Annotated in this window: 52 protein-coding genes and 2 pseudogenes (1 of these 54 only partly in view); 27 read left to right on the forward strand and 27 right to left on the reverse strand. The window is 67.0% G+C overall.

What is annotated here, in order from left to right; all coding sequences use genetic code 11:
- From VYI76_RS01360 to VYI76_RS01370, 3 genes are all read right to left on the reverse strand, one after another.
- Positions 1-138: transposase (locus tag VYI76_RS01360; RefSeq protein WP_443018882.1), on the reverse strand; the 138-nt coding region annotated here is incomplete at its 3' end.
- A 60-nt stretch (positions 139-198) separates the two neighbouring features.
- The gene (locus VYI76_RS01365; protein WP_326522977.1) at positions 199-807 is read right to left on the reverse strand and encodes a flavin reductase family protein; all 609 of its coding nucleotides are present in this window, start codon (positions 805-807) and stop codon (positions 199-201) included.
- A 4-nt stretch (positions 808-811) separates the two neighbouring features.
- A complete protein-coding gene (locus VYI76_RS01370; protein ID WP_326522978.1) occupies positions 812-1,741 on the reverse strand; it encodes a carbon-nitrogen hydrolase family protein in 930 nt (309 codons plus the stop codon).
- A gap of 81 nt (positions 1,742-1,822) precedes the next feature.
- Here VYI76_RS01370 and VYI76_RS01375 point away from each other — a divergent pair, with 81 nt between their 5' ends.
- Positions 1,823-2,950, forward strand: coding sequence for a cupin domain-containing protein (locus tag VYI76_RS01375; RefSeq protein WP_326523035.1), 1,128 nt, complete (start codon positions 1,823-1,825; stop codon positions 2,948-2,950).
- Positions 2,951-2,975: 25 nt separating this feature from the next.
- A complete protein-coding gene (locus VYI76_RS01380; RefSeq protein ID WP_326522979.1) occupies positions 2,976-3,887 on the forward strand; it encodes a fumarylacetoacetate hydrolase family protein in 912 nt (303 codons plus the stop codon).
- A 37-nt stretch (positions 3,888-3,924) separates the two neighbouring features.
- On the opposite strand, the gene VYI76_RS01385 is transcribed toward VYI76_RS01380, so the two are convergent.
- From VYI76_RS01385 to VYI76_RS01395, 3 genes are read right to left on the reverse strand one after another with little or no spacing between them, the layout of a single operon-like run.
- Positions 3,925-4,410 carry a MarR family winged helix-turn-helix transcriptional regulator gene (locus VYI76_RS01385; RefSeq protein WP_326522980.1) on the reverse strand — a complete coding sequence of 162 codons (486 nt, stop codon included), beginning with the start codon at positions 4,408-4,410 and terminating at the stop codon, positions 3,925-3,927.
- A 47-nt stretch (positions 4,411-4,457) separates the two neighbouring features.
- Positions 4,458-6,746 carry a bifunctional salicylyl-CoA 5-hydroxylase/oxidoreductase gene (locus VYI76_RS01390; protein WP_326522981.1) on the reverse strand — a complete coding sequence of 763 codons (2,289 nt, stop codon included), beginning with the start codon at positions 6,744-6,746 and terminating at the stop codon, positions 4,458-4,460.
- Positions 6,747-6,793: 47 nt separating this feature from the next.
- Positions 6,794-7,276, reverse strand: a complete 483-nt coding sequence (locus VYI76_RS01395; RefSeq protein ID WP_326522982.1) for a MarR family winged helix-turn-helix transcriptional regulator — start codon at positions 7,274-7,276, stop codon at positions 6,794-6,796.
- Positions 7,277-7,399: 123 nt separating this feature from the next.
- Between VYI76_RS01395 and VYI76_RS01400 the strand changes: the two genes are divergently transcribed.
- The 7 genes from VYI76_RS01400 (at position 7,400) to VYI76_RS01430 (ending at position 16,017) form a co-directional block, all read left to right on the forward strand.
- Positions 7,400-8,179, forward strand: a complete 780-nt coding sequence (locus VYI76_RS01400) for a cyclase family protein (protein ID WP_326522983.1) — start codon at positions 7,400-7,402, stop codon at positions 8,177-8,179.
- 4 nt (positions 8,180-8,183) lie between these two features.
- Positions 8,184-10,310, forward strand: coding sequence for an indolepyruvate ferredoxin oxidoreductase subunit alpha (locus VYI76_RS01405; RefSeq protein WP_326522984.1), 2,127 nt, complete (start codon positions 8,184-8,186; stop codon positions 10,308-10,310).
- Entirely contained in the window at positions 10,310-11,803 is a 1,494-nt protein-coding gene (locus tag VYI76_RS01410) for an indolepyruvate oxidoreductase subunit beta family protein (protein WP_326522985.1), read from the forward strand. The genes VYI76_RS01405 and VYI76_RS01410 overlap by 1 nt, the downstream gene beginning before the upstream one ends.
- 1 nt (position 11,804) lies before the next feature.
- The gene (locus VYI76_RS01415; RefSeq protein WP_326522986.1) at positions 11,805-12,815 is read left to right on the forward strand and encodes a hypothetical protein; all 1,011 of its coding nucleotides are present in this window, start codon (positions 11,805-11,807) and stop codon (positions 12,813-12,815) included.
- A gap of 72 nt (positions 12,816-12,887) precedes the next feature.
- Positions 12,888-14,528, forward strand: coding sequence for an ATP-dependent acyl-CoA ligase (locus VYI76_RS01420; protein WP_326522987.1), 1,641 nt, complete (start codon positions 12,888-12,890; stop codon positions 14,526-14,528).
- On the forward strand, positions 14,528-15,694 hold the full coding sequence (locus tag VYI76_RS01425; protein ID WP_326523036.1) for a thiolase family protein: 1,167 nt from the start codon (positions 14,528-14,530) through the stop codon (positions 15,692-15,694). Before VYI76_RS01420 ends, VYI76_RS01425 begins: the two co-directional genes overlap by 1 nt.
- The gene (locus tag VYI76_RS01430) at positions 15,691-16,017 is read left to right on the forward strand and encodes a Zn-ribbon domain-containing OB-fold protein (protein WP_326522988.1); all 327 of its coding nucleotides are present in this window, start codon (positions 15,691-15,693) and stop codon (positions 16,015-16,017) included. Before VYI76_RS01425 ends, VYI76_RS01430 begins: the two co-directional genes overlap by 4 nt.
- On the opposite strand, the gene VYI76_RS01435 is transcribed toward VYI76_RS01430, so the two are convergent.
- From VYI76_RS01435 to VYI76_RS01500, 15 genes and pseudogenes are all read right to left on the reverse strand, one after another.
- A complete protein-coding gene (locus VYI76_RS01435; RefSeq protein WP_326522989.1) occupies positions 16,014-16,808 on the reverse strand; it encodes an aspartate/glutamate racemase family protein in 795 nt (264 codons plus the stop codon). The two genes, VYI76_RS01430 and VYI76_RS01435, sit on opposite strands and share 4 nt — an antisense overlap.
- Positions 16,805-17,782: a sugar phosphate isomerase/epimerase family protein gene (locus VYI76_RS01440; protein WP_326522990.1), complete on the reverse strand. Its 978-nt coding sequence runs from the start codon at positions 17,780-17,782 to the stop codon at positions 16,805-16,807. Before VYI76_RS01440 ends, VYI76_RS01435 begins: the two co-directional genes overlap by 4 nt.
- Before the next feature lie 34 nt (positions 17,783-17,816).
- Positions 17,817-18,869, reverse strand: a complete 1,053-nt coding sequence (locus tag VYI76_RS01445) for a sugar phosphate isomerase/epimerase family protein (RefSeq protein WP_326522991.1) — start codon at positions 18,867-18,869, stop codon at positions 17,817-17,819.
- The gene (locus tag VYI76_RS01450) at positions 18,866-19,984 is read right to left on the reverse strand and encodes a Gfo/Idh/MocA family protein (RefSeq protein WP_326522992.1); all 1,119 of its coding nucleotides are present in this window, start codon (positions 19,982-19,984) and stop codon (positions 18,866-18,868) included. The genes VYI76_RS01445 and VYI76_RS01450 overlap by 4 nt, the downstream gene beginning before the upstream one ends.
- Positions 19,981-21,501 carry an MFS transporter gene (locus VYI76_RS01455; protein ID WP_326522993.1) on the reverse strand — a complete coding sequence of 507 codons (1,521 nt, stop codon included), beginning with the start codon at positions 21,499-21,501 and terminating at the stop codon, positions 19,981-19,983. Before VYI76_RS01455 ends, VYI76_RS01450 begins: the two co-directional genes overlap by 4 nt.
- A gap of 43 nt (positions 21,502-21,544) precedes the next feature.
- Positions 21,545-22,825 carry a M20/M25/M40 family metallo-hydrolase gene (locus VYI76_RS01460; protein WP_326522994.1) on the reverse strand — a complete coding sequence of 427 codons (1,281 nt, stop codon included), beginning with the start codon at positions 22,823-22,825 and terminating at the stop codon, positions 21,545-21,547.
- A 10-nt stretch (positions 22,826-22,835) separates the two neighbouring features.
- Entirely contained in the window at positions 22,836-23,249 is a 414-nt protein-coding gene (locus tag VYI76_RS01465) for an acyl-CoA thioesterase (protein WP_326522995.1), read from the reverse strand.
- Positions 23,250-23,374: 125 nt separating this feature from the next.
- Positions 23,375-25,063: a GMC family oxidoreductase gene (locus tag VYI76_RS01470; protein WP_326522996.1), complete on the reverse strand. Its 1,689-nt coding sequence runs from the start codon at positions 25,061-25,063 to the stop codon at positions 23,375-23,377.
- Entirely contained in the window at positions 25,060-25,659 is a 600-nt protein-coding gene (locus tag VYI76_RS01475) for a gluconate 2-dehydrogenase subunit 3 family protein (RefSeq protein WP_326522997.1), read from the reverse strand. Before VYI76_RS01475 ends, VYI76_RS01470 begins: the two co-directional genes overlap by 4 nt.
- Positions 25,660-25,704: 45 nt before the next feature.
- Positions 25,705-26,574, reverse strand: a complete 870-nt coding sequence (locus VYI76_RS01480) for a sugar phosphate isomerase/epimerase family protein (RefSeq protein WP_326522998.1) — start codon at positions 26,572-26,574, stop codon at positions 25,705-25,707.
- A complete protein-coding gene (locus VYI76_RS01485; protein WP_326522999.1) occupies positions 26,571-27,866 on the reverse strand; it encodes an MFS transporter in 1,296 nt (431 codons plus the stop codon). Before VYI76_RS01485 ends, VYI76_RS01480 begins: the two co-directional genes overlap by 4 nt.
- Before the next feature lie 33 nt (positions 27,867-27,899).
- Positions 27,900-28,547 (reverse strand): flavin reductase family protein, encoded by a 648-nt coding sequence (locus VYI76_RS01490; protein ID WP_326523000.1) that lies wholly within the window; start codon positions 28,545-28,547, stop codon positions 27,900-27,902.
- A gap of 39 nt (positions 28,548-28,586) precedes the next feature.
- Positions 28,587-30,743, reverse strand: a complete 2,157-nt coding sequence (locus VYI76_RS01495) for a TonB-dependent receptor (RefSeq protein WP_326523001.1) — start codon at positions 30,741-30,743, stop codon at positions 28,587-28,589.
- A gap of 637 nt (positions 30,744-31,380) precedes the next feature.
- Positions 31,381-31,554 (reverse strand): annotated as a pseudogene (locus VYI76_RS16780) (Arm DNA-binding domain-containing protein); the annotation flags it as partial.
- Positions 31,555-32,202: 648 nt separating this feature from the next.
- The gene (locus VYI76_RS01500) at positions 32,203-33,714 is read right to left on the reverse strand and encodes an AMP-binding protein (protein ID WP_326523002.1); all 1,512 of its coding nucleotides are present in this window, start codon (positions 33,712-33,714) and stop codon (positions 32,203-32,205) included.
- An 89-nt stretch (positions 33,715-33,803) separates the two neighbouring features.
- On the opposite strand from VYI76_RS01500, the gene VYI76_RS01505 reads away from it, so the two are divergent.
- The 11 genes from VYI76_RS01505 (at position 33,804) to VYI76_RS01555 (ending at position 46,606) form a co-directional block, all read left to right on the forward strand.
- The gene (locus VYI76_RS01505; protein WP_326523003.1) at positions 33,804-34,544 is read left to right on the forward strand and encodes a GntR family transcriptional regulator; all 741 of its coding nucleotides are present in this window, start codon (positions 33,804-33,806) and stop codon (positions 34,542-34,544) included.
- A 125-nt stretch (positions 34,545-34,669) separates the two neighbouring features.
- Positions 34,670-36,838, forward strand: coding sequence for a TonB-dependent receptor (locus tag VYI76_RS01510; protein ID WP_326523004.1), 2,169 nt, complete (start codon positions 34,670-34,672; stop codon positions 36,836-36,838).
- A 2-nt stretch (positions 36,839-36,840) separates the two neighbouring features.
- Complete coding sequence (locus VYI76_RS01515; protein ID WP_326523005.1) at positions 36,841-37,983, forward strand: serine hydrolase domain-containing protein; 1,143 nt, start codon at positions 36,841-36,843, stop codon at positions 37,981-37,983.
- Positions 37,980-38,753, forward strand: a complete 774-nt coding sequence (locus VYI76_RS01520; RefSeq protein WP_326523006.1) for an SDR family NAD(P)-dependent oxidoreductase — start codon at positions 37,980-37,982, stop codon at positions 38,751-38,753. The genes VYI76_RS01515 and VYI76_RS01520 overlap by 4 nt, the downstream gene beginning before the upstream one ends.
- Positions 38,753-40,069, forward strand: coding sequence for an MFS transporter (locus VYI76_RS01525; RefSeq protein WP_326523007.1), 1,317 nt, complete (start codon positions 38,753-38,755; stop codon positions 40,067-40,069). The genes VYI76_RS01520 and VYI76_RS01525 overlap by 1 nt, the downstream gene beginning before the upstream one ends.
- 18 nt (positions 40,070-40,087) lie before the next feature.
- Positions 40,088-41,020: a 3-keto-5-aminohexanoate cleavage protein gene (locus tag VYI76_RS01530; RefSeq protein ID WP_326523008.1), complete on the forward strand. Its 933-nt coding sequence runs from the start codon at positions 40,088-40,090 to the stop codon at positions 41,018-41,020.
- A 4-nt stretch (positions 41,021-41,024) separates the two neighbouring features.
- Positions 41,025-43,079: a hydantoinase/oxoprolinase family protein gene (locus tag VYI76_RS01535; protein ID WP_326523009.1), complete on the forward strand. Its 2,055-nt coding sequence runs from the start codon at positions 41,025-41,027 to the stop codon at positions 43,077-43,079.
- Between the two features lie 3 nt (positions 43,080-43,082).
- Positions 43,083-44,846, forward strand: coding sequence for a hydantoinase B/oxoprolinase family protein (locus tag VYI76_RS01540; protein ID WP_326523010.1), 1,764 nt, complete (start codon positions 43,083-43,085; stop codon positions 44,844-44,846).
- Complete coding sequence (locus VYI76_RS01545; RefSeq protein WP_326523011.1) at positions 44,843-45,592, forward strand: SDR family oxidoreductase; 750 nt, start codon at positions 44,843-44,845, stop codon at positions 45,590-45,592. The genes VYI76_RS01540 and VYI76_RS01545 overlap by 4 nt, the downstream gene beginning before the upstream one ends.
- 2 nt (positions 45,593-45,594) lie before the next feature.
- Complete coding sequence (locus VYI76_RS01550; RefSeq protein WP_326523012.1) at positions 45,595-46,176, forward strand: carboxymuconolactone decarboxylase family protein; 582 nt, start codon at positions 45,595-45,597, stop codon at positions 46,174-46,176.
- Positions 46,169-46,606, forward strand: a complete 438-nt coding sequence (locus VYI76_RS01555; protein WP_326523013.1) for an acyl-CoA thioesterase — start codon at positions 46,169-46,171, stop codon at positions 46,604-46,606. The genes VYI76_RS01550 and VYI76_RS01555 overlap by 8 nt, the downstream gene beginning before the upstream one ends.
- A gap of 4 nt (positions 46,607-46,610) precedes the next feature.
- Here the strand turns inward: VYI76_RS01555 and VYI76_RS16785 are convergent.
- Positions 46,611-47,026 (reverse strand): annotated as a pseudogene (locus tag VYI76_RS16785) (DDE-type integrase/transposase/recombinase); the annotation flags it as partial.
- A 118-nt stretch (positions 47,027-47,144) separates the two neighbouring features.
- Between VYI76_RS16785 and VYI76_RS01560 the strand changes: the two are divergent.
- Complete coding sequence (locus VYI76_RS01560) at positions 47,145-47,939, forward strand: DUF72 domain-containing protein (protein WP_326523014.1); 795 nt, start codon at positions 47,145-47,147, stop codon at positions 47,937-47,939.
- A gap of 6 nt (positions 47,940-47,945) precedes the next feature.
- Here VYI76_RS01560 and VYI76_RS01565 read toward each other — a convergent pair whose 3' ends face one another.
- The 5 genes from VYI76_RS01565 to hemC are packed head-to-tail and all read right to left on the reverse strand — an operon-like array spanning position 47,946 to position 52,134.
- Positions 47,946-48,467, reverse strand: coding sequence for a GNAT family N-acetyltransferase (locus VYI76_RS01565; RefSeq protein ID WP_326523015.1), 522 nt, complete (start codon positions 48,465-48,467; stop codon positions 47,946-47,948).
- Positions 48,467-49,651, reverse strand: a complete 1,185-nt coding sequence (locus VYI76_RS01570; protein WP_326523016.1) for an acyl-CoA dehydrogenase — start codon at positions 49,649-49,651, stop codon at positions 48,467-48,469. Before VYI76_RS01570 ends, VYI76_RS01565 begins: the two co-directional genes overlap by 1 nt.
- A 14-nt stretch (positions 49,652-49,665) precedes the next feature.
- Positions 49,666-50,571, reverse strand: coding sequence for a hypothetical protein (locus VYI76_RS01575; RefSeq protein WP_326523017.1), 906 nt, complete (start codon positions 50,569-50,571; stop codon positions 49,666-49,668).
- Positions 50,572-50,602: 31 nt separating this feature from the next.
- Positions 50,603-51,229 (reverse strand): uroporphyrinogen-III synthase, encoded by a 627-nt coding sequence (locus tag VYI76_RS01580; RefSeq protein ID WP_326523018.1) that lies wholly within the window; start codon positions 51,227-51,229, stop codon positions 50,603-50,605.
- Complete coding sequence (gene hemC / locus VYI76_RS01585; RefSeq protein WP_326523019.1) at positions 51,226-52,134, reverse strand: hydroxymethylbilane synthase; 909 nt, start codon at positions 52,132-52,134, stop codon at positions 51,226-51,228. Before hemC ends, VYI76_RS01580 begins: the two co-directional genes overlap by 4 nt.
- Before the next feature lie 65 nt (positions 52,135-52,199).
- Between hemC and tsaD the strand changes: the two genes are divergently transcribed.
- The 6 genes from tsaD to VYI76_RS01615 all read left to right on the forward strand — a co-directional run.
- Positions 52,200-53,225: a tRNA (adenosine(37)-N6)-threonylcarbamoyltransferase complex transferase subunit TsaD gene (gene tsaD / locus VYI76_RS01590; protein ID WP_326523020.1), complete on the forward strand. Its 1,026-nt coding sequence runs from the start codon at positions 52,200-52,202 to the stop codon at positions 53,223-53,225.
- Positions 53,222-54,196 carry an NAD(P)H-dependent glycerol-3-phosphate dehydrogenase gene (locus VYI76_RS01595; RefSeq protein WP_326523021.1) on the forward strand — a complete coding sequence of 325 codons (975 nt, stop codon included), beginning with the start codon at positions 53,222-53,224 and terminating at the stop codon, positions 54,194-54,196. The genes tsaD and VYI76_RS01595 overlap by 4 nt, the downstream gene beginning before the upstream one ends.
- 10 nt (positions 54,197-54,206) lie before the next feature.
- On the forward strand, positions 54,207-55,025 hold the full coding sequence (gene thiD / locus VYI76_RS01600) for a bifunctional hydroxymethylpyrimidine kinase/phosphomethylpyrimidine kinase (RefSeq protein ID WP_326523022.1): 819 nt from the start codon (positions 54,207-54,209) through the stop codon (positions 55,023-55,025).
- 109 nt (positions 55,026-55,134) lie between these two features.
- On the forward strand, positions 55,135-55,488 hold the full coding sequence (locus VYI76_RS01605; protein WP_326523023.1) for a hypothetical protein: 354 nt from the start codon (positions 55,135-55,137) through the stop codon (positions 55,486-55,488).
- A 69-nt stretch (positions 55,489-55,557) separates the two neighbouring features.
- Positions 55,558-56,190 (forward strand): ribonuclease HII, encoded by a 633-nt coding sequence (locus VYI76_RS01610; RefSeq protein ID WP_326523024.1) that lies wholly within the window; start codon positions 55,558-55,560, stop codon positions 56,188-56,190.
- A gap of 173 nt (positions 56,191-56,363) precedes the next feature.
- Positions 56,364-57,471: the 5' portion of a site-specific DNA-methyltransferase gene (locus tag VYI76_RS01615; protein WP_326523025.1), read on the forward strand. 23 nt of this gene lie beyond the right edge of the window; 1,108 of the gene's 1,131 nt are visible here — the first part of the coding sequence; it begins with the start codon at positions 56,364-56,366; the stop codon falls past the right edge of the window.

The raw sequence follows: 57,471 nt of genomic DNA on the forward strand, positions 1-57,471 counted from the left end.
GCGCAGCCCGTTGCGGTTGACGAGCACGATTCCGCTCAGCACCCGGCGATCATCGACCCGAGGCTTGCCGCGGCTCTTGGGAAAGAACGGATGCAGGCGCTCCATCTGCTCTTCCGTCAGCCAAAACAGGTCACTCATCCGCAGTATCCTTGCGGAGCCTGAAGCAGATCGCAGCCCTCACATCAATGGGTCCTGACCCTATCGCGATCTGGCGATCGCGATCAGATCCGTCTGGCGTGAATACCATCCAGAACCATGCATGCGGCCCAACAGGTTCATGGCGATACTATCGATATAGTGATGCTCGCGATCAATCAGATATCGATCATCGACATGGGCTTGAACGATGCGGCCGATAACTACGAACTGGCGCTTGCCGGTGGCGATGAGATGCGACGTCACGCATTCGAAAGCGGCGGGAGAACTGGCGATGCGCGGGGGCCGTATCTTCACGCTGGCGCTGGTCTGGATGCCCGCCATCTCGATCTCGCTCCGGTCCGGGGGCACGTCCGCGCAGGTCGCGTTCATGGCCGTTCCGTCCCGTTCGGTGACAAGGTTGACGACGAATTCACCTGTGTCGCGGATATTTGCGGCGGTATCCTTCACACGATCCGCCTCGTGGCGAAGTATTCCAAGCGCGACGGTCGGCGGATCGTCGCCCATCACGTTGAAAAAGCTGTAGGGCGCCGCATTGACCACCCCGGCTGGCGAGCGGGATGTCACCCACGCGATAGGACGCGGGGTCACGCATGCGGTCAGTATCTTGTAACGCGCCTTTTGCGGCAGCGTTTCCATGTCGAACTGCACGGCGTCAGCGCTGTCGCGCGACCGGCGACCGGGACCGCTCATCGACCGTCAGCTGGAAGACGTCGGGGCGCGAATAATGGCCAACGACGTCGAAATCATATTTGCCGCGCACCACGTCGGCCAGATCGATATCGGCGTACAGGATCGTCTCACCGGTAAAGTCCGGCCCGGCCAGCACCTCGCCGAGCGGGCCGACGATCATGCTGCCTCCCCGCATCAGCACGGTCGCGGGATCGCTTCCCAGGGCGCAGTCGTGATCGTCAGGGAAAGCGCCGCGCGTGACATGCTGGCATGCCGACAGGACATAGCACCGCCCCTCCAGCGCGACGTGGCGCATCGACGCCCCCCAGCCGTCTCGATCGTCAGCGGTCGGTGCACAGTAGATGCTGATCCCCTTGTCGTACATCGCCAGCCGCAGCGCCGGCATGTAGTTTTCCCAGCAGATCACCGCGCCGATTCGTCCCAGCGGCGTATCGAACACCGGCATCGTCGATCCATCGCCGAACCCCCAGATCAGACGTTCCGCGCCGGTCGGCATCAACTTGCGATGCTTGCCCACCAGACCACGTGGCCCGTCGATGAACAGCGCGGTGCAGTACAACGTGCCGCCGTCGCGTTCCAGCACGCCGATGACGACGAACATCCCCGTTTCGGCCGCCGCCTTCAGGATTTCGGAAAGCTCGGGGCCGTCAAGGTCGATCGCACCGGCATGATAGCGTCGATAGGCGTCGCGCCCCTCCTGGGTGCGCATGCCGACCGGGGCGCCGAACGATGCGCCTTTGGGATAGCCGCCGATGAAGACCTCGGGAAAAACAGCCAGACGCGCATCCCGCTGCGCCGCCTCACGGATCAGCCGCGCGGCCTTTTGCGCCGATGCCTCGGGATCATATGGCACCGACGCCGCCTGGATTACCGCCGCTCTGTATCCGCTCACAACGTCATCTCCGCTCCATCCCGGATTGACATCCGCCCACGATATATTTTAAGCTTATAACAATAGCGGCGGAGGTTGTCTATGGGTGTCGAGGGGTATGACCAGTATCGTGAGGACCGGATCGGCCGCGCGAACGTGGCCGACACCGACGAACTTGTGCGCTTCTATCGCGACCTGGAAAGCCAGCATGCCGGCGCCCTGTGGACGGTCGCCAACAAGATCGAGCCATGGGAGCCGCAAAGCCAGTCGCAGCCCGTGATCTGGCATTATGACCGACTGCGCGACCATGTGATGCGTGCGCTGGAACTGGTCACGCCAGAGCAGGCCGGTCGCCGGGTCGTCTATCTCGCCAACCCCGGTCGAACGGAGATGACGGCCGCCGTGGGCTGGCTCTATTCCGGCATCCAGGTGATGGGGCCGGGCGAACTGGCGTCGAGCCACCGCCATTCGGCGTCCGCGCTTCGCTTCATCATGGAAGGGGCCGGGGCGTTCACCAACGTCGACGGGCACAAGATGACGCTGGGACGCAACGATTTCGTGCTTACGCCCAACGGGACCTGGCACGAACATGGCGTCGCCGAGGACGGCACGGTCTGCACATGGCAGGACGGGCTGGACATCCCGTTGATGAACGCGCTGGACGCGAATTTTTATGAGGTTCATCCGGATCTGCAGCAGGCGATCAGTTTTCCGATCGACGATTCGACCGCGACGTGGGGCAATGCCGCGCTGAAGCCGGCCGGCGAGAGCTGGTCGCGACGTTATTCGCCGCTGCTGAAATATGAGTGGGAACCGACATATGAGGCGCTGTGCAAATTCGCGCGGGTGACCGACGGGTCGCCCTATGACGGCGTGCACATGGACTATGTCAATCCGTTCACCGGCGGGCCGCCGATGTCGACGATGGGCGCGTCGATACAGCTGCTGCGCCCAGGAGAACATACCCGCGCGCACCGCGAGGTCGGATCGTTCGTCTATCAATGCGCAAAGGGGGCCGGCCACTCGATCATCGCGGGGAAGCGGTTCGACTGGAAAGAGCGCGACATCTTCGTCGTGCCGTCATGGATGTGGCACGAACACGCGAACGCATCGCCGACAGAGGACGCGTGCCTGTTCTCTTTCCACGATTTGCCCGTGATGCACGCCCTCGGCCTCTATCGGGCCGAGGGGCTCGCGGAAAACGGGGGCCATCAGCCGGTACTTTCCTGATCGCTCGTATCCAGAAAGGAATGCAATGCGTCTCGTTACCTATCGCGCTTCCGTCGAGGCCGAGGCCCGGATGGGCGTGATCGTCGATGATCTGGTGATCGACGTGGCCATGCTCGGCGATCGCGCGGGCGTCCCGCTTCCCTCGCGGATGCTGGATTTCATCGAACTCGGCCCTGTCGCGTTGAGCGAGTTGAAGCGACTTATCGACGAAGCGGACGGCCGCTGGCCGGTCGCAGGCGCGCCGCCGCTGTCGAACGTCACGCTGCTGGCGCCCATTCCGAGGCCTCGCAAGAACATCTTCGGCATCGGCCTGAACTATGTCGAGCATGTCGCCGAAAGCGCGAAATCCCTCGACACCGCCAAGGATCTGCCCAAGCAGCCGGTCATCTTCTCCAAGCCGCCCACCAGCGTCATCGGGCCGGGCGATCCGGTCGTTCACCGCGCCGGCATCACCCAGCAACTCGACTGGGAAGTCGAACTCGCCGCGATCATCGGCCGCCGCGCATCGCGCATCGAGACCGCCGACGCCCTGAATTACGTGTTCGGCTATACCGTCTGCATCGACATGAGCGCCCGCGACAACCGGCGCGCGGGGCAGTGGATCTACTCCAAGGGGCAGGACAGCTACGCCCCGATGGGGCCGTGCATCGTCACGGCGGACGAAATCCCAGATCCCCAGACCCTCGATCTCTGGCTGACCGTCAACGGCGTCGAGAAGCAGCGGTCGAACACCCGTCACATGCTGTTCGCGGTCGATTTCCTGATTTCGGACATCAGCCAGGGCATAACGCTGGAGCCCGGCGACATCATCGCGACCGGAACGCCCGAGGGGGTCGGCGCGGGCCGCGATCCGCAGGAATGGCTATGGCCGGGCGACGTGATCGAGGCGGAGGTGGCTGGCATCGGCCGCCTGCGCAATGCCGTCGTCGCGGGCTGAACGCTGGCGGAGCCGCGACGGCGCCGCTGGCCCGGCTTCAGCTCTCGACGCTTTCGGCGCCTATTGATGCCTTGAGCGTCGCGAGCAACCGATAAAGTGCCAGCTGGTCCGCGCGCGGCATCCCGGAGAACATGGCTTTGATCCATTCGTGATGGGCGGACGCGAGATCGGCGAAATGCGAGCGCCCCTCCTCCGTCAGCGCGACGATCGACGAGCGCTTGTCGTCGGCCGCCAGGCGAGTGCTGACCAGTCCGGCGTGTTCGAGTTGACGGACGACCGCGGTAACGTTGCCGTTGGACACCAGTAGCGCCCGCGACAGTTCGCCCATTCTCACCCCGGTAGGCTGGCGTTCGAGTACCGCCATGACGTCGAACCGCGGCAGAGTGGTGTCGAACTGATCGGTCAGGCGGCGCCGCAATCGCTTTTCAATGATCGTCGTACAGCTCAGCAGTCGCAGCCACACCCGGACGTCGGTTTCTCCGGCCAGAGCGCCGTCATGCTTCTCTCGAATCTTCGGCGGCACGAAATAGTCCCCTATCTGCCCGGCGATCGTAGCACGAAGATGCGCGATCAGGCACCCTGCGTGAATATACGCTCCAGTTGCGCCTGCCCCAGACCATATGCCGGGGGGACCGCGACGTTGCGGTAACGGGCTTGCGCGGCGGCTCGCAGTGTCCACGCCGGATCGGCGAGGTGTGGCCTGCCCAGCGCCACCAGATCGGCCCGGCCGGCAGCCAGGATCGCGTTGACGTGATCCGCCGAATAGATGTTGCCGACCGCCATCGTCACGCACCCGCCCTCGTTTCTGATGCGATCCGAAAGGGGCGTCTGGAACATGCGGCCGTACACCGGCTTCGCCTCGGGCGAGGTCTCGCCGGCCGACACGTCGATCAGGTCGGCGCCGGCATCGCGCAGGGCCTGCGCGATCCGCACAGATTCGGCCGAGGTCACACCCGCCGGCCCCATCCAGTCATCGGCGGAAATGCGCACCGCGATCGGACTGTCAGATCCCCAGGCCGCCCGGACCGACCGCAACACCTCCAGCGGGAAGCGGAGCCGGTTTTCCAGCGACCCGCCGTAATCGTCCGAGCGCAGGTTCATCAGCGGCGTGATGAACCCGGACAACAAAAAGCCATGGCCGAACTGAAGGTCGATCATGTCGAATCCCGCATGCCGCGCGCGCGACGCCGCACTGGCGAAATCGTCGCGAACCCGGATCATGTCCTCGCGGGTCATTTCCGTCGGCGTCCGGCCAGCGGCGCGGAACGGCCGGCCCGATGCGGCAACCAGCGGCCATCCGCCTTCCGCAAGCGGGCGATCCGGATCGCCGCCCGGTTCGGTCGCGCCGCGCGCGCCGGCGTGACCAAGCTGGATCGCGATCTTCGCCGCACTACAGCCATGGACGAAATCGACGATGCGTTTCCATGCCGCGGCCTGCGCATCGTGATGGATGCCGGTGCATCGCGGCGTTATCCGTCCGTCCGGCGACACGGCCGCCATCTCCGTCATGACCAGCCCGGCACCGCCCATCGCCCGCGCACCATAATGCACGAGATGGAAATCCGTCGGCACCCCGTCCTCATCCGCCGCATAGGTCAGTATCGGCGACACGACCACGCGGTTCTCCAGCCGCATGCCGCGCACCTCGAAGGGCGTGAACATCGGCGGCACCGTGGCGGCATCGGCCGTCCCGTCGCGCGCGAACCAGCGCTCGATCCGGCCGAGCCAATCGGGGTCGCGCAGGCGCAGGTTCTCGTGGCTGATGCGTTGCGACCTGGTCAACAGCGAATAGGCGAACTGCTCCGGCGCGAAATCGACGTAGCGGTCCAGCGTCTCGAACCACTCGGTCGAGTTACGCGCCGAGTTCTGTATCTTCAGAACCTCGACGTGGCGCTCCTTCTGATATTCGCCCAGCGCCGCGCGCATCGCCGGCCGATTGGCGGTGACACCCGGACGGCTCATCACCTCCGCAAGCTTGATGGCGTCCTCCAGCGCGAGCTTCGTGCCGGACCCGATCGAGAAATGCGCGGTATGCGCGGCATCGCCCAGCAGGACGACATTATCGAACGACCAGTTGCCACAGAGTATGCGCCGGAAATTGATCCAGGCCGCCGAACCGCGCAGGTGAGCGCCGTTGGTCAGCAGCGGTTGCCCGTCCAGATGCCGGGCGAAGATGCGCTCGCAGGTCGCGATCGTCTCCTCCGGCTCCATCCGGTCGAAACCGATGCCTGCCCATGTCGCCTCGGAACATTCGACGATGAACGTCGAGCGTGTTTCATCGAAGCGATAGGCATGCGCCCAGATCCAGCCATGGGCGGTTCGCTCGAACAGAAAGCCGAAGGCGTCGAACAGGCGCGGCGTGCCCAGCCAGATGAACTTGTTCGCCCGGACGTCGATGTCGACATCAAACCGGTCCGCATGGTCGGTGCGGATGCGGCTGTTGATGCCATCGGCCGCTACTACCAGATCGTAATCGGCCCAGGCGGAAAGATCGGCGTCGAATTCGGTTTCGAACCTCAGGTCGACGCCCAGCGCGCGCGCACGGTCCTGCAGGATATTGAGCAGGTGCTTGCGACCGATGCCGATGAAGCCATGCCCGCCCGATCGCTCTACGGCATCGCCGATCACCACCTCGATGTCGTCCCAGTGGCTGAACCCGGCGGAGATGGTCGCGGCGCTCACCGGATCGTTGGCGCGCAGATTATCGAGCGTCTGATCGGAAAACACCACGCCCCAACCGAACGTGTCGCCAGCCTTGTTGCGTTCGGCCACCACGATCTCGTGCTCAGGATTCCGCAGCTTCATCGAAATCGCGAAATAGAGCCCGGCAGGACCGCCGCCCAGACATACGACCCGCATGGCCACCTCCTAAATTATTTTATATTTAAAGTTTATACGCGGTCCGATCAAGTCATGTCTTTGGATGATTCGTCGATCAGGCTGTCATGAAGCTGCTCGAGCGTCGCCAGCAGCCGATCAAAGGCATCGCCGTCGAGATCGCGGGTCACCATGGCATAGACCGGCGCGGTGGTCGCGCGCGCTTCCGCCAGTCTGGCTTCGCCGGCAGCTGTCAGCATGACGCGGGTCACGCGCGCGTCATCGGGTGACGGCGACACAGCGACCAGATCGGCAGCGACCATGCGCTGGATGATGCGCGTCATCGTGGACAGCGGGATCACCGCGGCATCGGCAATATCACGCACGCCGCGTGGCGAAGCCTCGCCCAGGACCATCAGCACCCGCCAATAGGGAATGTCCAGCCCGATCGCGCGCAGCCGCGGTTCGATCACCCCATTATATCGGCTCACCAGGCGGTTGAGCAGAAAGAACGGGTATTTGCTCACCTGAAACCCGGGGTTGCCGGGATCGCCCAGGGCCTTGTTGTCCAAACCACACTCCTCGATCCAGACAAACGTATCGCGTATCGCCGGTCCGGAAAACCATAAACTTGCATATGCACGTTTTGTGTGACACCCTTCGAGTCGCATCACAGTGTGGATCGGGAGCTATCGATGGTGACGACATTGCTCACCCAACTGGCCAACGCGATTGCCGGCAACGCGATCACCGTCGTCGACCTGACCCAGCCGCTGTCGGAGGACACGCCATTGCTGGTGTTGCCCGAACCGTTCGGACAGACAGCCGCGTTCAGCCGACAGGAAATCTCGCGCTACGACGATCGGGGCGTCGCCTGGTACTGGAACAATTTTACGGTCGGCGAACATACCGGCACGCATTTCGACGCGCCGATCCACTGGGTTACGGGTCGCGACCTGCCGGACAACACGGTGGACACAATCGATCCGGCGAATTTCATCGCGCCGGCGGTCGTCCTCGATTGTTCTGCGCAATGCGCCGAAAATCCGGATTTCGTGCTGACACGCGAGACGATCCAGGCCTGGGAAACGGTCCATGGCCGGATAGAGCCGGGCAACTGGATCTTTTTCCGTACCGACTGGTCGAAGCGCGTCGGCGACGCCTACACCAACCGGCGGGATGACGGCGCCCATACGCCCGGCCCCGACCCGGAGGCGTGCCGTTTCCTGATCGAGGATCGCGATGCGCATGGCTTCGGGGTGGAGACGATCGGCACCGATGCCGGGCAGGCCCATCTTATGGACCCGGCCTATCCGGCGCACACCCTGTTCCACGGCGCCGGGCGATATGGCCTGCAGTGCCTGCAGAATCTTGACAAGCTGCCGCCGAAAGGCGCGCTGATCGTGTCGGCACCGCTGAAGATCGCCGGCGGGTCCGGCAGCCCGCTGCGCGTGCTGGCGCTCGTCGAGGGCTGACGCGATGGCCGAACGTTCGTTCAAAAGGGAGGTCGAGCAGCTTCGCCTCGGCGCGGGCGAGGTGTTCGAGGGCGAAGGTATCCTGGCCGTCACCAAGGCGCTGTTGCAGGCGGGGGTCGCCTATGTCGGCGGCTATCAGGGATCGCCGATCAGCCACCTGATGGACGTATTTTCGGACGCCGACCCGCTGTTGCGCGAGTTGGGCGTCCATTTCGTGTCGAACGCGAGCGAGGCGGCGGCCGGCGCCATGCTGGCGGCATCCGTCAATTACCCGCTGCGCGGGGCGGTGGCGTGGAAATCGGTGGTCGGCACCAATGTTGCGTCCGATGCGCTTTCCAATCTCGCGTCGGGCGGCGTGACAGGCGGGGCGCTGATTATCGTCGGCGAGGATTACGGCGAAGGCTCGTCGATCATGCAGGAACGCACACACGCCTTTGCGATGAAATCGCAGATGTGGCTGCTGGATCCGCGTCCCAACATGCCGTCCATCGTCGACATGGTCGAGCACGGGTTCGAACTGTCGGAAGCGTCGAACACGCCGGTCATGATCGAAATGCGGGTTCGCAGTTGCCATATGACCGGCAGCTTCGTCGCGCGCGACAATCGCCGGCCGCCGATGACGGTGGGGCAGGCCGCGGCCAATCCGCGCCGCGATCTCGACCGCATCGTGCTGCCGCCGGCGATCTTCGCGCACGAGATAGAGAAGATCGAGCATCGCTGGCCGGCAGCCCTCCGTTTCATCGTCGATCGCGGACTGAACGAATGGTTCGGACCGGAGAAGGACGACATCGGCATCATCGTCCAGGGCGGGCTCTACAACACGCTGAACCGCGCGCTGGAAATGGCCGGGCTGTCCGATCCCTATGGCGCCGCGGCGATCCCGATCTATTGCCTGAACGTCACCTATCCGCTGGTGCCTGACGAGGTTCGTGCGTTCTGTGCAGGGAAAACGGCGGTGCTGATACTCGAGGAAGGGCAGCCCGAGTTCATCGAGCACGAGCTGAACACGCTGGTCCGCCGCGCGGGACTGGAAACCCGGATCGTCGGCAAGGACGTCATGCCACGCGCCGGCGAATATTCGGGCCAGGTGTTGCGCGACGGTGTCGCCGCGTTCCTGCGTGCGCATGCGCCCGATCGCGCCCCGGCTGTCCCGCCACCGGTTGTGCCGGACCCGGAACTCGCCAGCACCGTCCCCGGTCGGCCGGCGGGCTTCTGCACCGGCTGCCCGGAACGTCCGATCTTCTCCGCCATGAAACTGGTGCAGCGCGAACTGGGCGAGCTTCACGTCTCCGCCGACATCGGGTGCCACCTCTTTTCGATCCTGCCGCCCTTCCACATCGGCAACACGACGATGGGCTACGGCCTCGGCACCGCCGCCGCGTCGGCATTCAGGCCGGAGGGCAGACGCGCGGTGGCGATGATGGGCGACGGGGGTTTCTGGCACAACGGGCTGACGTCCGGGATCGGCAACGCTGTCTTCAACCAGGACGAGACGGTAACGATCATTGTCGACAACGGCTATTCGGCGGCGACCGGCGGCCAGGACATCTTGTCGTCGCGCGCGCCAAGCGAGACCCGGACGACCAATCACCCGATCGAAACGGCGGTGCGCGGCATGGGCGTCAAATGGGCGCGCACGCTGAACCGCACCTATGACGTGGCGCGGATGCGCGACACGCTGAGAGAAGCGCTGACCAGCACGGACACGGGGCCGAAGGTGATCGTTGCCCGGTCGGAATGCATGCTGAACAAGCAGCGCCGCGAAAAGCCGCTGGTCGCCCGCGCCGCCAGGGCGGGAAAGCGCGTCGTTCGCGAACGCTTCGGAGTCGACCCGGATACCTGCACCGGCGATCATGCGTGCATCCGTCTGTCCGGGTGCCCTTCGCTCAGCATCCGGCCCAATCCCGATCCACTCCGCGCGCATCCGGTGACGCATATCGACGACAGTTGCGTCGGATGCGGCAATTGCGGCGAGGTCGCCCATGCTGCCGTCCTGTGCCCATCCTTCTACAAGGCGTCCATCGTGACCAACCCGAGCCGCTGGGATCGGGCACGGGCAAGCATGCGCCGGTCGGTGATCGGCTGGCTGCAACGCCGGGATGCGCGCACCCTGGCGGCAAGGGCGTTCTGATGATCCCCGCCGATCGCGATCGCATTACCGTCGCCATCCTCGCCCTTGGCGGCGAAGGGGGCGGCGTGCTGGCCGACTGGATCCTGCGGATGGCCGCCGACAACGGCTATGTCGCACAGGGCACGTCGGTGCCCGGTGTCGCGCAACGCACGGGATCAACCGTCTATTATATCGAGATGATCCGGCGCGGGGCGGGTGGCGCGAACCGGCCCGATCCGGTGCTGGCGATGATGCCGGTGCCGGGCGACGTCGATATCGTGATCGCTTCCGAGCTGATGGAGGCCGGCCGGGCGATTCTGCGCGGATTTGTGAGCACTGACCGCACCACGCTGATCGGATCGACCCACCGCGTCTATGCGATCGCCGAGAAATCGGCGCCTGGCGACGGAACGGCCGCGGGGCAGCGCATTCTCGATGCCGCCCAGCGGCGATCGGCGCGCTTCATCGGGTTCGACATGGCGGGCGCGGCCGCCGCGTCGCGCAGCGTCATCAGTTCGGTGATGTTCGGGGCCCTGGCCGGCAGCGGCACCTTGCCCTTCGCACGGGAAGCGTTCGAGGGCGCGATCCGCCACGGCGGCAAGGCGGTGGATGCCAATCTCGCGGGCTTCGACCGGGGCGTAACACTCGCCACTACCGGAGACGCCGATCCCGCCGATCCCGCCGCGCCCCCGCGGCCGACCACCGCCGCGGGTCGCGCGTTGCTGGAACGGATCGAGGCCGAACTCCCGCGCGCGGCGTGGCCCGATGCGACGCACGGCGTCCACCGGCTGATGGATTATCAGGATCGCGCCTATGCCGATCTCTACCTCGACCGGCTAGCCGACATCGCCGCGCTGGATGGCGGCGACCAGACGCTGACGGCCGAGGTCGCCCGGCATCTGGCGCTGTGGATGGCGTATGAGGATACGATCCGGGTCGCCGACCTGAAGGTGCGCGCGAGCCGTAGCAACCGCGTCGAACGCGAAGTGCGGCTGGCGCCCGGCCAGGTGCTGCACGTCACCGAATACATGCATCCGCGATTGCAGGAGGTGGCGGAAACGCTGCCAGCGTGGGCCGGGCGGCCCATGCTGCGCCATCCCGCGCTGCGCCGTTGGCTTGAGCCGAGGTTCGCGCGAGGGCGGCATGTGCGGACGACCGGCATGCGATGGTTCATCGCGCTGCGCTGCGTCGCCGCGCTTCGCGCGATCCGGCGCTCGACCTTGCGCTTCGCCGACGAACAGCAGCGGATCGACGACTGGCTGGACCTGATCCGCACGACCGCCATGGCCGATCGCGCCGCGGCGGCCGAACTTGCCCGCTGCCAGCAGTTGATAAAGGGCTATTCCGATACGTTCGATCGCTCGCTCGCCAATTTCGCGACGGTGATCGCGACCGCGCGAACGCTTGTCGGTCGGCCGGATGCGGCGGCGGTGATCGCGCGGCTCCGCGCCGCCGCTCTGGCGGATGAAAAGGGCGCTGCGCTGGCCTGCGCGGTGCGGGAGGCGGCCGTCTGACATGCTGCGGCTGTTGGCGCTTCTGATCGCATGCCTAGCGCTGTCAGCGCCCGCCACTGCGCGCGAACCTCGCCCTCTCAAGATCGCGCGGCAGGGAAGCTTCTTCATCGGCGGGCAGGACGTGCAATCCGACACGCTGGGCGAGATCAAGCCGTTCCCGCAATCAGGACACGTGACCGTCGACCAGGTCTATGTCCGCTACCAGATACCGGTGCGCGCCCGACGTGCGGCGATGGTCCTGCTCCACGGCTGTTGCCTGACCGGCGTATCGTGGGAAACCACGCCCGATGGGCGGGCTGGCTGGGATGAGTGGTTCGTGCGCGCCGGACATCCCGTCTATGTGATGGATCAGGCATGGCGCGGTCGGTCGGCGATCGACGTCACCGCGATCAACGCGGTTCGCGACGGACGGCGGCCGCCGTCGGCGCTGCCGGTTGCGACCGCGGCGTCGCGCGAGACCGCCTGGCGCATCTTCCGTTTCGGGCCGGCATACGGCGAAACCTATCCCGGCCTCCAGTTCCCGGTCGAGGCGCAGGAGGGGCTGTGGCAGCAGATGGTGCCCAATTTCGCGCGTGACGGCGACGAGCCGTCGCCGACCATCGCCGCCCTGCAGCTGCTGGGCGAGCGGATCGGCCGCGCCGTGATCGTCAGCCATTCGCAATCCGGCATCTATCCGTTCGAGGCAGCGCTGCGCGGCGGCGCGTCCGTTGCCGGAATCGTGGCGATAGAGCCGGCCTCCTGCCCAGCGCCGGATCGCGACCTCTCCTCGCTGCGCGGCATCCCCGTGCTGGTGCTGTTCGGCGACTACGTCGCGCAATCGGATCGCTGGGCGCCGCGCCGCGAAGCGTGCGCTCGGTTTGTCGAGGCCGCACGCGCGGACGGGGTGCGCGTGGAACTGGTGGACCTTCCAGCTTTCGGTATACGCGGAAACTCGCATATGATGATGCAGGATCGGAACAGCCACGACGTCGCAGCCGTCATCGATCGCTGGCTGCGCGGCCACGGCCTGTAGATGTTTCAAACTTGAAATAATAATCGTGTAGCGCTAGTCGTCGGGCATTTCATATCGAGGACCGGATCGTCCATGCTTCACGCCGCTCCGCTCAGCCCGACGCAGGCGCGCTACGATCGCGAGATCGCGCCTGCGGATCGTTGTGCTCCAGCCCTGCTGGCCCGCCGCGCGGCGATCGCGGGTGACAAGCCGCTGGTGACGATCAGCGACAAGTCCTTTTCGGCGGCCGACATGGCGGAGCGCGCGGGCCGGACCGCGGGATCGCTGGGTGCCGCCGGGATCGGTGCCGGCGACCGTGTCGCGATCCTGTGCGGCAACCGCATCGAGTTCCTTGACCTCTGGCTGGGCTGCGCCTGGCTGAACGCCGTGGCGGTCCCGATCAACCGCTCGTCGCGCGGGGGCCAGCTCCAGCATATCCTGTCGAACAGCGGCGCCCGGCTGCTGGTGCTCGATCACGACGCGATCGACGTGCTGGAAACGCTCGACGCGGCGTCGCTCGATCTGACGGCGGTCTGGGTGCTGTCTGAGCAGCCGCCAGCGATGTCCGGCTGGCCGATCGCGCCTATCCCGGCGCCAGGCGCCCCGGTCGATCCGGTGGAATCGCGACCGTCGGATCTGGGGTCGATCCTCTACACGTCCGGCACGACCGGCCCCTCGAAAGGGGTATGCTGCCCGCACGCACAGATGTTCTGGTGGGGCGTCAATTCGATCGACATCCTGGAAATCGAAGCGAGCGACGTGCTGTTGACGACGCTGCCGCTATTCCACGTCAACGCGCTCGGTACCTTCTATCAGGCGCTGCTAAGCGGCGCGACGCTGGTCGCGATCGAGCGCTTTTCGGCCGGGGGATTCGTGCGGAGCCTGCGCGATTATGGCGCGACGGTCACATATCTGCTGGGTGCGATGATCCCGATCCTGCTGTCCCGACCGGAGGACGCGGGTGATCGCGGCCACGGCGTTCGCCGCGCGCTCGCGCCCGGCGTGCCGGCGGCGTTCGGCGCGGCGTTCGAACAGCGGTTCGGCATCGGCCTGATCGAGGGCTACGGATCGACCGAGACGAATTTCGTCATCGGCGACGTGCTGTCAGGTCAGCGCCCCGGTTTCATGGGTCGGGTCCGACCCGGATTCGACGCGCGGGTCGTCGATACCGAGGACAATGAGGTGGCCGTTGGCGAACCCGGTGAACTCGTTGTGCGCGCGGCAATGCCCGACGCGCTGGCGCAGGGCTATTTCCAGATGCCGGAGGCGACGCTGGCCAGCCGCCGGAACCTGTGGTTTCATACCGGTGACCGGGTGTATCGCGACGCGGACGGCTATTTCGCGTTCATGGACCGGATGAAGGATGCGATCCGTCGCCGCGGCGAGAATATCTCCGCCTATGAGGTCGAACAGGTGCTGCTGAGCCATCCCGCCGTCGCCCAGGCCGCCGTCTTTCCCGTGCCGTCCGAGCTCGCGGAGGACGAGGTGATGGCCGCGCTCGTCCTGCACGACGGCCATGCGGTGGAGCCGGAGGCCCTGTTGGATTTCTGCCAGCCGCGCATGACATATTTCTCGGTGCCGCGCTTCCTGCTGTTCGCCGACGCCCTGCCGATGACGGACAATGGCAAGGTCCAGCGCTTCAAGCTGCGCGAAACCGGCGTGACCGACGCCACCTGGGACCGCGATCGCGTCGGCTATCAGGTCCGCCGGCCGGGGCGGGCCGGCACCGCGTGATGTCGCCCCGCGACTATCGGGGCGTCGCGGTGACCTGCCCGGTCACGATACCCTATGCCAGATCGAGCGACCGACCCAGCCAGTGGTTCATCGGCCGCGCGCTGCGGGCCCTGATCGAACGGGCCGGCATCGAAAAGCGCGCGATCGACGGCCTCGCCACCACGTCGTTCACGCTCGGCCCGGACACGACGATCGCGCTGACCGAGCATTTCGATCTCGTGCCGCGCTGGATCGAATGGATCCCCACCGGCGGTGCCAGCGGCGTGATGGCTCTGCGTCGCGCCGCGCGCGCGGTGCAGGACGGCGATTGCGACATCGTCGCCTGCATCGCCGGCGACACCACCGATCGTGCCGCTTTTGGTCGCCTGATCCGCGACTTCTCGACGTTTTCGACGCAGGCGGTGTATCCTTATGGCGCTGCCGGGCCGAACGGCAGCTTCGCGCTCATCACCGACAACTACATGCGCCGCTACAGCGCCACGCGGGAGGATTTCGGACGGATCGTCTGCGCCCAGCGCGACAATGCCCGCGGCAATCCGAACGCGCTGCTAGGCGCGAAGCCGCTGGACATGGCCGCCTATATGGCAGCGCCGCCGATCGCCGAACCGATCCGTCTGTTCGACTGCGTCATGCCCTGTGCGGGCGCAGAGGCATTCCTGGTCATGTCGGATGCCCTCGCGCGCGAACTCGGCCTGCCCCATGCCGGCATCCGCGGCGCGATCGAGCGACATAACGCCTATTTCGACGAGCCCGTCGCCGAACGCGGCGGCTGGGCGATGGATCGCGACAGCCTGTATGCGCAGGCGTCGCTCGGCCCGGGCGAGATCGACTGCCTTCAGACATATGACGACTATCCGGTGATCGCCGCGATGCAGATCGAGGATCTGGGCTTCTGCGCGAAGGGCGATGCGCCGGATTTCGTCCGCTCCCGCGATCTGCACATCGACGGCGATTTTCCGTTCAATACCTCTGGCGGCCAACTCGCCTGCGGACAGGCTGGCGCGGCGGGCGGCTTCCTGCCCGTGGTCGAGGCGCTGCGGCAGATAACCGGGCAACCGCTGGGACGGGGCGTGCCCGGCGCACGCATCGCATTGGCGAGCGGCTATGGCATGATTACCTTCGATCGCTGTCTCGCCACCGGCGCCGCGATACTGGAGGCGCTGTGACCTATTTCATGATCCAGCGTTGCACGGCGTGCGGCGCGGCCGGCTACCCGCGCCGGACCCTGTGCCGGCGCTGCCTGGCGGATGCGCTGGTCGACGAAGCTGCCGGAGCGGGGCGCATCCTCGCCGTCGCCCGGCTTCACCGATCGTTCGAACAGGCTTTCGCCGATCGCCTGCCGATGCTGATCGGGACCGTCCTGCTCGACGCCGGCCCGCATCTGCACTGCTTCCTGGCGCCGGACGCACGCGCCGGCGACCGTGTCGGCATCGCCTGCGTCGCGGATGGCGACGGGGGCATTCTGGCCCATGCCGAGCCAGAGGGCTAAAGCCCCTTCGGATTCTCGCGGAATTCGGCGATGATCTCGGGTGGGGCCTTGGCGAAATCGGAGGCGCGGCTCACGCCCAGTCCGGTCAGCCGCCGCAAGCGTACCGCCATCTCCGCCATCTTCACCACGATCGGTATGCCGTTGACGACCGGCGCGCCGTCGATCTCGTGGCCGTTGATCGCCGAGAACAGCAGCATCGGGATACCGCCGCCTGGCAGGATGACGTCGACGCCGCCAGCCACCAGCGGCCGCGCCTGCTGCGCGAACAGATCGGTCACGTCGCGGGTCCGGTCCGCATCGCCATAGGCCGCCAGGATCTGCCCAGGCTCGAACTGCATCGCATGGACGCCGGTCACGCGCCGATCCAGTCCGTACTTCCCGATCTGGTGGTGAAACCAGGAGATGTAGCGGCGGTTGATGGTCACGATCCCGCTGCGCTGGCCCAGCGTGCACGCATGCAGCATCGACGCTTCGCCCAGCGACAGTACGGGGATATCGACCACCGACCGCGCTTCGTACAGCCCAGCATCCTGGAAATGGCCGATGACGAACGCGTCGTAGCCCTGCTCCTCCGCCGTCACCGCATTGCAGATTACCTCACGCGCGCAACGCCATTCGACAATGGGATGAGCATAGCCGTCGTGCGGGGTGATGCCGTGAACGTCGATTTCGGTTCCAGGATCGACGATGGCGTCGAGGTGCTCTCGCAGCATCGGCCAGTACGGCCCGGCGTTGGGGGCATCGACGAAACTCTGATACCATATCCGCATCGTTCGGTCGTCCCCGGTCATCCGCGCGCCGCGGACTGGCAATAGGCCAGCATCCGGCGCAATTCGTCGATCGATGGCCCACCGGCATATTCATACTCGAGGAGGATCGGGATATCCCACCCTCTGGTCGCTATGCGCGCAACAACCTCGCGCACCGGCGTTCCGCCCTCGCCAAGCGGACGGTTCATGCCGTTGTTGTCTTCGCGGTCCTTGATATGCACGCTGACGGTGCGGGCGTGGTGCTTTTCCAGGAAGGCCAGCGTGTCGAAACCCGCCGCACTGAAATGACCGATATCGAAATTGATGCGATACCAGGGCGACATCGCCAGCCCGGCCTCGAAGCTTTCCGGCGTCGCGAGCTCATTGGGATCGCGCAGGTTCGAGTGGCCGTGGAGGCCCAGCAGCACGCGGTGACGGGCGACGAACGGCACCGTCCGCTTCGCCATCGTCAGCGTGGTCGAGGCGGTCATGATCCGCGCGCCCATCGCCCGCGTCATCGCGAAACCGCGGTCGACCTCGGCATCGGTGCAATCATCCTTCAGTCCGAAGTTGAACGCCTGCACCTCGATCCCCGCGTCGGCGAACCGCCGCCCGATCGCCTCGAACCTCGACAGCGGGGTCTCCAGCCTCCACTGGCGAATGCGCTCGCGATTGGCGAGAACGTCGGCGGGGCGCGGCCCCTCAGGCGGGCGACCGTACAGCGACGCCTCGGTCGGCTTGCCGCCCTTCACGGCCCAGGGTGCATCGGCGGACAGGGCGGGCGGCTGGATCGTCGGCTCGAACAGCTCGACCATCGACACGCCGATGGCGCGGCAGCCAGCGATCATCTTGTCGACCATGTCGCCATCGGCCGGCAGCATATCGCGAAAGCTGTAGGTTTGGATGCCGAATCGCGGCGTGCCTGCCGATCCGGTGCCCGTGCTGCGCATCGCGCATCCGCCGGCGATCGCGGCGAGCGGGAGCGCGATCAGGAACTGCCGGCGGTCATTGCGCATGTCATGTGCCTTTCGTTGAGACGGGTCGCCGGCGTCATGCCAGGCCCAGTATGGTATGATTGACGGTCCGATCCGTGCCAGCGGCGGCAAAATCATCGAACGCGTGCGGAGTAACCCGGATCAGATGATCGCGAATGAACGGGGCGCCCTCGGCTGCTCCGTCCTGGGGATGCTTCAGCGCGCATTCCCATTCGAGCACCGCCCAGCCGGGAAAGTCATACTGCGCCATCTTGGAGAAGATGGCGCGGAAATCGACCTGCCCGTCGCCAAGTGACCGGAATCGGCCGGGCCGGTCGATCCAGTCCTGATAGCCGCCATAGACACCGGCGCGGCCGTTCGGCCGGAATTCCGCATCCTTGACGTGAAAACAGCGCACCCGTTCGTGATAGATGTCCAGGAAGGCGAGATAGTCGAGCTGCTGGAGCACGAAGTGGCTGGGATCGTACAGGATCGCCGCCGCGCCGTGTCCGCCCAGATCTTCGAGGAAGCGTTCGAACGTCGCGCCGTCGTGCAGATCCTCGCCCGGATGCAGTTCGAATGCGCAGGCGACACCCGCCGCGCCGAACGCGTCGAGGATCGGTCGCCAGCGCCGCGCCAGTTCGGCAAACGCTTCCTCGACCAGGCCCGCCGGGCGCTGTGGCCACGGGTAGATATATGGCCACGCCAGCGCGCCGGAAAAGGTGGCGTGGGCATCCAGCCCCAGGTTCGCGCTCGCCCGGGCGGCAAGCGTGACCTGCTCGACCGCCCATGCCTGGCGATCGGCCGGCCGATTGCGCAGTTCGGCCGGCGCGAAACCGTCGAACAGCGCGTCATAGGCCGGATGCACCGCGACGAGCTGGCCCTGCAGATGGGTCGACAATTCGGTCAGCTCGACGCCATGTTCGGCCAGGCGACCGCGCAAATCGTCGCAATATCCCCTGCTGTCGGCGGCCAGACGCAAGTCGATCAGGCGCGGGTCGCAGGGGATCTGGATGCCCTTGTATCCCAGTTCCCCGGCCCATCGCGCAAGGCCGTCGAGCGTGTCGAACGGGGCTTCGCTCCCCATGAACTGCGCAAGGAAGATGCCCGGTCCCTTGATCGTCCTCATACGTCCAGCTCCATCCAGCCAGCTTGGTTGGCGCGAACCGCAGTCTCGACGAAAGCCATAGCCCGCACGCCGGCGTCGACGCCGGGCAGCAGCGGGGCGTCTTCGCCGCGCATCCGCCGCGCGAAATCGCGGTAGATATTGGCGAAGGCCTCCAGATATCCCTCGGGATGTCCCGCCGGCAGGCGCGATACGGCCCGCGCGTCGCCGCCGATCGCCGCGCTGCCGCCCCATATCGTCCTGATCGATCCGTCGGCGTCGGTCAGGGCGAGGCGATCCGCCGTTTCGTGGCACCAGTCGATACCGCCACGTTCGCCGAAGATCCGCAGGCGCAGATTGTTGCGCTCTCCGGTCGCAACCTGGCTCGCAATCATGATCCCGCGCGCGCCGCCGCGAAACCTCAGCAGGACCGTGGCATCGTCATCCAGCGCGCGGCCGGGCACTACCGCCGCCAGGTCGGCATCCAACTCCGCCACCGCGTCACCGGTTACGAACTCGGCAAGATTGAACGCATGGACGCCAATGTCGCCGATGCAGCCCCCTATCCCCGCACGTGACGGATCGACACGCCAAACCGCCTGCCTGTCTCCGTCCGCTTCGATCGGCTGCGAAAGCCAGCCCTGGAGATATTCGACGATCACCTTGCGCACGCGGCCGATCTCGCCGGCGGCGATCCGAGCGCGCGCCTCGCGCACCATTGGATATCCGGTGTAGGTGAACGTCAGCCCATAAGGGCGCGACGCCCGCCCGACCGCCGTGGCCAGGTCTCGCGCCTCAGCCAGCGTGGCGGTGGGCGGCTTGTCGCTCATCACGCCGAGACCAGCAGCCAGCGCCGCGCTCGCCTGGCTCAGGTGCAGGTGATTGGGGGTCGCGATCGCGATCATCTCGATGCCGTCCGCGCGGCGGCCCTCCGCAGCGATCATCGTGTCCAGATCGGGATAGGCGCGCGCCGGATCGATCCCAAACCCCCGCCCGGCCTCAAGCGATCGCGCCGCATCCGATGAAAAGGCGCCCGCGACCAGAACGATCTCGCGGTCCATCTCCGCAGCTATGCGGTGGACCGGGCCGATGAACGAGCCCGGCCCGCCGCCGACCAGCCCGAGCCGCAGCGCGCTCATCGCTCGTCCGCCACTGTGTCGAGTCGGACCGCCGCATAGCCGCCGCGCCGACGGAACCAGACCGCCAGCATCAGGAACGCGATCATCGTCGCGATGGGCAGCAGCGCCATGTCACGCAACGCCTCCTTCTTGCTCGCCTCGACCATACCGGCGATCAACTGCCGATCGGCTTCCGGCGCGGTGGCGAGCGCGCGATCGTCCAGCGCGCGATAGCTGCCGAACACACTGGCCGGCCGTTCGACCAGATAGCGCTGCGACAGGGTGGTACGGTTCGCGGTGTCATGCGCCACCATCGCCGTCGCCGTCGCGCGATCCTGGACTGACCCGAGCAGCGTCGATCCCAGGATGCCGGCAGCAAGCATGCCGACGCCCGCGATGACGTTGATCGTAACCGCGCCGCCGCGCGGGAAACGATCCGACGCGACAGCCAGGCTGGTTCCCCAGAAGAAGCTCTTGCCCACGCCATACAGAGTCGCCGCCAGCACGATCCCGCCCGCCTCCGCGCCCGCCAGCAGGTACAGGCCGGCCGCCGCCAACGCGGAGGCGAGCGCAAGCGTCACGAACGGCGTCAGCACGCCGATGATCGTTCCCGCGAACAGCCGTACCACGAACACGATCCCGGCGGTGAATACCAGAACCCATCCCGGCTGCCAGCCGTGGCGGCCCAGTTCCGGCGCGAGCAACGACGAAATCCAGCTGTCGGTGGACAGTTCGGTGATCGCCAGCGGAATCATCAGCAGGATCAGAATGATGTAGAGCAACCGCCCGGCCGATCGCGACCACAGGCCGAACGCGATCGTCACCGCCGCGATCACGCCTATCTGCACAGGGGCGGGCCATCCGCCGACGCGACCGAGTTCCATCACCATCAGCCCGACGACCAGCAGCGCGCTAATCCATCCCGCCTCGCCGATCATCGTGCGATAGGGCACGCCCGCCGCAACACGTTCGCTCACCGGGAACCGCTGGCGCAGCAGCATCAGCGCATAGATCGCGACCGGCAGAGCCATCAGGAAAACCTTCGCGCGCCAGCCGAACCCGTCCGCCATGGCCATTGCGAGCAGCCCGCCCGCGATCATGCCGCCCGGCCACGCCGCATGCAGGCGGTTCAGCCATTTCGAACGATCTTCGGGATAGAGCGTGGCGACCAGCGGATTGGCTGCCGCTTCCACCGCTCCATTGCCGAGTGCCATCGCGAAGGTGCCGGCATACAGCATCCAGTAACCTGATGCGGACAGGATGATCGCCAGCCCTCCGGCATGCATCGCCGCGGCAAAGACAAATGCGGTGCGAAAGCCGATGCGATCGATGAACAAGCTCATGAGTACGATCGTGATCGCGAACGGCCACAGGCCGACGCCCAGCAATTCGCCCTTCTGGGTTCCCGACAGGGCATATTCGACGCCCCAGGTATCGACCACCAGTGCGCGCAGCACGAAGCAGAAAGATGTCGCCGCGATCGCCGCGAAGCTGATCGCGAACAGGGCGAAGCGTTGGCGTTCGGCCGTGTCGGTCATACTCTCTCCCTTACCCGGCCGGCCGATCGCCGCCGGCGTTCGCTCACCGCGAGCCGGCGACACCCAGGATCGTCGCCAGACCCACGCTCATTCCGCGTACGCTCTCGCCGATCTCGACGTCGATATATTCGTCGGGCGAATGTTCGTAGCCGCCGCTCCCGCCGGACCCGATCGCGATGGCGGGAATACCCAGGCTCATCGCGACATTCGCGTCGGTGGATACCGCAATGAAACGTGGGGCGTAGCCGAAGGCAGCCGAGGCGGCGTGCGCGGTTCTCGCCAGGGCGTCGTTCTCGTCGGTACGTCCGGCGGGCCGGTCGCCAATCTGCTCGAAGCGGACGCGGACGGTTCCACGTTCGGTCGAGCGAGCCGCATTTTCCTCGTCGACAGCGCGCTGGGCAACCGCCTTGAAAGCGGCATCGACGCGCGCGACTTCGGCTGCCGCGACCGAGCGTATGTCGATATCGACCGACACGCTGGCGGGTATCGTATTCACGGACGTTCCGCCGGCCAGAATGCTGGCCGAATAGGTCGTCTTGGGATCGCTCGGAACCGGGATGGCGTACAGTCCGGTCACCGCCCGGGCCAGCGCGGCGGCCGGGTTGACGATGCCGAACTTGTCGAAACTGTGCCCGCCGGGGCCTTCGAACACGACATGGTAGCGCCGCGATCCGACGCCGCGGGTGACGATCTGCTCCGCCCCCGAGCTGTCCACGGTGATGAATGCGGCGGCACGCTTCGCGCGCGGATCGTTGCCGAACAGATGACGCATCCCGCGCAGATCACCGGGCCCTTCCTCGCCGACGTTGCCGATGAACAGGATATCGCGATCGGTAACGATTCCGGCACTGTCGAGCGCACGGATGAAGGCCAGCAGGACCGCCGTGCCGCGCGAATCGTCTCCTATCCCCGGCGCCATCAGCCGTGTGCCCTGACGCCGCACGGTCACGTCGGTTTCCTTGGGGAAAACGGTATCGAGATGCGCCGCCACGATCAGCGGCGGCAGCGCGCGATCGGCGCCGGGCCGGACGCCGATGACGTTGCCGATCGCGTCGACCGACACGTCACGCAAGCCGCTCGCCCGCATCATGTCGGCGTAGGCGAGCGCACGCGGCCCCTCGCCGAACGGCGGCGCCGGAATCTCGGTGATGCGGATGATCTCCGCCACCAGCCGTTCGTGATCGGCCCGCAAATGGCCGGCAGCGGCCCGGAATTTCGTGGATGAGATCAGCCGGGACACGGCGGTTTGCGGCTGGACCTGGGACCAGGCCTGCACCGGCAAGCATGACGCGGCGAGCGTTGCCGCGAACACAAAGAATCTCATGCGCTCCCCCTCATAAAGTCCTCGACGCGACCATTCCGGCACGCAAATCATCCGGCCAGGGCACCGCCAATCGTTTGTCCAGGTCCATGCAGACGATGGTCACGACACCCGTAACCCGGGCAACCCCGTCACCGGTGAAGCTGAACGCTATCGTGCAACTGCTGCGGCCAACCCGCCGCGGCGACAACTGGACCGACAGCCGCTCGCCCAGAAGGCTCGGCGCCGGGAATTCCGCTTCGAGCTTTACCGTCGGCACGCCGATCCGACGCCCGAGATGCAGTCGCCCGAATGTCTCGCCGAGGCCATGCTCGAACCAGTCTTCGATCGCGGTGTTCAGCATCTCGAAATAGCGGGGATAGAAAACTATTCCGGCTGCATCGACGTCACCGAAGCGCACCGTCGTAGCGGCGACGAACGGGACCACCTCCGCGTCTGCGCGCGCGCCGCAAATCTCCACCGAACTTCCACCGGTATGCAACGCTCAGCCCCAATCAAAATTCGTTTTAAGCATAAAGCGTTTTTTGACGCGATCAAGCGATTTTCACAGGATCATATCGTCCCGTCGCGCAGCATTTCCGCAGCAGCCGCAGCGGCGCGCGCAGTCAGCGCCATATAGGTCAACGACGGGTTCTGGCAGGCGCTGGACGCCATTGTCGCACCGTCGGTGACAAACAGGTTGGCGATGCCGTGCGCCTGACTGTTCGCGTTCAGCACGGAGGTGGCGGGGTCTCGCCCCATCCGTGCGCCGCCCATTTCGTGCACGGCACCACCGCCACCGCCGGGATCCCCCGATTCGGTCAGTATCTCCGCTCCGATCAGGCCCAGCATCGCCTTCGCCTGATCGCGTGCATGGGCGAGCAGCCGTCGTTCGTTATCGCCATAGGAGAAGGTGATACGGGTCTGCGGCAGGCCGTTCCCGTCCAGGTTGCGATGGTCCAGCGTGACGCGGTTCTCCGCACGCGGCAGGCATTCCGCAAAGGCTCCCAGCAGTATCGTCCAGTCGCCCGGCCGAGCCATGCCACGCTTCAGCGCCACGCCGGTTCCGGCCTTCCCGATATGGTCCGACCAGCCGCGACGGGTGGCGCTGCCCTGGAACGAGTATCCGCGCAGCATGTCGCGGTCGCTACCGTCCAGATTGACAAACCGGGGCACCACGATCGAACTGGGACGATTCCCGTAATAGGCGTGGGCGTCGAAACCCGGGACCCGCGCGGTCACCGAAATCGCCAGCGCATGATCCATGAAATAGCGCCCCAGCGTTCCGCTGTCGTTGGCCAGACCGTTAGGCTGCGCCTCACAGGCCGAACGCAGCAGGACGCTGATCGAATTTACCGATCCTGCGCAAAGGAACACCATCCGGGCGCGGAAACTGGTCCAGACGCGCTGGCCGTAATCGAGCACGCGCACGCCGGTGACGCGGCGGGTGGCCGGATCATAGAGCAGCCGTTCGACCAGCGCGTCGGTCATCAGCGTCAGTCGGCCGGTCTTGCGCGCCGCCGGAAGCGTCGAGCTCTGGGTACTGAAATAGGCGCCATAGGAGCATCCGCGCGCGCAGATGTTGCGATACTGGCAGGCGCCGCGCCCCTCTTCGGGCTTGGCCTCGGTCATGTTGGCGCTGCGCCCCATGATGACCCGCCGGTCGGGATATCGCGACTCGACCGCGGCCTTGAGCGACCGTTCGACGACGTTCAGTTCCATCGGCGGCTGGAAAATGCCGTCGGGCAGCTGATCCAGCCCCTCCAGCGATCCCGACACGCCAATGAATCGTTCGACATGGTCGTACCATGGCCGCATGTCGGCATAGCGGATCGGCCAATCGACACCGTGGCCGTCCCTGGCGTTGGCTCCCCAGTCCAGATCACCCCAGCGATAGCACTGTCGCCCCCAGGTCAGCGACCGCCCGCCGAGCTGGTAGCCGCGTCGCCACTGGAACGGATCCTGTTCGGTAGTCTGATAGGGGTGTTCGCGATCATTGACGAAATGCTGCTTCGTCCATTCGGTGAAGTGCATTCCCTTGGACTGCACCGGATATTCGCGAGCATATTCGCGCGGATCGCCATAGCCGCGGAAGGACAGCTGCCACGGCGGCACCAGTTCGTTCGTATAGTCCGTCTGATGCTCGATCCGGCGGCCGCGTTCGATCAGCAGCACCTTCAGCCCGCGCTCGGTCAGTTCCTTGGCCGCCCACCCGCCGGTGATGCCGGAACCGACAACGATCGCGTCGAACTCCTCGCTCATGGCCGGATCTGCCGCCTGACCGACACCGCTGACCAGTCGTTCGACAGCGGCTTCCAGTCGGCACCGATCACGACGTTACTGTCGTAGCGGCCGGGCGACAGTTCGTACCGCAATAGCTGCGTCATGCCGGCTTCGGATGTGAAATAGCTCACCGCGATCAGCGCCTTCAGTGCGAACCATGGGTGCGCGCGCGGCTCGTCCAGCAGCATCACCGCCCGATCCAGCGCCGCGATCCACCGCGCGACCTCGTCGGGAATGACGGTGACCAGATCGGGAAAGCCGCGTTCCCGCAGATCAGACAGCAACTGATCGATCAGGTCGCGCGGCACCTTCATGAGCTCGCCATCGATCGCGCGCAGAACGAACGCGACATTGTCGGGCTGGCCAGCACCCGGAATGTCCGTGGCCGGCAAAAGTGCGTCGGCGATCACGCGTACCAGCGGAGCATGCTGCTGCGGGTCCGGAACCTGCGTGGAACATCCGCCCAGCAACCCGATCGCTCCGCCGGCCGACAGCGTCGCTGCGATCCTCATCCCGAAATGCAGCATCGCCCGGCGATCGAAGCCCGCGCCTGTCTGGTTCTCGGTCAACGCCATCCTCCGAACGGATAATAGTTTAACTATAAAGTTGTTCCGTCGCGGTCAAATCGCCCGGCGGTAGACCGCCGCGTCGCGTGCGACGATCTTCATCGGATCATCGAGGCGTTCGTAGTCGATGAACGCATGCTCGACGTCACCCGCGCGCGCGGCGTGCAGCATGTCGTGCAGCATCGCGCCGCCATCATCAACCGGTGTGCCGCGGACATGGGCCAGGGCGGCGCGGCCGGGCATCTCGCGCATCATGGCCACGGGATTGCGGCCGGCGCGGTATGCCGCGGCGAAATCGATCTCGGTGCGGACCAGTCGCGCATCGGTCGCGGCCATGATCCGGTCCCATGCCGTCGCGCCAGCCGGCCCCGCCAGTTCCGCCGCCTGGTTGTGCAGGGCAAACGAGAAGCCCGCCTCCGCGCATAACGTGCCAGCACGATTGAGCAGGCCACAGGTGCGCGCGATCGCGGAGTCGTCATCGATCTGCTCGGGCCACAGCATCTGCCACACCACATGGCGCTGACCCAATTCTCGAGCCTGCGCGATCGCCTCCCGGATGGAGGCATCAATCCCGTCGGGCCCGAACGCTTCCAGCCAAGCCCGTCGCAGCGCCCCGTCGGGCAATGTGGCGGCACGGGCGAACATCGCCCCGAGCTTTTCGGGCATGATGTGCTGCGCGGGAGACTTCAACCCGGCGTCGTCGAGCAATTGGCGAAATGCGGCCGGTCGATGTCCGAATGTGCCGACCGTCTCGACCGATCGATAACCCAGTCGGGCCAGACGGCGCAGCGTCCCCGCCGCATCGGCGGCAAGTTCGCGGCGGACGGCGAAGAGCTGGATCGCCGGCCGCAGGCGCGGCGGCCGCCGCGCCGCCGGCAGCAGCAGAAGCGGCAGCGCGCAGACGGCCCGGCGGGCGACTTTCATCGCGCGACAGGCCGCGCCGGGACCAGCAGGATCGATCCCGCGGCGGCAAGCGCCGCGAGCGCGAACGCGACGAAATTCCAGCCGATCGCCAAGCCATATTGGGCGATGAACCCTCCGAGCAGCGGTCCGCAGACCGCGCCGAACCGGGAAAAGCTCACACAGCAGCCTACCGCCGTGGCGCGCAACGTCGCGGGGAAATAGCTGGACAGATAGCTTGTCACCATAACCGCCGCGGCCGTGCTTCCCAGCCCGGCAATCGCGACGATCAGATAGGTCAGCGGCAAAGGCCAGATGTGCCAGAGCGAAAGGATCGCCACGGCACCGATGCAGAATGCCGTGAAGATCGTAGGCACTCGGCCGACGCGATCGGCGATCGCTCCGAGCACGATGCCCCCGATCGACGAGGATAGCGCGAAGACCCCCAGGAACATGATGCTCGGGCCCAGTTCATAACCCGCCGATCGCATGATCTGCGGCAGCCATGTGTTCAGGCCATAGACCAGGATCATGCCGGCGAAGGTCGCGAACCAGAAGCCCAGCGTGGCGCGAGCGCGGCCATCGGCGAACAGTGCACGAACGCCTGCGGCGTCGCCCGCCGAAGGTTGTGAATCGTCCTCCGTGATCGTGACTCCCAGCCGACGCTCTACCGCGTCAGCGGCCGCATGCCGGCCCTTCGACCGCAGGAATACCACCGACTCGGGCAGCACCCAGGCGATGACCGGGACAAAGATCAGCGGCAACGCACCGATACCCACCACCGGCCGCCAGCCATAATCCTCCACCAGCATCAGCGCGGAAAGTGCCGCGGTGAAGATCCCCAGCGAATAGCCGGTGTACATCAGGGCGAACTGCCGGTTCGCCTTGCCCGGCGGGGCGTATTCCGACGTCAGCGCGGCGGCCACCGGAACGATGCCGCCGATGCCGATGCCCGTGATGAAACGCAGCACGGCAAACACCGTAGGGGTGGGCGCGAGCGCCGACAATCCGGCGGCGACCGAAAAGATCGTCAGGCATGCCAGGAAGCACGGCTTGCGGCCAAATCGGTCGCCGAAGGTTCCGAACAGATAGGCGCCGAAGAACATGCCGACCAGCGCGGCGCTGGCGATCATGCCGGCTGTCGCGGGATCGAGATGCCACTGCGGGTCGGCCAGAAAGGCCGGCATAACCGCACCCAGCACGCCCAGATCATACCCCTCGGCGAATAGCGCGAACCAGCAGATCGCGGTCACCAGCACGGAGACACGCCGGCGGGCCGGTGTCACCTGGGCCGCCGCGATCGACCCGTCAGTCATTGCCGATCCTGCACCCACCAGCCCTGCTCCTTCTCAGATCGCCGGTACCGGATGGCTGACGCGGTCCGTGCATCGCACATACCAGCCCGGCCCCTCCATCCGTCCGATCAGGTCCATTGCCATGGTATCGACATAGCCCGCAGTCGTGTCGCACACGATGTCCGGGCGACAATACGCCGAATGGATACGCGCCACGACGATCGCCTGGGCGTCGTTCATCGCCAGGCGGTCGTGCAGGCTGCAACCAAAACTGACCGGGGCATTGGCCACGGCCGGCGGCGTGCCATCGTCGAACGGCACCAGGTCGACGCCGGCCAACGCAGCCTCGTCCGCGTCCGCAGGAAGTTCCGCGGCCGTCGCGGTCATTTTCCGGCCATCCGATGCGGACACGAGGCTTATGGTGAGCGATCCGGTATCGACGATGTTGCGATAGGTATCCTTGCAGCTTCCGTCGGCGCGCCTCTGGATGCCGATTGCCACTACGGGCGGGTCGTAGCCCATCAGATTGAAGCAGCTGAACGGAGCCAGATTGGTCCGCCCTGCCCGGTCCTGGGTCACGATCCATGCGATCGGTCGCGGCACGATCGAACCGGTAAGCAGCCGGTAGCGCGCCGCACGATCCATCGCGTCAAGGTGAAGTGTCGTGGCTATGGCGCAAACACCCCGATGCGTCCGGCGCACCCCTCCTTGCAAGGTTGGGCGCGCCGGACGGATTGATCGTCAGAAGTTGAAGGTCACATTCGCGCCGTACGTCCGGGGCGCCTGATATTGCTCGCGATAGGTCTGATAGGTGGTGCTGAAGGGCGGCTGCGCGCTTGCGAGCACGACCGCGTCCTCGATATTGCGCACGAACGCCGACGCGGTGAACCGCCGGCTTTCCGGCGTGAAGCTGAGCAGGATATCCGAACGGGTATAGGCACGCTGGCGATCCGACCGGAAGTTGTAGAAGGTAAAGAAGGATTCGGATTCCAGACGCGTCTGGATGCGGGGCGTCAACAGGCCGCCGGCGATCGGAAAATCATGCTCGTAGCCGGCGTTGACGGTCCATTCGGGCGCCTGCGGCGGACGCCGGCCCGACAACTGGAAGTTGCTGCCCGACAGGCGCCCTTCCGCAGCCGCGATCCGCGCAATCTGGCCGCTCGCCGCCGCCGCGAAATCGACGTAGCGCGCGTCCTGATAACCGACGTACATGTTGAAGCGATCTCGCGGACTGGGCTGCAGGATCATGTCGATCTCGACGCCCTTGTAGCGCGAACGCCCGGCGTTCTGCACCAGCGTCGCAACGCCGCCCGCCGCATTCGTCACCGTCTGCGAGACCTGCTGATCGGTATAGTTGTAGAGATATGCGGCGACGTTGAGCTGAACCGTATTGTTCAGGAACCGGTTCTTGGAGCCGATTTCATATGCCTCGATCGCTTCGGGTCGATAATTGCCCAGATCGGTGAACCCGCCGGCCTTGTAACCGGTATCGAACTTTGCATACAGTAGGTTACGCGGCGTGACTTGATAGTTGAGCGCGGCGTGATAGGTCGTCTTGCTGCTGGTTGTCTGCGAATTCTGCGGTGTCCTCACGAACGTACAGCTCGACGTGCGATAGCAGCGCGACGACAGATAGTTCAGTACGTTGGTAACGACATTATAGCCGATGCGGTGCTTGTCGTCCTTTGAATAGCGCGCGCCGGCTTCGGCCGTCACGCCGGGCAGGAATTCATAGGAAACCTGGCCGAACAGGGCCTTCGCTTCGGCGGTGATATCCGGATACTGGTAATCCTGAAGCATGAACGGCGTGCCGCTGATGTTCGACTGTTCCGGGAAATCAAGGAACTGGGTGACCAGATCGTTGTCCTCCCGGAAATAGAAGCCGCCGAACTGCCAGCGGAAGGGGCCATCACCGTTGGACGACAGGCGCAGTTCGTGATTCCACGACGGCAGCGATTCGGTCTGCCCGAACACGAAATTCTGGCGATTCGTACCATAGGCCCCGCCCAGGGTGGTGCGGCGGGCGATGTTGAAGTGGCGATAGCCGCCCTGATAGGTCAGGATCGCGAAGTCGAGATCATAGTCGATCTTGGTGTGGAGCAGAATGCTCTCGGTCTTGAGGAAACTGCCCGGTGGCAGCGGAAAGGTCTTGGCATCGCCGCGCCGCGGCTCCTCGGTCGATACGTCGCCGACCAGCAGGCCCGGAGGCACGTTGGCTGCGGTGTACAGCACCCACGGCAGCGCCTGGGTCGAGGTGCCGACTTGATCCTGGCGCGCATATTCGGCGGTGAACAGCATCGACAGACGCGACGTCGGCTCCAGCAGCAGATGCAGCCGTGCAGCCTGGCTGTGCTCGTCGTCGCCATTCTTGGCTGGCGCATTGTTGCGATATCCGTTGCGATCGCGCGTCTGGAACGAGGCGCGCAGCTTCATCCAGTCATTGACCGGCACGTTGATCGCACCCTTGAAGTTGTACATGCCGTAGCTGCCGACCTCGGCGCCGACATAGCCGCCGAACTCACCCGATGGCTTGTTGCTGACAATGTTGATCGCTCCGCCTGTCGCGTTACGACCCAGCAAGGTGCCTTGCGGTCCGCGCAACACCTCTACGCGCTCGACATCGAACATCGTGGTGTTAAGGCCCAGAGCGCGCTGCAGGTTGAACCCGTCGATGCTGATCGAAACCGCAGGATCGCCGATTTCCGACGTATCGCGGCTCGACACGCCACGCACCGAGACGATGGTCGCCGGCCCCGCTTGCGCAAACGACACACTCGGCGCGATGGTGGTCAGATCGGCAAGATTGCCGACACCGTTCTTTACGAGGGTGTCGGCTCCAAGCACGCTCATCGATATGGCGGTGCGCTGTTCGGTGCTGGGGCGCTTCTCAGCGGTCACGACAATGTCCGCGATACCTTCTGGCACAGGCGGCTCTTCGGACGCAGGCCGCTGCTGCGGCGAGGCATCAGGCCCAGCCTGAGCCAGCGCGGGAAAAGCCGAGCCCGCCAGGAGCGAACCCGTGGCTAGCAGGAGTATCGCCTTCTTGGTCATTTACGCCCCCCCTCAATATATAATCGTCGCCCGACAACCCGGGCCCGAGCCAGACATATTACTTCAAGCATAATATTTCAAGCATAAATTAAATCGCGATTCGTGGGCTCCGGCCTGATTGATTGACGATAGGAGTCGGGACCGATCAATCCGACCGCTGCGGTCTGATTCAAGCTCCGTGAGGAGGCTGTGACGAGTAACTCGTTTTGGCTGAAGGACGAGCGGATGGCGCTCTTGCGATCGGTCTTTCCCGAGAGCCATGGCAGCCACGGATCGATGAGCATCCTGCGGACCCGGAAGCGCAAGATCTGCGAGGTGCGACCGGCCGAGGTGCTACGGGAGCCTGACCCAAAGGCGCGGAACGGCGGCCACGCAAACCATGCGTGAAGGAGCAGGAAGATCGAGGCGGTGCCTTGGGAAAAAGGAAAACCTTGAGTCGCCGCCCCCGGGCACGCGCACGATGCTCCCGCGAGTCGATGCCGGCCTAGGCCTTGCGCATCATATCTAGCGCGTCGGCCCGGGCGTTCGCTACCGATACGACTGGGTAGCGCCCGATCGTTTGACGGGTCAGCTTTCCGTCGACGCGATACATGGTCGAGAAGGTGCGGACGCCGCGATAGGTGATCCGCAAGTGGAGGCCCGGACAAAGGCCATCGACAGACTCGGCTCGCCCTTCCTTTGGGGTGAGAGCGGTCGATTGTAGCTATCTGTCAGTGAAGCGAACGGTTGTCATTTCCTGCCTGCTGATGAATGCAGGCGGGCAAGTAATGCGTAATTCCTGTCCCACACAATAGGTGAAAATTACTGACCGTGCTGGCTAAGGTGCTATTCCATTACATGATATGGTATGAAAGCGCGCGCTTCGAAAAAATAAATTTGAGAGCACAACCCGAACATTGCGCGGGGTGACAGCCGGGGTAACGCACGAATGACTTTTTGTGCCTAGGCATGCTATCGTATGCTGCTGGCCGGATACGATTTACCTCTATAAGTTCACTTCATGCTATATCATGCTATACTGTCGAAGAGGTTCGCCAAAGTTGGGGTCGAGGGTTCGAATCCCTTCGCCCGCTCCAGGTTCACTAGCAGATAAAAGCGCTTAAAATCTGGCCGCCGGGGCGGATCGGTCTTTGCCGCGTTTTCGGATGCGTCCGGCCTGAATGTCGATCGGCCCTAGAAAGGAGGCGGGAACCGCGGACGATTCCGGACAGCGGCGTCACAGATTCACACCAGAAGGCGGCTGCGTGCGGGGTCGAGCATGGTCGGCACATCGCACAGCAGGCGCGGCAAATGCGTCGGGCGGATGTCAGGCGTCGCCCGCCCAGAGCGCGTCGTATCTGGCTCTCAGGACGTTCCGCTCGACCTTGCCCATCGTGTTGCGGGGCAGGGCATCGACCAGGAACACCGCCTTGGGCAGCTTGAACGCGGCGAGCACGGGCCGCAGCCGGGCGAGGATGGCATCGGCGGACAGCGCGGCATCCGGCACGGCATGGACGACCGCGACCACCGCCTCGCCGAAATCGGCATGGGGCACGCCGACCACCGCGGATTCGACGACACCGTCGATCGCGTCGATGCGTTCCTCGATCTCCTTGGGATAGACGTTCAGTCCGCCCGATATGATCATGTCCTTGTCGCGCCCGACGATCCGCACGACCCCGGTGGCGTCGATCGTGGCGATATCGCCAGTCACGAAGAAACCGTCGTCGCGGAACTCGGCGCGCGTCTTGTCGGGCTGGCGCCAATAGCCGGCGAACACGCTGTCGCCCCGCACTTCCAGCACCCCGACCGGCGCGGCGTCGGCGATGCGGACCTGATAGCCCGGCAGCGGCCGCCCGACCGCGCCGGCGACGCGATCGCCGTCGAGCGGATTGGAGCAGATGATCCCGCATTCGGACATGCCGTAGCGTTCGAGGATGCGCTGGCCGGTCCGCGCCTCGAAGGCCGCGAAGGTGGCGGGCGTCAATGGGGCCGAGCCGCACACGAACAGCCGGATCGAATTTGCTGTCGCGCGATCGAACGCCGGGGCCGCCAGCAGGCGCGTGTAATAGGTCGGCACGCCCATGAACAGGGTCGCGCCGGGCAGCCTATCGACCACGGTCGCCGCGTCGAAGCCGGGCAGCAGATCGATCCGCCCGCCAGCCAGCAACAGCGTGTTGAGCGCGATGAACAGCCCGTGGATATGGAACAGGGGCAGCGCGTGGAGCAGCACGTCGTCCGCGCCGATCCCCCAGGTGGCGATCAGCGCGCGGGCGTTCACCAGCAGGTTGCGGTGGGTGATCATCGCCCCCTTTGCCCGGCCGGTGGTGCCCGAGGTGTAGACTATCACGGCGAGATCATCGGGGCTCGCGGCGTGCGGCGGCGGGGCGGGATTGTCGGCGCGCGCCACGGCGTCGGCCAGCGTTCCCCCGCCACCCGCATCCAGGGTCATGATCGTTAGACCTGCGCGCGCGGGGACGGCGCCAGGATCGGCGACCAGCAAGCGCGGTTCGGCATCGTCCAGGAAATAGGCGACCTCGTCGGCGCGATAGGCGGGATTGAGCGGCAGGAAGACCGCCCCCAGCCGCAGCGTCGCGAGATAGACCAGCGCGAGCGCCAGCGATTTTTCGGCCTGCGCGGCGACGCGATCGCCCGGCCGGACCCCGAGTGCCGACAATGCCGCCGCCCAGCGGTCGATTTCCGACGACAATTCGTTGCCGGTCAGGCTCCGTCCCGCCTCGGTCAGGACCATGCGGTCGCCCGCGGTGCGCAGCGATGCCGCCAGCGCGGCGAAGAAAGAGGGCGCCCCATCCCCGGGGGCAAGCTGTTGGTCGGTCATGGTACGGGCCCCAGTATCGGGATTGACGATTTGCACCGAACGCCGCATCCGAACGCCGGATTGTCGACACTTTGGTGATGGAATTCCCTATGACGCCCCCAGCAGCCCCCGCCAAGGCCCGCGGCAATCGTCCGTTCGGCACGCCCAAGCCCTTGTCCGACGGACAGTTCAAGACGTCGCTGGTGCAGCGGGTGTACGAAACGATCATGGCGTCGCTCGACCGCGGCGAACTGAAGCCGGGCAGCCGCATCATCGCGCTCGAACTCGCGCAGCAACTCGGGCTGAGCCGCGCGCCGGTTCGCGAGGCGCTGGCGGTGCTGGCCGGGCAGGGGCTGGTCGAGTTGCTGCCCGATCGCGGTGCGATCCTGCGGCCGATGAACGCGCATGATCTCGCGCAGATCTACGAGGTTATCGCCCCGGTCGCGGCGGTCGGCATCCGCGCGGCGACCAAACGCATCCACGAGGGGGACAACGCCGAGCGCGTCGCGCGGGCGATGGATGCGATCGACGACGCGGCGATCAACATCGCGCCGGATTTCGGTTTCTATCTGGTGCTCAACGACTTCCACTACCTCGCCAATTCGATCGGCGAGCGCCCTTATGTCGATACGCTGCTGCGGTCGATCAACATCGAATACTGGAACCGGATGCTGGCCGGCGCGATCGATCTGAGGGTGCATGCCGCGCAATATGCCCGCACCTATCGCCGACTGACCGATGCGGTGCTGGCGGGCGATCCCGATTCGGCGGATGCGATCATGCATTACCATGCCCAGTGGTGCATCGCCCTGCTCGAACCCGGCTATGCTTCGGTTTATCGTCGACAATAACTCGCTCTTTCGCGACGGAAATCGCGGTTTCGCAATTTATTGTCGACAATCTATTGTGCTTTTCCCGGTTTCATGGTTCCTTCCATCCAACGCCGCGACTGACGGCGCGATCTGGGAGGTCTGTGATGATGCGACGTTCTCGCTTCTTGTTGTGTGGCTGCGCACTGGTCACCGCTACACCGGCCTTTGCCGCCGATCCGATGCCGACGGTGGTGCCGCCCGCGCCGCAATCCGAGCCGCAGGCTGAACCCCGCGACGCCGGCGACATCGTCGTCACCGCGACGCGGACCGGGGCGACCCGCCTGCAGGATACGCCGCTCGCCGTGACCGCGTTCAACGTCGAGACGCTGGAACGGGCGGGCGTCAAGGACGTGCGCGATCTGACCGCGCTGACGCCCAACCTTCAGGTCACGCAGAACGGCGCCTTCTCGCAAATCTACATTCGCGGCATCGGATCGAACAACGTGTTCGCCGGATCGGACCCGTCGTCGACGATCCATCTCGACGGCATCTATCTCGCCCGCCCCGCGAGCTATCTGTCCAACTTTCTCGACGTCGAACGGATCGAAGTGCTGCGCGGGCCGCAGGGCACGCTCTACGGCCGCAATTCGGTCGGCGGGACAGTCAACGTGGTCAGCCGCAAGCCGGGCGACACGCTCACCGCGAAGCTGCAGGCCACCTATGGCAATTATGATTTCACCCGGCTCGAGGGGTATTTCAGCACCCCGATCGCCGATGGCGTGGCGGCGTCGGTTTCCGTGATCGGGTCGCGGCGTGACGGCTATCTGCGCAATGTCGGGCCACAGGGCGGCCGGATCGACAGCGAAGGGACGATCGGTTTCCGCAGCCAGCTGCGGCTGACCCCGTCGCCGAAGCTGGAAGTGCTGCTGCGCGGCGAATGGGTCGATTCCGACGACACCATGTCGGGTTACACCAAGTTGCTGCAGACGGTGCCGGATCCCGTCGCCAATAGCGTGTTGGGCGATTTCCGCGCCGTTGCCCTCAACATCCAGACCTTTTCCAAGCGGCGTCAGTGGGGCACGTCGGCGGAGATCGGCTACGACCTGGGCGGCGGCCTGTCGCTCAAGTCGCTGACCGGCTTTCGCGGCAACCGCATGCAGACCGCGACCGACACCGATGCGACGACGCTCAACACCCGGCGTACCGACCAGTTCGAGAAGCAGCACCAGTTCTCGCAGGAGGTGAACCTGCTGGGCAAGGTCGGCGACCTGTCCTTCATTCTGGGCGGCTATTATTTCGACGAGAATATCCAGCCGGATACCAGTGTTACCACCTTCGCGACCAACCTCAGGGTCAATTACAAGCCGACCGTGAATACCGAGGCGGTCGCCGCCTTCGCGCAGGGCACGTTCGCGCTGACCGACTGGCTGTCGCTGACCGCCGGTATCCGCTATACCCGGGAGAACAAGCGGTTCGACCAGATCGCGACGAATTTCAACACCGTCACCAACACGCCGATGGCGACGTTCCCGCGGACATATTCCCGCGAAGGCGTGTACAAGGCGTGGACGCCCAAGTTCGGGATCGAGTTGCGGCCCTCCAACGGACTGCTGCTCTACGCATCGGCGACCAAGGGCTTCAAATCGGGCGGCTTCAACCTGGCCAGCGCCAACCCCGCACAGGGCTTCGCGCCGGAGACGTTGTGGAGCTATGAGGGCGGCGCGAAGCTCGACCTGTTCGAGCGGGTGCTGCAACTCAATGTCGCCTACTTCCATTACGACTATAAGGACCTGCAGGTGCAGTCCTTCCTGACGCCGGGCGTGATCGACATCACCAACGCATCCGACGCCAAGGTCGATGGTCTCGAGGTAGAAAGCGTGCTGCGCCCGACCCGCTGGCTGCAGATCGGCGCGAACCTGGCCTATCTGGATGCGCGCTATGACAATTATCCGTCGGCGCTGGCGCCCGGCAACATCCCGTTCGACGCATCGGGCAAGCGGCTGAACCTGTCGCCGAAATGGACCAAGGCGTTGTGGGCGCAGCTGGACGTGCCGACCGGGGACGGCCGGGTATTCGCACGCGGCGAATACAGCCATCGCACCCGCCAGTTCTTCACGGCGCTCAACACCGGGCTCGACCAGCAGGCGCCGTACAGTCTGGTCAACGCCAGCATCGGCTATGCCTTCCCCGGCGAGCATTTCGAGTTGCTGGTCTATGGGCGCAACCTGGCCGACAAGGATTATGTGACGAGCACCGCGAGCTTCGCCGCCGGCATCGTCGGCCGCGTCGGTGAGCCCCGCACCTACGGTCTGCGCGCGATCGCCCGGTTCTGACGATGACGATCGCGCCAGCCCCGGCGATCCACGGCCATGCCCATCGCGATTTCGCGGCTGTGGCGGAAGCCTTTGCGGAGAATTTCCGCAGCCGCGACGAACTCGGCGGGGCGGTCTGCGTCTACCGCGACGGTGCAAAGCTGGTCGACCTGTGGGGCGGCTGGGCCGACGCCGCGCGGACTCGCCCATGGCGCGAGGACAGCATCGTCTGCATGATGTCGGTCGGCAAGGGCATGGCCGCGCTGTGCTTGTGGATGCTGGTCGATCGCGGGCTGATCGATCCCGACGCGCCGGTCGCGCGCTACTGGCCCGGCTTCGCCGGCGGTGGGAAGGGCGACATCACCGTGCGAACGGTGCTGACCGGCAAGGCCGGGCTGCTCTATCTCGATCACGCGCCCGACGGATCGGGCTATGACTGGGACGTGATCGTCGCGGCGATCGAGCAGCAGGAACCGAACTGGGAACCCGGCACCGACCACGCCTATCATTCCGCGACCGCGGGCTATCTGTTCGGCGAACTGGTACGCCGGGTCGATGGGCGCCCTGTCGAGCGATTCCTGCGCGAGGAGGTGGCCGCGCCGCTCGGCGCCGACTATGGCTATGGCGCGGCCTGGGCCGATCCGGCGCGCGTCGCCGATATCGTGCCGAACCCGGAAAGCCACACTTTCGTCCAGACGCGCGACCGATCGACCAAGCTGGGTCGGGCGTGGCGGATCCGCCCGCAATCGTCGGATCACTACAACGACGAACAGGCGCGTACCGGCATCTTCCCGTCGAGCAACGGCCACGGCAACGCGCGTGCCGTCGCCCGCATCTATGCCGCGCTGGCGCGCGGCGGCGAGATCGATGGCGTGCGGCTGTTGTCGCCGGCGACGATCGATCGGATGCGCGAGGAAAGCTGGTGGGGCACCTGCGCAATGACCGACCGGAAATTCCGCTACGCGCAGGGCTTTTTCCTCAATGACGGGAACATGTCGCCGATGGGTATCAACAGCCGCGCCTTCGGGCATCCCGGCGCCGGCGGCGCGATGGGCTTCGCCGACCCCGAGAACCGCATCGCCTTTTCCTACAGTCCGACGCTGATGTGTGCCGGCGGCGGGCTTGGCGAGCGCTGCGCGGCGCTGGTCGCGGCGGTGTACGCATGAGCGGCGCGGCGCGCTTCGCCGGCAAGGTGGCGATCGTCACCGGCGGCAGTTCAGGCATCGGCCAGACGGTGGCGGAACTGCTGGCGGCCGAGGGCGCCCGTGTCGCCGTCGTGGCGAGCAGCAGCATCGGCAAGGCAGAGGCGGTCGCCGCAGGCATCGGTGCGACCGGCGGCGAGGCCACCGCCTTTGCCGCCGACGTCCGCGACGCCGCGGCATGCTCGAGGCTGATTGCGGACGTGGAGGCAGGCTTCGGCCGGGTCGATCTGCTCGTCAACGCAGCCGGCGTCTTCTATCCGACGATCGTCGGGGACACCGATCCCGTCGATGCGGTCCGGATGCTGGAAGTCAACGTGATCGGCCAGTGGAACATGCTGTCGGCCTGCGTGCCGGCGCTCCGCCGTGGCGGTGGCGGCCGGGTCGTGAACCTGGCGTCGGTCGCCGGGGTGGTCGCGGTGAAGGGCATGGCGCTCTATTGCGCGAGCAAGGCGGCGGTATCGATGATGACCCGCGTGCTGGCCGCCGAGCTGGCCGGAGAGGGCATCGCCGTCAACGCCGTCGCGCCGGGCAACACCGCGACCCCGATGAATGCCGCGGTACGCGACGATCCGGCGATGTATGCCGCGATGCAGGCGATGACGCCGAGCCCGACGGTGTTCAGCGACCCCGCCGACATCGCCGGCGTGATCCTGTTCCTGCTGTCGGACGCGGCGCGGCCGGTCCACGGCGCGACCTGGCTGGCCGACGAAGGCATCGGCGCGGCGATCGGCTGATGACGAGCGTGACGGCGCCCCCTTCCGCGACCGTGCCGCGCGCCGGCCTCTACGCATGGTACGTTGCCACCCTGCTGTCGCTGGCGCACCTGATCTCGTTCGTCGATCGTTTCGTGATGAGCCTGGTGCTCGAACCGGTGAAGGCCGATCTGGGCATCAGCGACGCGCAGCTCGGGTTGCTGCAGGGCACCAGTTTCGTCATCCTCTACACCGTCGCGACGGTTCCGCTGGGCCGGCTGGCCGACCGGGTCAACCGTCGCAACATCATCATCGCGGGCATTGTCGTCTGGAGCGTGGCGACCGCGCTGTGCGGCCTCGCCTCCTCCTTCGCCGAGCTGTTCGCGGCGCGCGTGCTGGTCGGTTTCGGCGAGGCGGCGCTGGTGCCCGCCGCCATGTCGATGATGGCCAGCTATTTCCCGCGATCGCAGATCGGACGCGCGGTATCGCTGTTCACCACCGGCGCGTCGTTGGGCAAGAGTGCCGCGCTGATCGGCGGCGGGGCTGTGCTGGCGATGCTCACAGCCGCAGGCGGAATGCCGTTCGGCCCGTTCGGTACGCTGGCGCCGTGGCAGGGCACGTTCGTGGTGATGGCGCTGCCGGGCATCGCGCTGGCGATCCTGCTGTTCAGCGCGCGCGAGCCGGCGCGGCCGGTCACCAGCGCGGCGCGGCCGAGCTTCGCCGATGCGTGGCGCTATGTCCTCGCACGCCGCGCCGCCTTCTTCCTGCACACCGGCGCGGCGGCACTGACGGTGATGACGATCCAGACGCTGGCGGCGTGGGGGCCGACCTTCTACATCCGCTTCTTCGACCTGACCGCGCCGGAGGCGGGGCTGGCGATCGGCAGCGTGATCCTGATCGCCGCGCCGCTGGGGCATCTGACGGGCGGGTTCCTGACCGACATGTTCCAGCTGCGCGGGTCGCGCGCGCCGGCGGCGCCGGTCATCGCCCTGGGCCTGACGTGCGCGATCCCGGTGCTGCTGCTGTTCACCACCAGCACCAGCCTGACGCTGTCGCTGGTCGCCTATGGCGCGGTCAATTTCTTCGCCACGATGGCCGCCCCGGCGACGCTGGCGGGCGTGCAGATGCTGGCGCCCGACCGGCTGCGCGGCACGCTGACGTCGCTATTCCTGGCGACGACCACCCTGGTGGGGATCGGCGTCGGCCCCGCGCTCGTCGGGCTGACCACCGATCTGATGGGCGGGCCGGACCAGCTCGCTCGCTCGACGGGAATCGTCGTGGGCATCGTCGCGGCCGGCGGCGTGCTGCTCGCACTGGCCAGCCGGCGGCCGTTCGCCGCCGCCGCCACACCGGACTGAGAAAAAGGGAAAGCTTCGATGCGCAAGACGGGCAAGGCGATCATCACCTGCGCGGTGACGGGGTCGATCCACACGCCGACGATGTCGCCGCACCTGCCGGTGACGCCCGACGAGATCGCCGAACAGGCGATCGACGCGGTCGAGGCCGGCGCCGCGATCCTGCACCTGCACGCCCGCGATCCGCAGGACGGGCGCCCCTCGCCCGATCCGGCGCTGTACATGCAGTTCCTGCCGCGCATCAAACAGGCCACCGACGCGGTCATCAACATCACCACCGGCGGCGCGCCGGGCTTCAGCGAGGACGACCGGCTGGCCGGCCCGCTGGCCGCGCGGCCGGAAATGACATCGCTCAACATGGGATCGATGAATTTCGGCTTCTTCGGTCTGGCCGACAAGTTCGACTGGCGGCACGCCTGGGAACGCGAGCTGATGGAAGGATCGAAGCGGTTCGCGGCCAATCATAATTTCGCGCTGATCGAACGCATCATGATCGAACTGGGCCAGGGCTGCGGCACCCGGTTCGAATATGAATGCTACGACATCGGCCACCTCTACAACCTCAAGCATTTCGCCGATGCCGGGTTGGTGAAACCGCCGTTCCTGATCCAGGGCATCTTCGGTATCCTCGGGGGGATGGGCGCGGACCTGGAGAATTTCGCGCTGTTCAAACAGACCGCCGACCGGCTGTTCGGTGACGATTACCTGCTGTCCTGCTTCGCGGTGGGGCGCCCGCAGATGAAGTTCCTGGCGCAATCCGCGCTGGTAGGCGGCAGCGTGCGCGTCGGGCTGGAGGACAGCCTGTACATCGGCAAGGGCGAACTCGCGACGAGCAACGCCCAGCAGGTGGCGAAGATCAGGACGATCCTCGACGCGCTCGACATCGACATCGCCACGCCGGACGAGGCGCGCGCGATGCTCGGCCTCAAGGGCGGCGATCAGGTCGGGTTCTGACACGATGCGCTTCGCGACGGACACCGGCGGCACCTTCACCGACCTGGTGGTCGAGGAGGACGACGGCCGCATCACGCTGCACAAGGCGCCGACGGTGCCGAGCGATCCGGTGGCCGGGGTGATCGGCGCGCTGCAGGTCGCGGCCGACGCGCGCGGACTGGCGCTGGGCGAGCTGCTGGCGCGCGGCACCAGCTTCATCCACGGCACCACCCATGCGATCAACGCGATCATCACCGGCCGCACCGCCCGCACCGCGCTGATCGTGACGCGGGGGCACCGCGACATGTTGTTGTTCCGCGAAGGCGGGCGGGCGGAGCCCTTCAACCATACCATCGCCTATCCCGAGCCCTATGTCCCCCGCGCGCTGACCTTCGAGGCGGCGGAACGGGTGCTGTCGGACGGCACGGTGACGCAGCCGCTCGACGAAGCGGCGCTGGTCGCGACGCTGGGCGAGATCGCCGCGGCGGGCGTGGACGCGGTGGCGGTGACGTTGCTGTGGGCGACGCTCCACCCCGCGCACGAGCGTCGGGTCGGCGAACTGATCGAACGGCATCTGCCGGGCGTCGCCTACAGCCTGTCGCACCGCGTGAACCCGACGCTGCGCGAGTTCCGCCGCGCGTCCTCGACCGCGATCGATGCGTCGCTCAAGCCGCTGATGGCGCGCTATCTGGGTGGGCTGAGCGCGCGGCTGGCGGATGCTGGTTTCACCGGCGACGTGATGGTGCTGACGAGTGCCGGCGGCATGGTCGAGGCGGGGGAGGTCGCCGCCTCGCCGATCTCGGTCATCAACTCCGGCCCGTCGATGGCGCCGGTCGCCGGCCATCACTATGCCGAGCGCGAGGGCGGCTGGCGCACAGCGATCGTCGCCGACACCGGGGGCACCACCTACGATATCAGCCTGGTCAGCGACGGCCGCATTCCGATGACACGCGACCTGTGGATCGGCGAGCCGTATCGCGGGCATCTCGCGGGCTATCCGTCGGTCGACGTCAAGAGCGTCGGTGCGGGCGGCGGCAGCATCGCCTGGGTCGATGCGGCAGGGCTGCTGCACGTCGGGCCGGACAGTGCCGGATCGACGCCCGGCCCGGCCTGTTACGGCCGCGGGGGCACGCGCGCGACGGTGACCGATGCCTGTGTCGCGCTGGGCCATCTGGACCCGGATTATTTCCTCGGCGGCGCGATGCGCCTGGACGCCGATGCCGCGCGCCGGGCGATCGCCGACGGGGTCGCGGCACAGGTCGGGCTGCATGCGGATGCGGCGGCCTGGGCCGTCCTCGACCTGGCGACCGAGAACATGGTGCAGGCGATCGAGGACGCGACGCTGACGCAGGGCATCGATCCGGCGCAGGCGGTGCTGATCGGCGGCGGCGGAGCGGCAGGCCTCAATTCGGTGTTCATCGCGCGACGGCTGGGGTGCCGGCTGCTGCTGGTGCCGGAAACCGGCGCGGCGATGAGCGCGGCGGGCGCGATGCTGTCCGACGTGACGCGCGAATTCACGGTGTCGGTGCACGCCACCACGGCCGGGTTCGACCATGTCGCGGTCGGTGCCGCGATCGCGGCCGTGCGTGGGCAGGCCGATGGCTTTGCCGCGCGCGCCGGACTGGCGGCGGAGATCGAGCTGATCGCCGAGGCGCGCTATGCCGGCCAGGCGTGGGAGATCGACGTGCCGGTGCCGACCGACACACTGGCCGACGACGCGGAGGTCGCGCGCTTCCGCGAGGCTTTCGATGCGACCCACGAACAGCTTTTCACAATCCGCGACGCGGTGTCGGCGGTCGAGCTGGTCGGGCTGCGCGCGCGGGTGCGGTGCCGTGCGCGCGGGAATGCGCCGTTCCGGCTGGCCGACACGGCCGAGAGCCGCGCCGCGCCGCGCAGCCGTCGCGCCTGGTTCGCCGGCAGCGGATGGATCGATGCGCCGGTGCTGCGCTGGGATGCGATCCCCGCCGGGCAGGACTTCGCCGGCCCGGCGCTGATCGAATCGCCCTTCACCACCGTCGTGGTCGATCCGCCCGCGCGCTTCCGGCGCTCGGCGGACGGCGCGCTGCTGATCGAGGCCTGAGCCATGTCGATATCTCCCCTGAACGGTGCCGAGATGGCGGTGCTGCACAGCCGGCTCGACGGCGTGGTGCGGCGCATGTCGAACACCCTGCTGCGGACCGGGCGATCGGGCGTGCTGAACCGCGCGCGCGATTTCTCCTGCTGCCTGCTGACCGCCGATTGCCGGTTGCTGAGCGCCGCCGACAGCCTGCCGATCCACGTATTGTCGGGCCCGGACATGATGGCGCGATCGATGCTGGAGTTTCATCCGGACCTGAAGCCGGGCGACGCCTTCCTGCACAATTCGCCCTATCACGGCTGTTCGCACCCCGCCGACCTGAGCGTGCTGGTGCCGGTGATGGACGGGGAGGGCCGCCACCGCTTCACCGTGCTGGCCAAGGCGCACCAGGCCGACATCGGCAATTCGCAGCCGACCACCTACATGGCCGACGCGCGCGATGTGTATCACGAAGGCGCGCTGATCTTCCCCGCGGTGCAGGTTCAGCGCGACGGCCGCGACATCGACGACATCATCCGCATGTGCGAGATGCGCATCCGCGTGCCGCGCCAGTGGAAGGGCGACTACCTGTCGACGATCGGCGCGGCGCGGATCGGCGAGCGGGCGCTGACCCAGCTGGCCGCCGACATCGGCTGGGATCGGATCGGCGCCTTCGCGGAACAATGGTTCGACTATTCGGAAGCGCGCATGGCGGACGCGATCGCCGCCTTGCCGGCGGGCATCGTGACGGGCCAAAGCACGCATGATGCCTTTCCCGGATTTCCCACCGACGGCCTGACGATCCGCAGCACCGTCACGGTCGATCCCGCCGCCGGGCGCGTCGCCGTTGACCTGACCGACAATCCCGATTGCCTGCCGTGCGGCATGAACCTGTCCGAAGCCTGCGCGCGCACGGCCGCGATGATCGGCGTGTTCAACAGCATCGATCACCGCGTCCCCAAGAACGCCGGCGCGTTCCGGCGGATCGACGTGAGCCTGCGCGAAGGCTGCATCGCCGGCATCCCGACGCATCCCTTCTCCTGTTCGGCGGCGACCACCAACATCGCCGACCGGGTGGCCAACAGCGTGCAAACCGGCATGGCGGCGCTGGCCGATGGTGTGGGCATGGCAGAGGTCGGATCGGTGATCGCGCCGTCGGCCGGGGTGATATCGGGGATCGACCCGCGCACCGGCGGGCCGTTCGTCAACCAGGTATTCCTGGCATTGAGCGGCGGCGCCGCGTCCCCGGTCAGCGACGCCTGGTGGACGGTCGGCCACGTCGGCAACGCGGGGCTGTGCTGCATCGACGGCATCGAGCTGGCCGAACTGACCCAGCCGATCCTGGTCCATTCGCGCGGCTTCGTGCCCGACAGCGAGGGCGCCGGGACGACCGTCGGATCGCCGTCCACAATCGTAGAGTTCGGGCCGGTCGGGGCGGGGATCGACATCGGATACCTTTCCGACGGACACCGCAACCCGGCAGCGGGCGTACGCGGAGGCGGCGGGGGCGGGGCGGCGGACCAGTATCTGGTCGCGGCCGACGGATCGCGCCGCGCGCTGGATGCCTGTGCGCAGATCCATGTCGCGGCGGACGAACGGATCGTCGCCACCTCGTGCGGGGGCGGCGGCTATGGCCCGCCCGCCGCGCGCGATCCGGGGCGCGTCGCCGACAGCGTGCGCAGCGGTCTCGTCACGCCGGCGCGCGCGCGCGACGTGTACCGCGTCGTCGTGACGCCCGACGGCTATGTCGCGCAAGCCGAGACGCGGGCATTGCGGGAGGAAACGGCATGACGCGCCATGTGCTGGTGACGGCGGGGGCGGCGGGGATCGGCCGCGGCATCGCCCAGCTGTTCGCCGAACGCGGCGACCGGGTGACGATCTGCGACGTCGATGCCGCAGCGCTCGATCGGGCGCGCGCCGACAACCCCGCGCTCGGCACCGTCCATGCCGACGTCGCCGATCATGCGGCGGCGCTGGAACTGGTCGCGCGGGCCGGCCTGGTCGATGTGCTGGTCAACAATGCCGGCGTTGCCGGTCCTGTCGCCGATATCGAGGCGACCGATCCCGGCGCCTGGGCGCGCTGCTTCGACGTCAACGTCCACGGCGCGTTCAACATGATCGCCGCCGTGGTGCCAGCGATGCGCGCGGCCGGCACGGGCGCGATCGTCAACATCTCGACCGCTTCGACGCTGACCGGCATCCCGCGTCGATCGGCCTATGTCGCGTCGAAATGGGCGCTGGAGGGGATGACGCGCAACTTGGCGCGCGAGCTTGGCCCCGTCGGCATCCGCGTCAACGCCATCCGTCCGGGCTTCATGGATACCGAGCGGATGCAGGGGATCATGGCCCGTATCGCCGCCGAAAGCGGCCGCGCGGTCGCCGATGTCGAGGCCGAGGCGCTGGGTTTCATCTCGATGCGCAGCAAGATCCAGCCGGTCGAGATCGCGGAGATGGCGTGGTTCCTCGCGTCGCATGCCGGCCGGCATGTCACCGGCCAGATCATTGGCGTCGACGGAAATGCGGAATGGGAGGGATGACGATGCGCCTGCAACCCCTGAGCATCGACGAGCTGGCTGGGCGCGGGGTGGACGTCAGCCCCTATCTCCACGATTTCGACGAACTGCCCGGCAGCGTCGCGACGCTTGGCTATCGCCCCGACATCCTGAACGCTGTCGGCGGGCTGTGGCAGGCGGTGATGGGTCAGGGGCTGCTCGACCCCGAGCTCAAATACCTCGCCGGTTATCTCGCCAGCATGTCGGCGGGGTGCCGCTATTGCTCGGCGCACACCGCCACCAACGCGGCGAAAGCCGGCACGTCGGCACGGGTGGCGGCGGTGTGGGATTACGAGCGCAGCGACCAGTTCGACGAGCGGACCCGCGCCGCCCTGCGCTTCGCGCAGCTCGCCGGCCAGTCTCCGGGCGGGGTCGGCGACGCCGAGACCGACGCGCTGAAGCGGCATTTCCGCGCGGAGGAGATCGTCGAGCTGCTCGCGGTCGTCGGCATCTACGGGTTCTTCAACCGCTGGAACGACGCGCTGGCAACGCCTCTGGAGGCCAGCCCGCGCGGCTTCGCGGAGGCCAATCTGGGCGCGCATGGCTGGGATCTGGGCGCCCATGGCTGACGATGGGGGGTTCCGGCTCTGCGGCCTGGCCGTCGTCCACCCCTGGTTGTGCGACGCGATGGGGCACCTGACCACGCGCCATTACGTGGGCATGTTCGACGACGCGAGCTATCAGCTGTTCGCGATGCTCGGCACTGATACCGGCCAGGGGCTCGCCGATGGGCTCGGCTGGGCCGATGTCCGCCACGAGATTGACTATCTCGACGAGTTGCGTGTCGGCGCGCAGGTTCGCATAGAAGGGCGCGTCGTCGCGCTCGGCACCCGATCGGTCACCAGCGAGCTCCGCCTGCTGCGCCAGTCGGACGCCGGGATCTGCGCCCGCCTGACCGCCGTCACCGTGTGCTTCAACCTTGCCGAGCGCCGCGCCGCGCCCCTGCCGGACGAATTCCGGCGCGGCGCCACCGCCCTGTTCGCGCTCCCCGGCGGCTAGTAGCGCGACGTCGGAAGGGCAGGTGGGAGTTCTCGTCCCGTTTGCTGGCCCAGCGGCCGATCTTCTGTCTGGCGCGGTTTCCGAGTTCGTCCATCGCCGCGCCGCAGGATCGCAGGCCGTCGGTGGTAATCGTCTCGGGCGCCCCGTAGCGGTTCAACGCCTTCCCCGGGGAAGGTCAGCGCCGCAACTTTGTCCCGCGACCTGGTGACGAAGCTCTCGAGCGCCTCGCCGTTGAGCTTTACGTAATTCTCGTCGAGACGCCACCTCCAGTGCCGAAAACCCGCACATCCGGCCGACCCGCTGGCGCCGGATATCGCCCGCGAACATCGGGTCGAACCTGTTCCACCAGAAGCGCACAGTCTGGTGGCAAATGTCGATCCCGCGCTTGGACAGCAGGTCTTCGACATTCCGGATCGACAGCAGCCGACACCGCGCCGCGATCGATAGGCCGTGGTGAGCAGGATCGATCCACGCCCGCCCGCGTTGCGCCGCACGATCCGGATAGGCCACCCCCTTTGGCCGCCTTATGCTCGCCTGCATGACCAACCCTGCGATTCGCGTCGGTATCGGCGGCTGGACCTATGAGCCGTGGCGCGGCGGCGTCTTCTATCCCGAGAAGTGGCCGGCGAAGCGCGAGCTTGAATATGCGAGCCGCCGCCTGACCGCGATCGAGGTCAACGGCACCTATTATTCTGGCTTCAAACCGGAAACCTTCGCCAAATGGCGCGACGAGACGCCCGACGACTTCGTCTTCGCATTGAAGGCGTCGCGCTTCTGCACCAATCGCAAGGTGCTGGCGGAGGGCGGCGAGTCGATCACGCGGTTCGTCGGGCAGGGCATCGTCGAGCTGGGCGACAAGCTCGGGCCGATCCTGTGGCAGTTCATGGCGACCAAGAAATTCGATGCGGAGGATTTCGCCGCGTTCCTGGCGCTGTTGCCGGGGGAGCGGGACGGGTTGAAACTGCGCCATGCGGTGCAGGTGCGGCATGACAGCTTCGCCGCGCCGGAATTCGTCGCGATGTGCCGCAAGGCCGGCGTCGCGATCGTCTACGCACAGTCGGACGACTATCCCGCGATTGCCGACGTGACCTGCGATTTCGTCTACGCGCGGCTGGAGACCGCGGTGGCCGCCGAGCCGGCGGGTTATAGCGAGGGCGAACTCGATCGCTGGGCCGGTGCGGCGAGAGCCTGGGCGGGCGGCGGCGAGCCGGACGGCCTGCCCTATGTGACACATGACGCGGCGCAGGCGCTGCGCGATACCTTCGTTTTCTTCATCAGTGGCGCGAAGGAGCGCAATCCGGCGGCCGCCCAAACGCTGATTGCGCGGTTGTAGCGCGGTCTATCGCCGCCGGATTTCGTAGACCACGTGCGGCTTCATCTCGCCGGCCATCAGCCGATGTTCGATGCCGGGGCGCAGCCGCCCGCCGATCTTCTCCATCGCGCGTCGCGAGCGGACGTTTCCCTCGCCCACCGTGAACACCACGGTTTGGACAAAGCGGTGGATGTAATCCAGCATCAACCGCTTGATCTCGGCATTATAGGCGCCGCCCCAATGCGACCGGGCGAGATAGGTCCAGCCGATCTCGATCTCGTCGGCGTCCGGTTTCCAATTGTCGAACCGGCTCGATCCGATCACCGCGCCGGTGGCCTTGTCGATGATCGTCAGCGCCCCGCCGCTTGCCATTCCGCCGTCGAAATAGGCGCGGAACACGTCCTCCTTCCAGCGATCATGCGCGGGATGGACTTCCCAGACCAGCGGATCGGCGGCGACGGCGAACAGGGCGTCCCAGTCGTCCGGCGCCGAAGGGCGCAGCAGCACGCGTTCGCCCTCCAGCACCGGCTGACGGTTCGGTCCGGTCATCAGAAGGCCGCGATGCCGGTTATCGCGCGGCCCAGGATCAGGCCGTGGACGTCGTGCGTCCCTTCGTAGGTGTTGACCGTCTCCAGGTTGATCGCGTGGCGCAGGACATGGAATTCGGCTGAGATGCCGTTGCCGCCGTGCATGTCGCGGGCGACGCGGGCGATATCGAGCGCCTTGCCGCAATTGTTCCGCTTGATGATGCTGATCGCTTCCGGCGCCAGCGTGCCCTCGTCGAACATCCGGCCGGCACGCAGCGCCGCCTGCAGGCCGAGCGCGATCTCGGTTTCCATGTTGGCGAGCTTGAGCTGGACGAGCTGGGTCGCGGCGAGCGGGCGACCGAACTGCTGGCGGTCGAGCGTATATTGCCGCGCGGCGTGGAAACAGGCTTCCGCCGCGCCCATGCTGCCCCAGGCAATGCCGTAGCGCGCGCGGTTCAGGCAACCGAACGGCCCCTTCAGCCCCTGGACCTCGGGCAGCAGCGCGTCCTCGCCCACCTCGACGCCGTCCATCACGATCTCGCCGGTGATCGACGCGCGCAGCGAAAGCTTGCCCTCGATCTTCGGCGCCGACAGCCCCGGCATGCCCTTGTCGAGCACGAAGCCCTTGATCCCGCCGCCGTGCGCGTCCGATTTCGCCCAGACGACGAAGACGTCGGCGATCGGCGCGTTGGTGATCCACATCTTGCTGCCGGTCAGGCGATATCCGTCGGCGGTCTTCTCCGCGCGTGTCCGCATGCCGCCGGGATCGGATCCGGCATCGGGTTCGGTCAGCCCGAAACAGCCGACGAGCTCGCCCGAGGCCAGGCCGGGCAGGTATTTCCGCTTCTGCGCCTCGGTGCCATAAGCGTTGATCGGGTGCATCACGAGGCTGGACTGCACGCTCATCGCGGAGCGATAGCCCGAATCGACCGCCTCCACCTCGCGCGCGACCAGCCCGTAGGAGACATAGCCGAGGCCGGCGCCGCCATAGGTTTCGGGGATGGTCGCGCCGAGCAAGCCCAACGACCCCATCTCGCGCATGATCCCGCGGTCGAAATCCTCGTCGAGATACGCTCTGGTCACGCGCGGCAGCAGTTCGCCCTGCGCATAATCGCGCGCGGCGTCACGCACCATGCGCTCCTCGTCGGTCAGCTGCGCGTCGAGCGCGAACGGATCCTGCCAATCGAACCGGCCCATCTCTGCCATGCTGCTATCGTCCTTCAGGTGGCCGGGCGCTCGCCGGCTGGATCGGGTTCGACCGGGGCGGAGAGCGGTGCGGGAACCGGGTCCGACCGCCCGCTGATCGCGGCGAGTTCCAGCGCATTGAGCGCGCGGCGCGCTTCGATGTGGCGCTTCGCTGCCTCGATCCAGCTGGTCGCGTCGGCGGCGCCGGGCATCCGCCCCACCTCGGCCAGCGCGCCCTCGACGTTGCCGGCGTCGAGGATCTGGCGTGCGCGCTGCAACCGGTCGTTGGGGCGCGGGCTGGGGGTGGTGTCGCGACGCAGGATGACGAGGCCCGATACTTCGCGCCACGCCGAGGCGACGAAACCGCCCTGCGACGATCCCGTCGTCAGCGTGGGAGCGATACGCGACAGCCCCTCGCGCAGGTCGGCGAGCGTCACGGGATTGCGCGCGGCGGCGACGATCGTCGCGACGGCCGCGCTCTGTTCGGCGCCGAACCGGTCGCGCAGCTGCCCCTCGATATAGCCGAGCTGGAGGCCGCGATCGAGCGCGCGCCGCGCCGCGAAGGCGACCATCATCCCCTCCGCGCGTCGTGCGTAGCCGGCCGCGGTGCGCGACGCCGCATCGGCCGCGGCCATCCGCGCCTCGATCGCGCGCAGCTGCGCGTCGAGCACCGCCTCGCGCGTCGCCAGCCCCTCGAGCGTGACCGGTATCGGCGCGGTCGCCGCCAGATGTTGCGGTTGAGCGGGGGGCTGCGTCGCAGCCTGCGGCGCGGCTTCGGGCGGCGTGCGCCAGCGGTCGATCGCGGGCAGCAGGTAATACATCGCGACGATACCCAGCACGAAGCCGATCAGCGCGACGATACCGAGCGCCCGGCCGCGACGCGACGGAGGAGCGGCCATCGGCGCCGGATCGGGCGCGGCGGACAGGGGATCGCCGGTCATGGCGAGCTTATCCGCGCCACCGCCGCCCGCGTCAATCGGCGAGCGCGATGGCGGCGGCGACCAGCGCCGCGTCGGTCGGTCGTTCGGCGACGGCGATCGCCCGCCATCCATCACCGGCGGCCGCCGCGCACGCGGGGCTAAGCACCGCCAGCATCGTGTCGGCGCGATCGGCCGCCAGCGCCGCCAGCGCAGCCCCGGCGCGCGGCGAGTGGATAAGCGCGACCGCGCCGGCCAGCGGCGTCAGGTCGGGACGCAGCGGGTTGCTGGCATAGACGATGATCGTGTCGCTGCCGGGCAGCGCGCGGTGTTCGCGCCCGGCGAGGCGCAGCACTCGTCCCGGCGGTGCGAGATCCTCGACCCCGCCGCTGCCGACCGCCGTCACCCACAGGCCTGCGCGGCGGGCGACAGCGGCGGTCGCGTCGCCCACCGCATGCACCGGCAGGCCTGCCAGCCGCGCGAGGCCGAGCCCGCCGTGCCGCACCGCGTTGGCGCTGGAGAGGACGAGCGAATCATAATCCGCCGGATCGGGCGGCAGCCACGCAACGGGCCGCACGTCGAACAGCGGGATGCGCAGCGCGACATGGCCAGCTGCCTCGATCCGCGTCGCCGTCGCGGCATTGCCCGGCTCGGGCCGCAGCACGGCGAGCGGGCGGCTCATCCCGCGAACAGGCGGCGAACCGCGTCCGGCGCGCGCGCCAGCAGCCGCGCGGCGAGCGTCACGGAAACGGCGGTATCCCCCGGCGCGCCATGTTCCTGGCCCGCGACATGTTCGCTGCCATCCCCGGCATAAAGCATCGCGTCGATCGTCAGCACCGCACCCTCGATGCGCGCCAGCGCGGCGACCGGCGAGTGGCAGTCGGCGTCGAGCGCGGCGAGCAGCGCGCGTTCCGCCAGCACGCAGGCGTGGGTCACCGGATGGTCGATCGCGGCCAGCCGGTCGCGCGTCGCCCGGTCGTCGGTGCGGCATTCGATCCCGACCGCGCCCTGTGCCGGCGCCGGCAGCATCTCGTCGAGCGCGATAGGCACCCCGATGTCGCTCCGCCCCAGCCGGTCGAGGCCCGCCGCCGCGAGCAGCGTCGCTTCCGCCTCGCCGGCCGCCAGCTTCGCCAGCCGTGTATCGACGTTGCCGCGAAACATCACCGGCGTCAGGTCGGGCCGGATACTGCGCACCTGCGCGGCGCGGCGCGGGCTGCTGGTGCCGATCCGCGCGCCGGGCGGCAGTGCCTCCAGCGACAAGGCGCCGACCAGACGGTCGCGCACGTCGGCGCGGGGCAGCATCGCGGCGATCGCGATCGTCTCCGGCCGGATCGTCTCGACGTCCTTCATCGAATGGACCGCGCAGTCGATCTCGCCGGCCAGCAGCGCACGGTCGAGTTCCTTGGTCCACAACGCCTTGCCGCCGATCTCGGCAAGCGGGCGATCCTGCACCTTGTCGCCGGTGGTACGGATTGGCACGATTTCGACCACAAGGCCGGGATACGCGGCGACCAGCGCGTCGCGCGTCAGGTGCGCCTGCGCGAGCGCGAGCGGCGAACCGCGGGTTCCGAGGCGAAGCGGAGTCATGCTTCCTGCGATGACGCAACAGCGGCCCTTCGACAAGCGCCGACCGACGCACTAGATGACGGGCGATGCTGATCCTCGGCCTTGAATCGAGCTGCGACGAAACCGCGGCGGCGCTGGTCACCGGCGATCGCCGCGTGCTCGCGCACCGGCTCGCCGGGCAGGAGGCGGCGCACCGTCCCTACGGTGGCGTGGTGCCGGAAATCGCGGCGCGCGCGCATGTCGAGGTGATCGGCCCGCTGGTCGAGAGCGCGCTGGCCGATGCCGGCGTGGCGCTCGCCGATGTCGATGCGGTCGCCGCCACCGCCGGGCCGGGGCTGATCGGCGGGGTGATGGTCGGGCTGGTCGCCGGCAAGGCGCTCGCGCATGCCGCGGGCAAGCCGCTGGTCGCGGTCAACCACCTTGAGGGGCATGCGCTGTCGCCGCGCCTTTCCGATCCCAGCCTGGAATTTCCCTATCTGCTGCTGCTCGTATCGGGCGGTCATTGCCAGTTGCTGCTGGTCGAGGGTGTCGGGGCTTACCGCCGGCTGGCGACGACGATCGACGATGCGGCGGGCGAGGCGTTCGACAAGACCGCCAAGCTGCTCGGCCTGGGCTTTCCCGGCGGCCCGGCGGTGGAGGCAGCGGCGCGCGACGGTGATCCCCGCGCGGTCCCGCTGCCACGCCCGCTGACGGGGACGAAGGAACCGCATTTCTCGTTTGCCGGGCTGAAGGCTGCGGTCGCGCGGGCGGTCGGTACGGCGAGCGCGGTCGATCTTGCCGCGTCGTTCCAGCAGGCGGTGGTCGATTGCCTGGTCGATCGCACCGCCCGCGCGATCGGCCGAGCAGACGGCGCGACCGCGCTGGTCGTCGCCGGCGGAGTCGCGGCCAACGGCGCGGTGCGCGCCGCGCTGGAGAGGCTGGCGCACGCGCATGATCTGCGCTTCGTCGCGCCGCCCCTCTGGCTGTGTACGGACAATGCCGCGATGATCGCCTGGGCCGGAGCGGAACGGTTCGCCGCCGGCCTGACTGACCCGCTCGACATGCCCGCGCGCCCGCGCTGGCCGCTCGATCCGGCGGCGGAGGCGGTACGCGGCGCGGGAGTGAAGGCATGAGGATAGGCGTGATCGGTGGCGGTGCCTGGGGCACCGCGCTCGCCCAGGTGGCGGCGCGCGGCGGCGAGCGCGTGCTGCTGTGGGCGCGCGAGGCGGAAGTGGTCGAGGGGATCAACCGCGATCATCGCAACCACCTGTTCCTGCGCGACGTGCCGCTGGCCGACACGATCGACGCGACCGGCGATCTCGCCGATCTGGCCGAGGCAGAGGCGCTGCTGGTGGTGGCGCCGGCGCAGCATGTCCGCGCGGTGCTGTCTGCGCTGCCGCCGGGCGACGCCCCGCTGGTGCTGTGCGCCAAGGGGATCGAGACGGGCACGCGGATGCTGGTGGGCGAGGTCGCGCGCGCTGTCCTCCCCGCCGCGCCCGTCGCGGTGCTTTCGGGTCCGACCTTCGCGCACGAGGTCGCCGCCGGCAAGCCGACCGCGGTGACGCTCGCGTGCGAGGACGCCGCCCTGCGCGACGCGCTCGCCGCGCGCCTCGCCGGCCCGGCGTTCCGCCCCTATGCCAGCGACGATGTGGTGGGCGCGGAGATCGGCGGCGCGGTGAAGAACGTGCTGGCGATCGCCTGCGGCGTGGCGGAGGGGGCCGGGCTGGGCCTCAACGCGCGCGCCGCGCTGATCGCGCGCGGTTTCGCGGAAATGACGCGCTTCGGCCTGGCGCGTGGCGGCCGGCGCGAAACGTTGGCCGGCCTGTCCGGGCTGGGCGATCTGGTGCTGACCTGTTCGTCGACCAATTCGCGCAACTTCTCGCTGGGCGTCGGGCTGGGGCAGGGGCGGGTCGCCGCCGATCTGCTCGCCGATCGCCGCACCGTGGCCGAAGGCGCGCATACCGCCCCCGTGCTGCGCGAGGCGGCGGCAGAGGCCGGCGTCGACATGCCGGTGGTCGATGCGGTGTGCGAACTGCTGGCCGGCGCGGGTGTCGGCCCGGTGGTCGATCGGCTGCTCGCCCGCCCGCTGACCGCCGAATATTGATCGGCCGGCGATGACGATCGCGCGCGTCCTGATCGTCGCCGGCTCCGATTCGGGCGGCGGCGCCGGCATCCAGGCCGATATCCGGACGGTGACGATGCTGGGCGGCCACGCGATGACCGCGATCACCGCGCTGACCGCGCAGAACACGCTGGGGGTCGAGGCAGTGATGCCGGTGGCGCCGGCGTTCGTGGTTCAACAGATGGCGTGCGTCACCGAGGATATCGGCGTCGATGCCGTCAAGATCGGGATGCTGGGCGGTGAAGCGATCGCCGCCGCCGTCGCCGAAGAACTGGCGACAGGGCTTTACCCGCCCGCCATCGTGTTCGATCCGGTGATGGTCGCGACCAGCGGCGCGATCCTTGCCGACCAACGCACGGTGGATGCGATGGACAGGCTGGCGCGGATGAGCCGGGTGGTGACCCCCAATCTGCCCGAACTCGCGGTTCTGTGCGGCCGCGACACGATCGATCCCGACGATATAGAGGCGATCGCGGGGGATTATGCCGCCACGATCGGCGCCGCCGTTCTGGCAAAGGGCGGCCATGCGCCGGGCGACATGGTGATCGATCGGCTGATCGACATCGACGGCACCGTCCGGCGCTGGGCCAGCCCCAGGGTCGATACGCGCCACAGCCACGGCACCGGATGCACGCTGGCCAGCGCGATCGCGACCGGACTCGCGCAGGGGCTGGATCTGGGCGATGCGATCGGGCGCGGGATCACGTTTGTCCGCGCCGCGATCGATGCCGCGCCGGGGCTGGGCGCTGGCCACGGCCCGATCGGCCATACCCTGGGTCGTAGGCCCTTCGACGAGTGTCCCGGTGGCTAGGCAGCGTCGACAAATTCGAATGGCGGCTATTCGCCCTACCTAATCGGTAAGCAGTCTGCCCGGAGACGACCCCATTGCTGACATTGCGTTTTCAGCCGCATAGTCCTGCATGATCTTCACCGTAATAGTCGCCGCACTAGGCACCGCACTCTCAACCGAGACGGTTCCGCTCGCCAGCATTCACGCCAACCCTGGAGCTTACGAGGGAAAGACCGTCGAAACGTGCGGAGATGCCGGAGGCGGCGACATGTTATTTTTGCGAGGATGGGTGAGCGGGCGAAGCAGGGGCGGCTTCCAACTGGATCGCTCGTTGAATGAGCAGGGCTACGTCTGTCTTCGGGCACAAGTTGTACGCGTGTTACCGCCGGAACGGGAAGAGAAGGATATCATCATAATGTCGCACCCTCCGGTGATCCCCAAAGGGTGGCAGCTGCGAGTGCTGAAGCTGTCGGAAATGCAATGACCGTTTTCTACCCAATTCCTGCCGCCCAACGGTCTAAACTCCGCTCCTGAAAGCGAACGACAACACATCATGAGTCTGTCCACTCGCCCTAGTTTGCGTCACGAAAAACTGCTGCTCGGTCCCGTCGCGGGGGTGGATGAGGCGGGGCGCGGGCCGCTGGCCGGGCCGGTGGTGGCCGCCGCCGTCATCCTGCCGGCCAGGGGCATTCCGCGCGGGATCGACGATTCGAAGAAATTGTCGGCAAAGGAGCGCGATCGGCTGGCCGCGCGGCTGCGTGACTGTGCGGTCGTCGGCGTCGGCATCGTCGATCCGGCGGAAATCGACACGCTGAACATCTATTGGGCGACGATGAAGGCAATGGCGCTGGCGGTGGATGCACTGGGGGTGACGCCGGGCCATGTGCTGGTCGACGGCAACCGCCTGCCGCGCTGGGACTGGCCGGCGACCGCGATCGTGAAGGGCGATGCGATCAGCCTGTCGATCGCCGCCGCGTCGATCATCGCCAAGACGACGCGCGACGCCATCATGATCGCCGCGGCGGAAACATATCCCGCGTACAACTGGCATTCCAACAAGGGCTATGGTTGTCGCCATCACCTGCGCGCGCTGCGCGAACACGGGCCGACGCCGCTGCACCGGCGCAGCTTCGCGCCCGTCGCCCAGGCCGAATTACCGTTATCCATATCCGACGAGTCATTTTAATCACACCCCTAGGGGTTGTGGATAACTTATCCACAGGACTCAACATGCGGTATGGGTCCGAAAATGTTCCGCCCCGTTAACGACTTGTTCGGCTTTTCCGTTAACCAATGTTCGCTTGACGGAGTCCGGTGCTTCCGCCGAATTGCGCGTCCAATCATGCCGGGGGGCCATTAGTGGGGGTGATCGAAAAGGTGGCGGGGGCGCCCGCGCTGGCCGATGAGGCGCCGATCGAGCTGGCGCTCGATCGCATCCTGAAAGGCGACTGCATCGCCGTGATGCGCAGCCTGCCGGCCGCCTCCGTCGATCTGATCTTTGCCGATCCGCCCTACAACCTCCAGCTCGGCGGTGACCTGGCCCGCCCCGACGGCAGCCATGTCGATGCCGTCACCGACGATTGGGACAAGTTCGATTCGCTGGCCGCCTATGACGCCTTCACCCGCGCCTGGCTGGCGGAGGCGCGGCGCATCCTGAAGCCGAACGGCGCGATCTGGGTGATCGGCAGCTACCACAATATCTTCAAGGTCGGCGCCGCGATCCAGGATCTCGGCTACTGGATCCTCAACGACATCGTCTGGCGCAAGGCCAATCCGATGCCCAATTTCAAGGGCACGCGCTTCACCAACGCGCATGAAACGCTGATCTGGGCGTCGATGGGCGAAAAGGCGCGCTACACCTTCAACTATCGCAGCATGAAGACGCTGAACGACGAACTTCAGATGCGCAGCGACTGGGAATTCCCGATCTGCGGCGGACCCGAACGGCTGAAGAAGGACGGGGTGAAGGTGCACCCCACCCAGAAGCCCGAGGCGCTGATCTACCGCATTCTGCTGGCTTGTTCGAAGCCGGGCGACGTCGTGCTCGACCCCTTTTTCGGCACCGGCACCACCGGGGCGGTCGCCAAGAGGCTGGGGCGGCGCTGGATCGGCATCGAACGCGAGGACGCCTATATCGAGGCCGCGCAGGAACGCATCGCCGCCGCGCTGCCGCTCGACGAATCGGCGCTCACCACGATGCAGAGCCCCAAGGCCGCGCCCAAGGTGGCGTTCGGCACGCTGGTGGAAACCGGCTATCTGACGCCCGGCGCGGTGCTGACCGACACGAAGCGCCGCTGGCGTGCCACCGTCCGCGCCGACGGCAGCCTGCTCAGCGATTGCGGCCAGGCCGGATCGATCCACAAGCTCGGATCGCTGGTGCAGGGCGCGCCCGCCTGCAACGGCTGGACCTTCTGGCATCACGAGGACGCCGACGGGCTGAAGCCGATCGACACGCTGCGTCAGACGT

The sequence above is a fragment of the Sphingomonas sp. genome, from assembly GCF_035910975.1.
In the GTDB taxonomy this organism is placed as follows: Bacteria; Pseudomonadota; Alphaproteobacteria; order Sphingomonadales; family Sphingomonadaceae; genus Sphingomonas.

Bases quoted from the DNA above. Each gene is read 5' to 3' on its own strand.
- VYI76_RS01400 (WP_326522983.1), top strand. From the start codon at position 7,400: ATGGTGACGACATTGCTCACCCAACTGGCCAACGCGATTGCCGGCAAC.
- VYI76_RS01390 (WP_326522981.1), bottom strand. From the start codon at position 6,746: ATGCGGGTCGTATGTCTGGGCGGCGGTCCTGCCGGGCTCTATTTCGCG.
- VYI76_RS01510 (WP_326523004.1), top strand. From the start codon at position 34,670: ATGATGCGACGTTCTCGCTTCTTGTTGTGTGGCTGCGCACTGGTCACC.
- VYI76_RS01425 (WP_326523036.1), top strand. From the start codon at position 14,528: ATGTCGCCCCGCGACTATCGGGGCGTCGCGGTGACCTGCCCGGTCACG.
- VYI76_RS01485 (WP_326522999.1), bottom strand. From the start codon at position 27,866: ATGACTGACGGGTCGATCGCGGCGGCCCAGGTGACACCGGCCCGCCGG.
- VYI76_RS01570 (WP_326523016.1), bottom strand. From the start codon at position 49,651: ATGGCAGAGATGGGCCGGTTCGATTGGCAGGATCCGTTCGCGCTCGAC.
- VYI76_RS01550 (WP_326523012.1), top strand. From the start codon at position 45,595: ATGCGCCTGCAACCCCTGAGCATCGACGAGCTGGCTGGGCGCGGGGTG.
- VYI76_RS01560 (WP_326523014.1), top strand. From the start codon at position 47,145: ATGACCAACCCTGCGATTCGCGTCGGTATCGGCGGCTGGACCTATGAG.
- VYI76_RS01520 (WP_326523006.1), top strand. From the start codon at position 37,980: ATGAGCGGCGCGGCGCGCTTCGCCGGCAAGGTGGCGATCGTCACCGGC.
- VYI76_RS01410 (WP_326522985.1), top strand. From the start codon at position 10,310: ATGATCCCCGCCGATCGCGATCGCATTACCGTCGCCATCCTCGCCCTT.
- VYI76_RS01460 (WP_326522994.1), bottom strand. From the start codon at position 22,825: ATGAGATTCTTTGTGTTCGCGGCAACGCTCGCCGCGTCATGCTTGCCG.
- VYI76_RS01565 (WP_326523015.1), bottom strand. From the start codon at position 48,467: ATGACCGGACCGAACCGTCAGCCGGTGCTGGAGGGCGAACGCGTGCTG.
- VYI76_RS01440 (WP_326522990.1), bottom strand. From the start codon at position 17,782: ATGCGCAATGACCGCCGGCAGTTCCTGATCGCGCTCCCGCTCGCCGCG.
- VYI76_RS01580 (WP_326523018.1), bottom strand. From the start codon at position 51,229: ATGAGCCGCCCGCTCGCCGTGCTGCGGCCCGAGCCGGGCAATGCCGCG.
- VYI76_RS01555 (WP_326523013.1), top strand. From the start codon at position 46,169: ATGGCTGACGATGGGGGGTTCCGGCTCTGCGGCCTGGCCGTCGTCCAC.
- VYI76_RS01505 (WP_326523003.1), top strand. From the start codon at position 33,804: ATGACGCCCCCAGCAGCCCCCGCCAAGGCCCGCGGCAATCGTCCGTTC.
- thiD (WP_326523022.1), top strand. From the start codon at position 54,207: ATGACGATCGCGCGCGTCCTGATCGTCGCCGGCTCCGATTCGGGCGGC.
- VYI76_RS01405 (WP_326522984.1), top strand. From the start codon at position 8,184: ATGGCCGAACGTTCGTTCAAAAGGGAGGTCGAGCAGCTTCGCCTCGGC.
- tsaD (WP_326523020.1), top strand. From the start codon at position 52,200: ATGCTGATCCTCGGCCTTGAATCGAGCTGCGACGAAACCGCGGCGGCG.
- VYI76_RS01575 (WP_326523017.1), bottom strand. From the start codon at position 50,571: ATGACCGGCGATCCCCTGTCCGCCGCGCCCGATCCGGCGCCGATGGCC.
- VYI76_RS01415 (WP_326522986.1), top strand. From the start codon at position 11,805: ATGCTGCGGCTGTTGGCGCTTCTGATCGCATGCCTAGCGCTGTCAGCG.
- VYI76_RS01450 (WP_326522992.1), bottom strand. From the start codon at position 19,984: ATGAGCGCGCTGCGGCTCGGGCTGGTCGGCGGCGGGCCGGGCTCGTTC.
- VYI76_RS01605 (WP_326523023.1), top strand. From the start codon at position 55,135: ATGATCTTCACCGTAATAGTCGCCGCACTAGGCACCGCACTCTCAACC.
- VYI76_RS01530 (WP_326523008.1), top strand. From the start codon at position 40,088: ATGCGCAAGACGGGCAAGGCGATCATCACCTGCGCGGTGACGGGGTCG.
- VYI76_RS01420 (WP_326522987.1), top strand. From the start codon at position 12,888: ATGCTTCACGCCGCTCCGCTCAGCCCGACGCAGGCGCGCTACGATCGC.
- VYI76_RS01445 (WP_326522991.1), bottom strand. From the start codon at position 18,869: ATGAGGACGATCAAGGGACCGGGCATCTTCCTTGCGCAGTTCATGGGG.
- VYI76_RS01500 (WP_326523002.1), bottom strand. From the start codon at position 33,714: ATGACCGACCAACAGCTTGCCCCCGGGGATGGGGCGCCCTCTTTCTTC.
- VYI76_RS01545 (WP_326523011.1), top strand. From the start codon at position 44,843: ATGACGCGCCATGTGCTGGTGACGGCGGGGGCGGCGGGGATCGGCCGC.
- hemC (WP_326523019.1), bottom strand. From the start codon at position 52,134: ATGACTCCGCTTCGCCTCGGAACCCGCGGTTCGCCGCTCGCGCTCGCG.
- VYI76_RS01610 (WP_326523024.1), top strand. From the start codon at position 55,558: ATGAGTCTGTCCACTCGCCCTAGTTTGCGTCACGAAAAACTGCTGCTC.
- VYI76_RS01435 (WP_326522989.1), bottom strand. From the start codon at position 16,808: ATGACCGGGGACGACCGAACGATGCGGATATGGTATCAGAGTTTCGTC.
- VYI76_RS01535 (WP_326523009.1), top strand. From the start codon at position 41,025: ATGCGCTTCGCGACGGACACCGGCGGCACCTTCACCGACCTGGTGGTC.
- VYI76_RS01595 (WP_326523021.1), top strand. From the start codon at position 53,222: ATGAGGATAGGCGTGATCGGTGGCGGTGCCTGGGGCACCGCGCTCGCC.
- VYI76_RS01375 (WP_326523035.1), top strand. From the start codon at position 1,823: ATGGGTGTCGAGGGGTATGACCAGTATCGTGAGGACCGGATCGGCCGC.
- VYI76_RS01515 (WP_326523005.1), top strand. From the start codon at position 36,841: ATGACGATCGCGCCAGCCCCGGCGATCCACGGCCATGCCCATCGCGAT.
- VYI76_RS01470 (WP_326522996.1), bottom strand. From the start codon at position 25,063: ATGAGCGAGGAGTTCGACGCGATCGTTGTCGGTTCCGGCATCACCGGC.
- VYI76_RS01480 (WP_326522998.1), bottom strand. From the start codon at position 26,574: ATGAAAGTCGCCCGCCGGGCCGTCTGCGCGCTGCCGCTTCTGCTGCTG.
- VYI76_RS01540 (WP_326523010.1), top strand. From the start codon at position 43,083: ATGTCGATATCTCCCCTGAACGGTGCCGAGATGGCGGTGCTGCACAGC.
- VYI76_RS01475 (WP_326522997.1), bottom strand. From the start codon at position 25,659: ATGGCGTTGACCGAGAACCAGACAGGCGCGGGCTTCGATCGCCGGGCG.
- VYI76_RS01525 (WP_326523007.1), top strand. From the start codon at position 38,753: ATGACGAGCGTGACGGCGCCCCCTTCCGCGACCGTGCCGCGCGCCGGC.
- VYI76_RS01455 (WP_326522993.1), bottom strand. From the start codon at position 21,501: ATGACCGACACGGCCGAACGCCAACGCTTCGCCCTGTTCGCGATCAGC.
- VYI76_RS01380 (WP_326522979.1), top strand. From the start codon at position 2,976: ATGCGTCTCGTTACCTATCGCGCTTCCGTCGAGGCCGAGGCCCGGATG.